A 54856-nucleotide genomic window follows, 5' to 3' on the forward strand; every position below is an offset into this window, starting at 1 on the left:
CCCCCCCCCCTCCCCCCCCCCTCCCTCTCCCCCCCCCACCACACGGACGCACTGGCTGCGGAGGTCAGAGTGCCTTCGCCGGTACCCGGGGCAGCGCGGCCCGTGCGCCGCTGCGGTACGTGGAGATGCCGACGGCCAGCAGCCAGTAGCTGAACAGCGCCCCCATCAGCGCGGTGGTGCCCCAGCCGTTGGCCGCGTAGAAATGCGCGGGGGTGTTGCCGAAGAACAGGGACGGCACGAAGGCCAGATTGATGCCCGCCAGGGCGTACGCCGACCGGCCCGTCCATCGCGGGAGCAGTTGCGTGCGTGAGACGACGAAGCCGACCGCGGTCAGGAACAGTGCCAGCATCAGGCGGGAGATCGACCCGTAGAGGATGTAGGTGCCGCTGACCGCGATGGTCGGATCGATCGGGTGGTCGACGGCGATGACCGCGCCCGCTTCCAGACCGCTGGAGACCAGCGTGATCGTCGCGTAGACCAGTCCCGCGGCGAAGAGGATGGAGCCGGCCCACTCGTGCTCCGGGCTCACCCGCTTGACCAGGTCCCGCAGGGCGGTCATGAACACGAGCAGGCAGGCGAGTGCGACGATCCCGATCAGCAGCCTGCTCAGCACGTTCGCGTCCGGCGGCGGGCCCGAGTAGATGAAGTACAGGGGCACTTCGATGATGAAGGCGGCCGCGGCAGCGATGCCCGCGGCGCCGGTCAGGCGCCGCGCGATGGTTTCCGTCATGGGTGTCCCCCGGTGAGTGTGGTGGGTGCTTGCCGGCCCCGTTCGCCGACATCAAGCAGCCTGCCGTGTACGACGCCGGCCGTCGCTGGGCCTGGACACCGAAGCCGGGGTGGTCCCAGCACCACCCCTTGCTGACGGCTACGTGCACCGCAGGGGTGCGGGCCGGGTCAGCTCTGCCAGAAGTGGACCGGGTCCTCGACCGTTCCGTCCGGAGTGTCCTGCTGCCGCCGGCGCGTGCGCCGGTCCCGCAGCGCGTCGAAGGCGGCGAGTGCCAGGGAGGACAGCATCGCGGCGAGCGCGGCGATCAGGGCCACGAAGAGGGCGCTGCGGTAGTCGTCGCTCCGGCCCAGGACCAGGTAGAACAGGCCCGGCAGGGCCGCCGTTCCCACCGCCGCGCCGAGCCGCTGCCCCGTCTGCAGCGCGCCTCCCGCGGCGCCCGCCATGCGCACGGGCACATCGCGCAAGGTCATGGTGATGTTGGGCGAGACGACGAAGCCTCCGCCGACGCCGCCGACGAAGAGCGCCGGGGCCGCGATCCAGGGAGCACTGTCCACGGGCGCGTAGCGGAGCAGCAGTGCCGTGGTGCCCAGGCCGACGAGCACCGCCGTGAGGCCCCACACGGTGAGGCGGCGCCCGAACCTGTCCACCAGGCGTCCGGCGAGCACCGCCGCGCTTGCCGAGCCGACGGCGAACGGGGTGACGGCGAGGCCCGATCGCAGCGGGGAGAAGCCGAGGCCGTGCTGGTAGTAGAGCGCGAAGACCAGCCAGACGCCGCTGAAGCCGATGAAGTACAGCGTGCCCACACCGGCGCCGATCGCGTAGCCGCGCACGGTGGTGAACAGGCGCGGGTCGAGCAGCGGCTGGCCGTCCCGGGCGAGCAGACGGCGCTGCCACCACACGAAAGCGGCGAGAATCGCGGCGCCGACGGGGAACAGCCACCACAGCCGCCCGATTCCGCCGGAGTCGGCCTGGACCAGCGGATACATGACGGCGAGGACGCCCGCACCGAGGAGCAGGACACCGGGCACGTCCACGGAGCCCTTGCCGGTCCGTCGGACCCGGGGCAGCAGGTGGCGCCCGAGCAGGACGGCGACGACACCGATGGGGACGTTGACGTAGAAGATCCACCGCCAGCCCTGCGGGCCCGAGGCCAGGGCGAGGATGGCGCCACCGGTGATGGGGCCGACCGCGGAGGAGATGCCCACGATCGCGCCGAACAGGCCGAACGCGCGGCCGCGCTCGGCGCCGCGGAACATCTGCTGGATGAGCGCCGAGTTCTGCGGAGCCATGCAGCCGGCGGCGAGTCCCTGGGCGAGTCGGGCCACCACCAGCAGCGTGACGTCGGGCGCCGCACCGCACGCCGCGCTGCACAGCACGAACGCGCCCAGCGCCAGCAGAAAGATCCGCCGTCTGTCCAGCGCGTCCCCGAGGCGTCCCGCGGTGACCAGAGCGAGGGCGAAGGTGAGGGCGTATCCGGACACCACCCACTGCACCTGCGCAGCCGAGGCGTGCAGGTCGCGCTGGACGGTGGGCAGGGCCACGGCGACGATCGTGACGTCGAGCAGGCTCATGAAGCCCGCCACGAGCGTGACCCACAGCGCCTTCCAGCGCCGCGGGTCCGGTACGTAGGCGTCGGGCCCGGCGCCGGGGCCAGAACCCGCCGTGGACATGGCCATCACCCTACGCTCCGTGACGGAGCGGAAAGGGGGGTGGCACGGCGCGGTTCACGCGACGGCGCCTGTCGGCAGGCGCTCGATTCCACACTCCGCGCAGGCATCATGCTCCACAGTCGAACAAAGATCGCACAGCCGCGCACCCGCAGTCGCCGCCCCCGCAGTCCCCCCTCGGCGGAACACGGCTGGACCCGGTGGAGTGGTCTACACCGTGGCGTGCAGCCGTCGGCGGTAGTGCAGGGGTGACTCGCCGACCTCGCGTTTGAACGCCGTACTGAAGGCACTCTCCGAGCCGTAGCCGAGCTCGGCGGCGAGGGAGCCGACGCGGACGTCGGGGTCGCGCAGGGCACGCTGCGCGAGCAGCATGCGCCAGCGCGACAGATAGGCCAGCGGTGGTGTTCCGGCGGTCGCGCGGAACCGCTCGGCGAAGCTGGTGCGTGACATGCCGGCGGCGCGGGCCAGGTCCAGGAGTCCCCAGGGGCGACCGGGCTGATCGTGGATCAGTCGCAGCGCCGGGCGGAGCGGTTCGTCGGCGAGCAGGCGGAGCCAGCCGACGGGTGCCTCTTCCTGCTCCAGGTAGGCGCGCAGCATTTCGAGCAGGAGCAACTGTCCGTTCTGGCGGATGGCGAACCCCGAGCCCAGGCGCCCGCTCGTGGCCTCGTCGAAGAGCCGCTCGACGATGCCGCCCAGGCGGGAGGCCGCCGAGGTCGCCGCGCGCACGTGGACCAGACCGGGCAGCGCCGTGCTCAGCAGGGCGAGGCCCGCCGGGCCCACCTGGATCCAGCCGCCGACGAGTACGTCATCGGTGGTCCGGTCGGCGGCGGCCAGCGCCATGGCGTCGAAGTCGGCCTCGGGCATCAGCTCCACCGGCGCTCCGTCGCCGCGTCCGCCGCGCACGTCGAGGCGGGTGCGGTGGTTGAGGAGGACGACATCGCCGGGAGCGAGCTCGACGGGACCGTCCGGGCCGCCCGGTCCGTCCACGCCGACCCGGGCCGATCCGGCGACGAGCGCGATCAGCTTGAGCGGCCGGGAGACCGCGCCCGAGGACGCCCACGGTCCGCGCACCGCGAACCCGCCCGTCACCAGTCCCTGCACTTCGACCAGGTCGAGGACGTCGGACAGCACATCGGGGGCGGCCAGATCAGACATCCTCGTACTCTCGCGCAAAAAATATGGACGCGCAATCATTCAGCGTCCGCCGTGTGCGGCCGAGACTGGAGACATGACAGCACAGCAGATTCCCCTGGGCACACCGTTCACCGCCTCCTCGACAGCCGACGAAGTCCTCTCCGGTCTCGACCTGAGCGGGCGGGAGGTGATCGTCACCGGCGGGCACGGCCGGCTCGGCCGCGAAGTCACCCGCGCGCTCTGCGCCGCCGGTGCCACCGTGACCGTGGCGGCGCGTGACCCCGAGCGGGCGGCCGCGGCGGTGGACGGGATCAAGGGAGTGCGTGTCGAGCGCCTGGACCTCACCGACCCCGGCTCGATCGAGTCCTTCGCGCAGCGGTGGCTCGCCTCCGGCCGGCCCCTGCACGTCCTGGTCAACAATGCCGCCGTGCTGTTCTCGCCCGAGATCGTGCGCGACGCACGGGGTCATGAACTGCAGTTCTCGACCTCGCACCTCGGCCACTTCCAGCTCACCCGGGCGCTCCTGCCGGCGTTGCGGGCCGCGCACGGCGCGCGCGTGGTCACGGTGACGTCGGGCGCGGCGCGTTTCGGTGAGATGCGGTGGGACGACCTGGACTTCGCGACCGGGTACGACCCCGCCTCGGCGTACGGGCAGTCCAAGCGGGCCAACGTCCTGTTCACCGTCGAGCTGGACCGGCGGTACGCCGACGACGGCGTCCGGGCCTTCGCGACCCACCCCGGGGTGGTCATCGGGCCGGGCCCGTTCACCGCGGAGCAGATCGCGTCGTTCCGCGCACAGGGTCTGGTCGACGACGACGGGGCCACCGTCATCGACCCCGGGAACGGCAAGAAGACGATCGAGCAGGGAGCCGCGACCCTCGTCTTCGGTGCCGCCTCCCCGCTGCTCGACGGCGTCGGCGGGGTCTACCTCAAGGACAGTGACGTCGCCGAACTCGACGAAGAACAGCGCCCGTTGACCGCGGACAGCATCCCTTCGGACGCCAACTCGGCGATGCTCGACCCCGACGACGCACGCAGGCTGTGGGAGCTGAGCGAGCAGCTGCTCGCCTGACGGCCTGCCTCGTCTCCCCACCACCTCCCTACATGCACACCATGCATCTCAATGCATGCAGATCATTCATTTGCCTGATGAGGTGGCAGCGCCTTCACTGAAAGGCATGTCCACCCAACCCGCTTCCGACATCGACCTGTTCGCCGACGAGGTCGTCATCGACCCGTACCCCGCCTACGCCGAACTGCGGGAACTCGGGCCCGTCGTCCATCTCCCGAAGAACGACGTGTACGCGCTGACGCGGTACGACGTGATCCGCGCCGCGCTCGCCGACTGGGAGTCCTTCTCCTCGACCTCGATCGCTTTCAACGCGCGGGCCAACGAGGCTCTCATCGGCACCTCGCTCGCGTCGGACCCGCCGGTCCATACGCAGTTGCGTGCCACGCTCACCGAGAATCTTTCGCCCCGGGCGCTGCGTGGGCTCAAGGGCCGTATCGAGGACAAGGCGGACGCCTTGGTCGCCGGTCTCGTCGACCGTGGGTCCTTCGAGGCCGTCGACGCCCTCGCCCGGGTGTTTCCGCTGGAGGTGGTCGCGGACCTGATCGGATTCACGGGCCGTGTGCGCGACAACATGTTGCGCTGGGGGCAGGCCGCCATGCAGGTCATCGGGCCGATGAACCAGCGGACGGCCGACAGTTTTCCCATCGCGGGCGAGCTGTACGCGTGGTGCTCCCAGGTCCGTGCCGAGGACCTGGCCGAGGGGTCCGTGGGCCGCGGGATCTTCGCCGCCGAGGAGCGGGGAGCGGTGCCGGCGGGCACGGCCGGCCACATCATCCACCAGTACCTCGGTGCCGGTCTCGACACCACCGTGGCGGCCATCGGGAACATCGTCGCCCTCTTCGCCGCGCACCCCGACCAGCTCGCTCTCGTCCGTGACCAACCGGCTCTGGTGCCGGGGGCGTTCAACGAAGTGCTGCGGTTCTGGTCCCCCGTGAACGCGTGGGGGCGGCGCGCGGCCAAGGATGTGGAGATCGACGGGGTCACCATCCCGGCGGGTGCGCAGATCGCCGTCCTGCTCGGCGCAGGGAACCGCGATCCGCGGCATTACGACGACGCGGACGCCTTCCGCGTCGAGCGGAGTCCCGTCGACCATCTGTCGTTCGGTTACGGCCCGCACGGCTGCGCGGGACAGGGGCTCGCCCGTCTGGAGGCGCACGCCGTGATCGGCGCGCTCGCCCGGCGCGTCGAGCGCCTCGTCGTCGGCGCTCCGGTCCGCGTCCCCGCCAACATCACCCGGAGCATCGAGAAGCTCCCCGTCCTGGAGGTGACCCCCGTATGAAGATCGTCCTCGACCGCCCACGCTGCGAGGGCCACGGCCTGTGCGAGGAGGCCGCCCCGCAGCTGATGCATGTGGACGACGCGGGCGATCTCGTCCTCGACCGCCCGCACATCGATGACACCGACGAAGCCGACGCGGCTCTGGCGAACGCCGCCGTCCGCGTGTGCCCGGTCGCCGCGCTGAGGATCGCATGAGCGGGGACGTGCTGCGGCGCGTTGTCATCGTCGGCAACGGGATCGCCGGGCTCACCGCCGCCGACACACTCCGCGAGGCGGGCTTCGACGGGGAGCTGACCCTCGTCGGCGACGAACCGTACCCGGCGTACAGCCGGCCGGCCCTGTCCAAGGCGCTGCTGCTCGACGGTGACGACATGTCGTCACACATGCTGCGGCCCGCCGGCCACGGCGGACGTGAGCTGCTGGGCGTACGCGCCACAGGGCTCGACCTCGACCGGCGACGCGTCCTCCTCGGCGACGGCACGGATCTGCCGTACGACCGTGTCGTCCTGGCCACGGGCTCCCGTGCGCGCCGCCTGTCCGACTCCCCGGCGGAGTACACCGTGCGCGGACTCGACGACGCGCTGTCGCTGCGCCGACGCCTGACGTCCCGGCCGTCGGTCGTCGTGGTCGGCGGCGGCCCGCTCGGGATGGAGATCGCCTCCGGCTGTCTGGCCGCCGGGTGCCGGGTCATCCTCGTGTCCCAAGGGACGCCGCTCCTCGCACAGTTGGGCCCGCACCTGGCCCGGGTCCTCCTCGCAGCGGCACAGGAGCGGGGGCTCACCGTCGTGGAGACCACGGCGGCCCGGCTGTCGCCGGACGCCTCGCGGGTCGTCCTGGACGAAGGCGGCACACTCGGCGCGGAAGTGGTCGTCACCGCCGTCGGCGAGGTGCCGAACACCGAATGGCTCGCGGAGACGGGGCTCACCGCGGGTGGCGCCGTCCCGGTCGACAGCCGCGGGCTCGCCAGGCCCGAGGTCGCCGCCGTCGGGGATCTCGCGGCCTTTCCGACGCCGTCCGGCCGACGGCGCGTCCCTCTGTGGAGCAGCGCTGTCGAGCAGGCGAAGGTGGCGGCCAGGGCGCTCGTCCTGGGCGACGAGGCGCCGCCGCTGCGTTTCGAGCCGTACTTCTGGACCGAGCAGTTCGGGGTGACGCTCAAGGCGGTCGGGCAGCTCCCGGCGGACGGCGACCCCGTGTTCGTCGAGGGCGGCCCCGGGGGCGGTCCCGCACTGCTGCGCTGGTCGCACCCTGCCGGCTCGGGGGCGACCGTGGCGCTGAACCGCCGGATCCCGGTCCCCCGGCTGCGCCGGATGAATCGGGCCGCCGCATAGGGTGCGCGGCATGGACGACAAGGAGAGCGGCGCCACCGGTTCGGGACTCTCGGGACCGGACCGGCTGGCCTCGGTCAATCTCAATCTGCTGGTGCCTCTCCTGGCGCTCCTCGAGGAACGTTCGGTGACCAAGGCGGCGGAGCGGGTCGGGCTGTCCCAGCCGGCCATGAGCCACGCGCTGGCCCGGATGCGCCGGCTGTTCGGTGACGACCTCATCGTCCGCGGCCGCTCCGGCAGCACGCTCACGCCGCGCGCGCAGGAGTTGATCACCCCGCTGCGCGGCGTGCTCCACCAGACGGCTCGGCTTGTCGGCTCTCCCCGGTTCGACCCCGCCCAGGACCGCCGGACCATCACCGTCGCCATGACGACGAGCACGGCGTTCGTCGTCGGGCCTCCCTTGATGCGGCTCGTCGCGGAGCGCGCTCCCGGGGCCACCCTGCGGCTGCGTACCTTCACGGTGCCGACGGAGGAGACGTTCACCGACCACAGCGTCGATGTCGTGCTGATCTCCGAGGGACACTTCTCGCCGTTTCCGCGCGAGCGGCTGTACAACGACCGCTGCGTCGTCGTGGCGTCCCCCGACTCTCCCCCGGACGCCGACGCCCTCGGCCTGCTGACGGCGCAGCCGCACATCGTCGTCGACACCGACCGGCGGGTCTTCCCCTACGCGCTGCTGGACGAGCGGGAAATCCCGTACCGGATCGGTCAGTTGGTCTCCGACTACCTGCTGGTGCCGTTCCTCGTCGCCCGCGCGGGCGGCGTCGCTCTGCTGCGGCATCGGGTCGCCGTCACCATGGGCGCCCTCTCGGAGCTGCGGATCGAGGAGTTCCCCTTCCCGCTGCCGGGACTCGGCATCGACATGGTCTGGAATCCCCGGCTGACCGACGAGCACTTCACCGCATGGCTGCGGACGCTGCTCGTCGACGTCGCCGCGGGCCTGTGACGCGGGTCAGGCCTGGGCCGTGGGCCGGACGACGATCTCGTTGACGTCGACGTCGGCGGGCTGCTCGATCGCGAAGCGGATCGCTCGCGCGACCGCCTCCGGCGGGATGGCCATGGCGTCCATCGACTCGGTCAGACGCGCCCGCAGTTCCGCGTCGGGGACGGACGCGAGGAAGTCGGTGGCGACGAATCCGGGCGACACCATGGAGACGCGGACCGAGGGACCCGCCTCCTGCCGCAGGCCCTCCGTGAGGGTGCGTGCCGCGGCCTTGGACGCCGAGTAGACCGCCTGGCCGGGCACGGTCCTGTACGCGGCGGTGGACAGGGTGTGCACGAACTGGCCGTGACCCTGGGCCCGGAACAGCGGCAGGGCCGCGGCGATGCCGTGGAGGAGCCCCTTGACGTTGACGTCGATCATCGCGTCCCAGTCGTCGACCCGGAGATCGTCCAGCAGCGACACCGGACCGGTGCCGGCATTGCCGACGAGCACGTCCACCCGTCCGAAGGTCTCCTGGGCGAGGGCGACCAGCGCGGCGACGTCGTCACGTCGGCTCACGTCGACCGCCCGGACCGCCACCTCGGCGCCGCCGCCGCGCAGCTCCTCGGCGAGTTCCCGCAGACGCTCCTCCCTGCGCGCCCCGAGCACGAGGCGGGCTCCGCTCCCCGCCAGCATGCGGGCGGTGGCCGCGCCGATCCCGCTGCTGGCGCCCGTGATCACGATGACTTTGCTCTCGATGCCGTCCACGCCGATCCCTCGTTCTACAATCGCTTACGCGGACATGTGTCCGCCTAATCGACAACGTTAACGGACACCTGTCCGGATAAGCAAGGAAGCGGCTCGGCCCCTGGGTCCACGCCCCCGCCTTGGAGAGGTTCAGACATGGCAACACCGCGTCGTCGCGCGCCGCGTTCGGACGGGGAGGAGAACCGCGCCCGCATCATCGAGGCCGCCCGTCACGCCTTCACCGCCGATCCGGGGGCGTCTCTCCAGTCGATCTCCAAGGCGGTCGGCATCGGCCAGGGCACCATGTACCGGCACTTCGCCAACCGCGAAGAACTGCTCGTGACCGTCTACCGTGAGGACGTCGAGGCCCTCATCGACGCGGCTCCGCGCCTGCTCGACGAGCACGAGCCCGTCGAGGCACTGCGCCGGTGGCTCGGACAGCTGGCCACGTACGGCCGCATCAAGCACGGGGCGTCCCGGGCCGTCGAGGCCGCCACCCGCGCCGACCTGGGCAGCCACTACTACCCGCCGTTCATCGACGCGCTGGGCCGGCTCCTCACCGCCGGGCAGGAGACGGGCGGGCTGCGCCGGGACGCCGACGCCGACGAGGTCCTGCTGCTCGTGTCGTTCCTCTGGAAGGCCGACGGCGGCGCCGACTGGCAGAGCCGCGCCGAGCACGCCCTCGGCATCGTCCTCGACGGACTGCGCGCCCCTGCCCCACTCTGAGCCGGCCCGCCCGCGCAGATCGCCCTCGTCGCCGTCAGACGTCGAACGCCGCGACATGCGGGGGCTGTTCGTGGAAATGCCGCCGCAGATGCCGTTCGATGAAGCGATCCCCGCGGCGCTGGAGGTGTGCGCGCCCCGCCTCGGTGCGGCCGAGTATCCGATAGCGCAGGACGTTCGCGGCGATGAGCGGCGGTACGGCCCAGGGCAGGGCGGGCGGCAGCCCGAGGTCGCGCATGCCGCGACGGCCGAGGAAGTAGCGCAGCATGCTCAGCAATCGGGCCCGCGCGTAGGCGCGGCGCAGGCGGGCGAAGTGCCGGAAGTACAGGTGCCGTTGAGCCTCCACCAGCGCACCGGCCAGGGTCGGACCGGCCGTGCCGCCGTAGCTCTGGGTGAGCAGCAGGTGGTAGTTCAGGCGGTGTTGCTCGGACTCGCGGTCGCAGAGCCAGTCCTCGTCCACGCCCAGCAGATGGCCCACGTACCTCCACAGGTGCATGACCGCCAAAGATTCCGCGCGACTGACGGGTACGCCGAGCAGGCGGACCCCGAGCAGCTGGACGGCGTTGAACAGGCCCAGGGTGGCGGCGAGATCGGACTGGTTGACGGGCAGCCCCCACCGTTCGGCGTCCCATCGGCCGCTGTGCTCGAACCGCTGGTTGACGAGGGCGTGCATGAGGCGGACGTGCACCGTCAGCCGGAACCCCTCCCCCTCGCGGCGCAGGGCGCCCGGGGCGGTGACGGCGGTCGCCCAGGCCTGCGTCTCGGCGATCCTGCGCAGCGCGGAACCGCCGACGAGCCCGCCCGTCTCGACGAGCAACCTCGGTGGTCCGTCGAACCGGTAGGAGCCGATCAGCGCGAGCTGAAGCATCACGTCGGCGGTGTTGCGACCGAATCTGCGCGCCACCCGGCCGCCCTCCTCTACCAGGTCGAAATCCACCCAGTCCGGCACCGGGTCGACCGCGCCGAAGAAGTCCCGCAGGGCGCGGGGCGGGTCGGGCACCGAGTCGATGCCGTCGTGCAGCGCGCGCCGGAACTGCTTCATCGTCGCCTTGCCGGACTGCCCGGCGCCGGTGTCGCGCAGGGCGTTCGCCAGGGCGGCGCCGATCTCGTCGCGTGCGTTCAGCCGCTCGCCGATGGTGGCAAGGAGTCGCTCGTCGACGCGGCCACGGGCCACGCGCAGCAGGCGCAGGGGTCGGCCCAGGCGACGGTTGAGACGTTCCGTCTCACGGAAGCGCCGGGGATACGGGGACAGAGGGGACAGAGGGGACCGAGGTGTTCTCGTCCGATGTGGCTCGACCGAGGCATCTCGCGTTGAAGGCTCGTGTGCGACCATGAGTCGATGCTGACGGTCTCTCATATTCGCGTTCAACTCGTCTTCTGATGCCCAGGTCATCGCCCGGTCACGAGGACCGGCACGCACCGGGTACTCGCGTCGGCGCGCGCCGGATTCCGCGTCAGGAGCGGTCCCGGGCGACGGTGGAGCGCATCCTGGAGGCGGGCGCGCAGGTTCTGTCCGAGCACGGCTACGAGGGCGCGTCGACGAGCCGCATAGCGACGGAGGCCGGCCTCAGCCCCGGCTCGCTGTACCAGTACTTCCCGCACAAGGACGCGATCGTGCTGGCGGTGCTGGAGCGCTACAGCGACCAGCTGGTGGCGGGGATCACCGCCCGGATGACGGGCCAGTTCGAACAGCCCGCTCCGGTGATCGTCCGCGCCACACTCGCCGCCCTACTCGACGGCCTGGACGTGGAGCAGCCGTTCCTGCGGGCGGCCGTCGTCCACGGCCCTCAGCTGGACGACGGCCGGGCCCTGCGGATCTTCGAGGACCGCATCGGCGAACTGGTCCTCGCCTATCTCACCACCCGCCGCGAAGAACTGCGCCCGGACCTCTCCCTGCCCGCGGCGGCCTGGATGCTGGTCCGCACCGTGGAGCACCTGACGGTCCGCTATCTCCTCGACCGCCCACCCATCCACCGGGACCGCTTCCTCCTGGAACTGACCCAGCTGACGCTCAACTATCTGCGGCCGACGGCGGTTTGATCCCGCTGGGCCACCGAACCCGGTGCCGCTGTGACGCGTGGGTCGTGAGCGTCCGGCAGGATGTCCTGATACATCCGTACGCGAGGGGACGTCAGCAGTGAGCAACAACCATCCGGGCCCGTACGCCGGACCGCCCCCGCAGCAGGGGCCCTACGGCGTGCAGCAGCCGGGTCCGTACGGGCCGCCCGGGGTACCGGCTCCGTACGGGCCGCCCGGACAGCCAGGTCCGCACCCTCCGCACCCTCCGCAGCAAGGAGGCTGGGGATGGCCGCCGCAGCCGGGTGGCTACCCGCCGCACCGTGGCGGTGCGGGGAAGAGGCTGGGGATCGTCGCCGGGGTGGCGGTGGCGCTGGCGGCGATCGGCGGCACTCTGTTCTGGTTCTACGGCTCGAAGGGCGTCAAGGACGACGGCCCGCACAGGCTGACCGCGCCGTCGACGACGTCGTTCGCCAAGTACTTCCGCTACGGCGACGAGTCCGATGCCGATGTCCCCCTCGGGAGCGAGGACAGGGCGAAGCTGGTGGAGTTCGGCATCGAGGATCCCCAGCCGGTCGCCGCGAGCTACTCCGAGGAGTACCTCAACAACCTCGACACCTCCGACCCGGACGAGGTCCAGGACAAGCTGCGGAGCGTGAAGAACCACCCGCGGTTCACGGTCTCGGGGGCGTACGGCTCGATCGCCGACCCCGAGTCGACGTTGATCAGTTACTTCGCCCGTACGTCGGACGATCTCGCCGTCGCATCGCAGAAGGGCACGACCCACGTCGTCACGCAGTTGGGCGTGGCCGAGAAGACGGAGTCGGACTCGCTCGACGGCGCGGTGATGATGTGCGCGGACTTCGAGGTGAACAACTTCGAGACGAGCGAGGACATGAAGACGACGGTGTGCGGTTGGGCCGACTACTCGACGATCGCGCTGGTCACTCCGTACAACGGGATTTTCGGTCTGTCGACCGAGGAGGCGGCCGACCTCACGGGGAAGGTCCGTGGCGAGATGCGCGTCGCGAACTGAGGCCGTCCCTCCAGGCCCCGCCGTCCCCGGCGGGCCTCGCCCCGAAGGGACGGCCGGCGTTCGGCTACGCGCCGGTGGAGCCGTTCCTGCGACGGCGGTTCATCCACAGCAGCCCGCCGCCGACGGCGAGCACGGCCGCTCCCGCTCCCGCGAGCGGGAGGCTGCCGCCCCCGGTCTGAGCCAGCTTCTGGTCGGGCCCGGGGGTCGAGGCGGCTTGAGCCTTGACGTCGGGATGCGCGGTGTCGGTATGCGCGGTGTCGGTCGCGTTCGGCGTCGGTGCGGCCGAGGCCGCGGACGGCTTTCCGGTCGCCTTGGCCGCTGCGCCGGCGCTCACCGCGCCGCGTGTGATGTGGGTGCCCGTTCCCACGGTCTCGGCGGCGTAGTTGGCCTCGCCGACGCAGTCGCTGTACTCGTAGTTGGCCTTGGACGTACCCTTCAGGCCGCCTGCGTCGGTACTGGTGGGGCCGCCGAAGACCACGTCGGTCCTGGGCATCGTCGCGCAGCTGGGGACCGCGAGGTAGTACTCGACGAACCCGCCCTGGCTGCCCTGCAGATTGCCGCTGCCGGCCGGGAGCGTCCAGGTGCCGAGATGTGTCGAGGTTCCGGTGACCGTGTCCCTGGCGGTGCCGGTCCACGTGTCCGTTCCCGACCGGGCGACCTTGATGTCGTAGCGGTGGCCGTAGACGGCGTCGAAGTCGACGGCGCACGTGACTCCGGGCCCGCCGTCGGCGCCCTCGTGACAGTTCGGGTCGGTGGTGGTGGAGCCTCCGGTGAAGGTGGAGAAGCGTGCCGACAGCCGCTCGTGGCCGCCGGCGTTCTCGCGCGGCTGCAGACCGGTGTAGCCCATCGCGTCGCCGAAGTTGAACTGCTGGGCGAAGTAGAGGCCGCTCTGGTGGGCCGTGGCCTTCTCGACGGTGAGGGGGAAGGTGATGTTGCTCAGGCCTGAGGACGGGGTGTCCGGGATGGACCATCCGACCGAGACATTTCCGCCGCCGACGGACGCGGAGGCCGACTGGGGTACTGCCATCAGCAAACCGGCCGCTGCCGCGACTGCTGCCGCACTGTGCAGGACGGTCCTGGTTCTCGACACGAATTGCTCCAAGATCTGTTGTGGGGGACGGGGTATTCGGTCGCGGGCGACAAGACTCCGACGGCTCGTGACCGTCGGGCCGGGCCGGGGCGCTCCCGGCGCCGAGGTGGTCACCACGGGCTGGGGTGGGGTCCCAGCGCCTGCGGAGACATCGGCGCCGACGCGTCCGTGACCTGCGTTTCCGCACGGTCGGGCTCGCGCCGCCAGGGGCAACTGGCCGTGGTGGGCGCACCGTTCACCGGTCGGCGTGGGCCGGTCATGAGTGACTCCCTTGCGGGTGAGGGGACGCTGTACCGTGGCGGACTGCCGGCGGTTTCCGAGCGACCTGTTGCCCTTGTAGAGCGCCGGAGCGAGCCACCCCCTCGCCGCGTTATCCGTTCGTTACGTACATTGCGTGCGTGAACGGATCGTGCGCCGCGGCCCCCACCCCACCGCTCCATGCCGATCGAAACGGAGTCCGCCGTGTCCGCCCGCCACAGCGACCTCACCAGCCTGTGCGACGAAGAGCTGTCCGCCGCAATCCGGTCCTCCTGTCGGGACGGCGGGAGTGAAGGCGACCCGGCGGGTGATCCGCCTGCCGCGGAGATCGACGCCGCGGAGCTCGGTGCGCAAGCACTGGCCGAGCTCTATCGACGGCATCGGGCCGCCGTTCTGGCGCGGGCGCGTCAGTTCGCCGGCGACCACAGTCCCGAGGACCTCGCCTCCGAGGCGTTCTTGCGAACCGTGCGTGCTGTGCGGCGCGGCAGCGGGCCGGCCGGCGACTGGCGTCCGTACCTGCTCACGGTGGTGCGCAACACCGCGGCCGAGTACGCGAAGGCGGCACGCGTCGAGGTGCCGCTCGCGGACTTCCAGTTGTGGAGCGAGTCGCTTCCCGACGCCATGCAGCCGGAGGGCGTCGTGCTGCACAGCGAGGAGACCCGCCTGCTCATACGCGGCTTCCGCTCGCTCCCGCAACGCTGGCAGTCGGTGCTGTGGCAGCGGCTGGTCAACGACCGTTCCACCGCTGACGTCGCCCACTCGCTGGGCCTGACGCCCAATGGAGTCACCTCGCTTCTGGGCCGCGCGCAGGAGGGGCTGCGCAGCGCCTATCTGCAGGCGCACGTTCGGCTTCGCGGTGATACCGAATGCCGTTACTACGCGGGCTTGTTGGGCGAGGCGGTACGCAGCAGGGGCAGAGCGAACCCCGGGCTGAAGCGTCATCTCGCCCAGTGCGCGCCGTGCTCGACGGCGTTCGCCGACCTTGAGAACCTCAACAGTCGCCTCAAGGCGCTGGCACCCTTCGCCCTCCTGCTCCCCGCGGTCAGGGACACCGTGCACCTCGCCGTACAGAGCGCGGCGGGCAAGAGTCTGGCGAGCAAGAGTCTGGCGGGCAAGGCGGCGGCCGGGGGTCTGCTGGCCGTGACGACCGCGGTGGTGGTGGGCCTCGCCGTGTGGTCCGGACCGGCGAAATCCTCGGCGCCGGAAGGGGGTTCAGCCGTTCCGGCACCCACGGCCACGCCGTCTTCGGCATCCGGAGCGAAGCCCGCGGCACCCTCCCCCGCCGCGTCGAAGGCCGCACCGTCGGACACCCCCTCGCGAGAGACCCCGGCGGCACAGGCCGAGGAGAAGCCGGAGAAGGTCAACGGCGCCCGGATCAAGGGCATCGCCTGGGGTACGTGCGTCGGCGTCGAGGGAAACCGGGCCGTCTCTCTTCCCTGCGACGATCCGAGGACGGCCTGGCGGCGGGACGGTGACGACCATTTCCGGCTCACCAACGTCACCACCGGCCGGTGCCTGGACACGGCGGAACACTACGACCGCACGTCGTTCAACGGCGGGGGCATCTGGGCGGTGCGGACGGCTCCCTGCGCACAGGCCGGCACGTGGTCCGTGCCCGGCTTCTCGGATCACATCGAGCGCCTGGTCAACGACGCGACGCGGGGGTCGCTGTCCACGGGGAAGGCCTTCGGCGCCGAGGCCCCGACCACGTTCATCGCGTACGGCGCGTACACCGGTTCCGCGGATCAGAGCTTCCCTCTCGAGTGAGCGGGGGCGGTCCGGCAGGGGCGGTCACCACGCTTCAGGGATCGTAATCGTCAACAAAAATGTCCTCACGATCGCTGTGCAGATTGTTGACAGTCTCGTAGCGTGTGCGACGCCTTGGTCCTGAGGCACCGGTGAAGTACTCGGCACGCGATGAGGAGACTCCATGCAGCAGCTCAAGGCGCCTTCCGGACGCACCACCTCCCGCTCCATGAGACGTCCGGCCCCCGGGCGTCTGCTGCGCGGTGCGGCGATCGCCGGCTCGCTCGCGCTGACGGCGCTCGCGACGCCCGCGTCCTTCGCGGTCGCGTCCCCCTCGGCCGAGCGGGGCCGCTCCGCCGATCCGCAGGACGCGGCGCTGGCGTTCGACAGGAGCGCGTACACGACGATCACCGTCAGGGTCGACGGCCGGCCCGTGAACGTACGCTGGTACAAGGAACTCTGCTACGTGGCCGACCCGGTCGCCGCCGCGCCGCAGCAGTCCGGGATCGGCGGCAGCACCACCATCGACAACACCCGCTGCGGCTACGAGAGCATGAACGTGTTCGTGCCCGAGAGTGCCTTCGGCGATCAGCGGGCGCCGATCTACTTCGCGGTGAACAACGCGGGCTGGATGGCCAGTTACGTCAAGGCGAGCGTCACCGCCGGGGCCGCCTATGACAGTTCGACGAGCAATGTGGGCGCGGCGCTGAAGGCCGGTTACGTCTTCGTGGACGTCGCGAACCGCAGCCGTGGTCTGGTCGGCGCGGACGGTTCGTCGCCGGGCAAGGCGCCGGCGGCGGCGGTCGACGCGAAGGCGGCGGTGCGCTATCTGCGGCTCAACGACGCCGTGATGCCGGGCAGCGCCGAGCGGATCGTCGTCAACGGCACCAGCGGTGGCGGCGCACTCTCCTCCATCCTGGGCGCGTCCGGCAACGACAGCGCGTACGACCCCTACCTCGCGGCGATCGGTGCGGCCGGTGTCGACTCCAAGGGGCGCAGCACCCTGCGCGACGACGTGTTCGCGGTGAACGCGTACTGCCCGATCACCGATCTCGGCAACGCGGACGTCGCCTACGAGTGGCTGTACAACATCCTCGGCACCCGGGACGCGACCGGTTCGAACGCGCAGGCGGCGGACGCGGCGACGATCGCGGCCAAGTTCCCCGCGTACGAGAAGAGCCTCGGCCTGCGCGACACCGACGGCTCGAAGCTCACAGCAGCCACCATGGTGGCCACCATCAAGAAAGAAGTCGTCCGCGCGGCCGAGACATATCTGAGGGCCGACCCGGCGAACACGATCCCGGCGCTGGGCGAGAACTTCGTCATCGTCTCCGGCGGCCCCGGCGGGTCCACCACGAAGTCGTACGTCAACGACTGGCTGGACGTCGACAACGCGACGAACACGGTGCGTTCGCTCGACATGACGAAGTACCTGAAGTTCGTCGCCACCCAGGCCACGCTGAAGACGACTCCGGCGTTCGACGGCGTGGGCGTGTACGGCAACACCACGAGCGGCACCGAGACCAATCTGTTCGGCCCGTACACCCAGAAGTACCTGAACTACACGGAGTTCAGCTGGGACCACAACGACGTCGCGGGCGACGGCAGCGGCCTGGACGACACCGGGCTGACCTGGAAGCAGTACACCGCCAAGAAGAGCACCACCGTCGACGACCAGCTCCACCTCATCGACCCGATGGACTTCATCGGTACGAAGAACGCCGACACGGCGCCGAACTGGTACGTCCGCAACGGCACCCGGGACCGCGACACCTCGTTCATCATCGGCATCAACCTGGACCGTGCCCTGGAGGCCGATCCGCAGGTCGCGGACGTGAACTTCCAACTGGCCTGGAACCAGCCGCACGCGGGCAACTACGACGTGCCGGAGGCCATGGCCTGGATCGCCGAGGTCGTCAAGAAGGCCGGCGACCCGCTCGCCCCACGTCGCCGGTGATCACGGGACCGCATCTCGTCCCACTGTCCAGTGCCGGAGCTTCTCCGGGTTGCGGACGACCCAGATGTGCTGGATCCGGTCGCCCGAGACGTCGAAGGCGAACACCGTCACAACGGCACCGTCCTGCTGAGCCACCACACCGGGCTGTCCGTTGACGGTGCGCTCCAGGAACGTCATGGAGTCCGGCTTTCTGCGGGCGATCTCGATCCAGGCGGCCGCGATCCGCTCACCGCCCTCGATGGGGCGCGGGAAGGTGATGGCGCGGCCGCCACCGTCGGCGACGGCGGTGGCGGCCGGGTCGAGGAGGCCGACCAGGGCGTCGATGTCCTTCGCCTCCCAGGCCTGCTTGAACTCCCGGACGACCCCGGCCCGCTGCGCCGCCGACGCCGGAGACCGGGCCGCGGTGCCGGGGGACCGTGAGGCCCGCACGCGGCGGCGGGCCGAGGAGGCCAGTTGGCGGCAGGCCGCCGGGGTTCGGCCGACGATCTCGGCCACTTCGGCGAAGGTGTGGCAGAAGACGTCGTGCAGGATGAACGCAACGCGTTCTGCCGGGGTCATCGATTCCAGTACGACCATGAAGGCCAGGTGGACCGACTCGTCCAGGGTGACCCGGTCCGCCGGGTCGACCACCGCGGCGCCGGGCCGCCCGCTGACCCACCGCGTCTGCCCGGGCAGCGGCTCGGGGATCCATTCGCCCACATAGGTCTCCCGGCGGGCCCGCGCCGATCCGAGCAGGTTGAGGCAGACGCGGCCGGTGACCGTCGTCAGCCAGGCGTCGTGGTTGTCGATGGCGTCCCGCTGTTGCGGGGACAGGGCGTACCAGCGGCTGTACGTCTCCTGGACGGCGTCCTCGGCCTCGGCCACGGAGCCGAGCAACCGGTAGGCCAGGCCGACCAGTTGGCGCCGCTGGCTCAATGTCTCGTCGTCCGACGGTTCCGGCCGGCCGGGCTCGGGTGGGGTGGGCATGGTGACGGCGGCTCCTCCGGTCGCGTCTGTCTCTGCCAGTACGACAGCACAGCACGCCGGAATGTGAGGCGGCGTACCCGGACCTCACATTCCGGCGGGCTGTGTTGTCGAAGGTGTCGCACTGCTCGTCGAAAGCGTCATCCAGCGAACAGGAAAGCCCACCATGACCACCACCTCATCACCGGCTACGCCGTTCACCGAAGCGGCGTCCGCACAGCGCCTGGAGCGGACGGCCTCCGCGCTGACCCTGCACGGCTTCACCGTGGAGATCCTCGACGACGTCGCCGCCGCGCGCGCCCACATCAAGAACCTCGTCCCCGAGGGCGCCAGTGTGTTCACCGGCGCCAGCGAGACCCTCCGGCTGTCCGGCATCGCCGAGGACATCAACGACAGCGGCCGCTACGACGCCATCAGGCCACGCCTCCTGGCCATGGACCGTGCCACCCAGGCGGACGAGATCCGCCGGCTGGCCGCGAGCCCCGACATCATCGTGAACAGCGTTCACGCCGTCACCGAGACCGGCTCCCTGGTCATCGCCTCGGGCAGCGGCAGTCAGCTGCCCGGCAACGCGGGCGGCGCCGCCCGTGCGATCTGGGTCGTCGGCGCACAGAAGATCGTGCCCGACCTCGACACCGCACTGCGCCGCGTCGAGGACCACTGCCTGCCCCTGGAATCCACCCGAACCCAGGAAGCCCACGGGTATCCCAGCGTCATCAACCGCCTCCTCATCCTCAACGGCGAGTACCTCCCCGACCGCGGCACCGTCCTACTGCTCCGGGAGGCCATCGGATTCTGAACGAACCCCCGTGCACGGAACGGGAGCCCCCTTGCGCCGCATACTTCTCGGATGGATTCACCAAGAGCCGCAAGGGCCACCTGGCGCAACACGACGCACGACTGGGCGAGCACCGTCGATGTCGGGCATCTCGCGCACGTCCGCCGGGACCCCGTCGCCTTCGCCCCCGGCGGCACCCTGCATCTGATCCTTGAGGTCGTCGCCTACGCGGCGGACGAGGCGGAGAGCGGCGGCGGTGGGCACTGCTCCGTCACCGTCCACCCGGACGGGTCCGTCGCCGTCGTGGACGACGGACGAGGCACCGACACACGTCTCGACGAACAGGGCGAGATCGTGAAGAAGCCGGTCATGGCGACGAAGGACCTCCGTTTCTTCGACCACCCGGACACCCCGCCGCTGCCCGACGGAAACCCTCGGCGGGGCATGTCCACCGTGGCGGCGCTCAGCACCTGGCTCGTCCACACCAACCGCCGCCACAACGGATCCTGGACCCAGCGGTACGAACACGGCAGCCCCACCACCGGCCTGCGACCGGTCCCCGACGACGGGACGACCGGTACCAGTGTCCACTTCCTTCCCGCGGAGCCCCTCCTCCCGGCAAGCGGTGTGACGGTCCGTGACCTGACGCGGTTCGCCGATTCATGGCCGCATCTGCACGTCCTCGTGAAGGAGGCGGGCGCGCTGGTGCGGCGGGCCCCGGAGCCAGCCACTGGGGGGCCTCGAAACCGGCCGTAGGCGATCTACGCGCGCAAGACAAGGAGAACAAGGTCACATGTGTGTCGTCTGCTGCTCTTCTGCACGCTGCCTTAGCATCCGAACATGACGGTCCTGCCTGACGACGGGCTCTCCTTGGCAGCCGAATTCCCTGACGCGACGCATGATCAGTGGCAGCAACTTGTCGCCGGTGTCCTGCGCAAGTCGGGCAGGGAAGTCTCGGCCGGCGAGGCGGAGGACGCCCTGTCCACCACGCTCGATGACGGGTTGCGCGCTCGTCCCCTCTACACGTCCGACGATGCCGCTCCCCCGGTCGGCCTGCCCGGCTTCCCGCCGTTCGTGCGCGGTGGCCGCGCCGAGGGGAACACGGCCGGCGGCTGGGACGTGCGCCAGCGCCATGTGCTCCCCGAGTCCGCCGCGGTCCTCGCCGATCTGGAGAACGGCGTCACGTCGCTGTGGCTGACGGTGGGCGACGGCGGCGGCTTCCCCGTGTCGGCGCTGCCCGCCGCGCTCGACGGTGTCCACCTGGACCTGGCCCCCGTGGTGCTCGACGCGGGCGCCGAGTACGAGAGCGCCGCCCGCGAACTGCTGCGCCTGTACGAGGACAGAGGCGTCGCCGCCGACGCGGCGCGGGGCAACCTGGGCGCCGACCCGCTGGGCCTCGAAGCCCGCACGGGACAGTCGTACGACATCGAGCCCGCGGCCGAACTCGCCCTGCTGTGCGCACAGCGGTATCCGGGGCTGCGCGCCCTGACCGTGGACGCCCTCCCGTTTCACGAGGCCGGTGGCTCGGCCGCGCAGGAGCTGGGCGCGTCGCTGGCCACGGGCGTCGCCTACCTGCGGCAGCTCACCGAGGCGGGCCTGGACGTCCAGCAGGCCCTCGCCCAGGTCGAGTTCCGCTACGCCGCGACGGCCGACCAGTTCCTCACCATCGCCAAGTTCCGTGCCGCGCGCAGGCTCTGGGCCCGGGTGGCCGAGGCGTGCGGGGCGCCGAAGAGCGGGGCGCAGGTTCAGCACGCGGTGACGTCCCCGGTGATGATGACGCGCCGCGACCCTTGGGTGAACATGCTGCGCTCGACGGTCGCGACGCTGGCGGCGGGAGTGGGCGGCGCCGACGCCGTGACCGTGCTGCCGTTCGACGACGCGCTCGGCGTGCCGGACGCGTTCGCCCGCCGTATCGCCCGCAACACCTCCACCATTCTGATCGAGGAGTCGCACCTGGCCCGGGTCATCGACCCGGCGGGCGGCTCCTGGTACGTGGAGCGCCTGACCGACGAACTCGCGCACGCCGCCTGGGAGTTCTTCCAGACCATCGAGCGGGAGGGCGGCCAGGCGGCGGCCCTGCGCTCCGGGCTGGTGGGCGAGCGGCTCGCCGAGACCTGGTCGGTGCGCGCCCGTCGGCTGGCCGAGCGGCGCGAACCCATCACCGGCGTCAGTGAGTTCCCGCATCTCGCCGAGAAGCCCGTGGTCCGTGCGCCGTCGGCGCCGCGGCCGTCCGGCGGGCTGCCGCGCGTACGCCGTGACGAGGCGTTCGAGGCGCTGCGGGCCCGCTCCGACGCGCACCTCGCGGCCACCGGACAGCGCCCCCGGGTGTATCTGGCGGCGCTGGGTCCCGCCGCCGCGCACACCGCCCGCACGACCTTCGCGGCCAATCTGTTCCAGGCGGGCGGCATCGAGCCGGTGACCGACGGCTCCTTCGAGGAGAGCGGCGCGCGGGAAGCGTGCCTGTGCTCCAGTGACGCGGTCTACGCGGAGCAGGCCGAGTCCGCCGCGCGGTCCCTGCGGGAGGCGGGCGCCCGGCACGTGTTCCTCGCGGGCCGACCGGGTACCACCGCCGCCCCCGACAGCTTCGTCTTCGCCGGCTGCGACGCCGTCGACGTACTCAGCGCCACGCTCGACCGCATGGGAGTGTCCCGATGACCGCCCCTGACGCCTCCGGAGTCCCCGACTTCTCGACGATCGGCCTCGGCAGCCCCGCGCCGGGCACCGCGACGCAGGAGTGGCGCAGCGCCCTCAAGCGCGCGGGCGACGGCGCCGACCCGCTGTGGGAGACGCCCGAGGGCATCTCCGTCAAGCCGCTGTACACCGGTGAGGACCTGGAGGGCCTGGACTTCCTCGGCACGTACCCGGGTGTCGCCCCGTACCTGCGCGGCCCCTACCCGACGATGTACGTCAATCAGCCCTGGACGATCCGTCAGTACGCGGGTTTCTCCACGGCCGAGGAGTCCAACGCGTTCTACCGGCGCAATCTCGCCGCCGGTCAGAAGGGCCTGTCCGTCGCCTTCGACCTGCCGACGCACCGCGGCTACGACAGCGACCACCCGCGGGTGACGGGCGACGTCGGCATGGCGGGCGTGGCCATCGACTCGATCTACGACATGCGGCAGCTCTTCGACGGCATCCCGCTGGACAAGATGACCGTGTCGATGACGATGAACGGCGCGGTGCTGCCCGTGCTCGCGCTGTACATCGTGGCGGCCGAGGAACAGGGCGTGCCGCCGGAGAAGCTGGCCGGGACCATTCAGAACGACATCCTCAAGGAGTTCATGGTCCGCAACACCTACATCTATCCGCCGAAGCCGTCGATGCGGATCATCTCCGACATCTTCGCCTACACGTCGCAGCGGATGCCGCGCTACAACTCGATCTCCATCTCCGGCTATCACATCCAGGAGGCGGGTGCGACGGCCGATCTGGAGCTGGCGTACACCCTCGCGGACGGCGTGGAGTACATCCGGGCGGGCCGGGAGGCGGGGCTCGACGTCGACGCGTTCGCGCCGCGTCTGAGCTTCTTCTGGGCGATCGGGATGAACTTCTTCATGGAGGTCGCCAAGCTGCGCGCGGCGCGCCTGCTGTGGGCGAAGCTCGTGAAGCAGTTCGACCCGAAGAACTCCAAGTCCCTTTCGCTGCGCACCCATTCGCAGACATCGGGCTGGTCGCTGACGGCGCAGGACGTGTTCAACAACGTCACGCGTACCTGCGTGGAGGCGATGGCAGCGACGCAGGGCCACACCCAGTCGCTGCACACGAACGCGCTCGACGAGGCGCTCGCGCTGCCCACCGACTTCTCGGCGCGCATCGCCCGCAACACCCAGCTGCTCATCCAGCAGGAGTCGGGCACCACACGGGTCATCGACCCGTGGGGCGGCAGCGCGTACGTGGAGAAGCTGACCTACGACCTCGCGCGCCGTGCCTGGCAGCACATCCAGGAGGTCGAGGAGGCGGGCGGCATGGCCAAGGCCATCGACGCGGGCATCCCGAAGCTGCGCATCGAGGAGGCGGCCGCGCGCACGCAGGCGCGGATCGACTCCGGACGGCAGCCCGTCATCGGCGTCAACAAGTACCGCGTCGACTCGGACGAGGAGATCGACGTCCTCAAGGTCGACAACTCCTCGGTGCGCTCCCAGCAGATCGCCAAACTGCGCCGGCTGCGCGAGGAGCGGGACGAGACGGCCTGCCAGGAGGCGCTCGACGCGCTGACGAGGGCGGCGGACGGTGACGGCAATCTCCTGGAGCTCGCGGTGCGTGCGGCGCGCGCGATGGCGACGGTCGGCGAGATCTCGGACGCGCTGGAGAAGGTCTACGGCCGGCACGCGGGGCAGATCCGTACGATCTCCGGTGTGTACCGCAACGAAGCAGGGGAGTCCGGATCCGTGGACCGGACCCGCGGCCGCGTCGACGAGTTCGCCGAGGCCGAGGGGCGCCGGCCGCGCATCCTCGTCGCCAAGATGGGCCAGGACGGGCACGACCGCGGCCAGAAGGTGATCGCGACGGCCTTCGCCGACCTGGGCTTCGACGTCGACGTCGGCCCGCTGTTCCAGACCCCGGGCGAGGTGGCGCGGCAGGCCGTCGAGGCGGACGTGCACATCGTCGGGGTGTCGTCGCTCGCCGCCGGGCACCTCACCCTCGTACCGGCGCTGCGCGAGGCGCTCGCCGAGGAGGGACGCGAGGACATCATGATCGTGGTGGGCGGGGTGATTCCGCCGCAGGACGTGCCCACGCTCCTGGAGATGGGCGCGGCGGCCGTGTTCCCGCCCGGCACCGTGATCCCGGACGCCGCCCACGACCTGGTGTCGCGCCTGGCGGCGAACCTCGGGCACGGCGACGAGTGAGCCGGTGACGGTGTGCCCATCGATCTCGATACGTACGTCAAGGGTGTCCTCGCCGGGAAGCGGGCGGTCGTCGCGCGGGCGATCACGCTCGTCGAGTCCACCCGCCCCCAGCACCGGCGGCTCGCACAGGAGTTGCTGACCGAGCTGCTCCCGTACAGCGGCCGGGCCCGCCGGATCGGCGTCAGCGGGGTGCCGGGGGTGGGGAAGTCGACGTTCATCGACGCGTTCGGCACCCTGCTGACCGGGCTCGGCCACCGGGTGGCCGTGCTCGCGGTCGATCCGTCGTCCAGCCGGACGGGCGGTTCCATCCTGGGCGACAAGACGCGGATGGAGCGGCTGGCGGTCGATCCGGCCGCCTTCGTACGCCCCTCCCCCACGGCCGGGACGCTCGGGGGTGTCGCGAAGGCGACCCGGGAGTCGATCGTCGTCATGGAGGCCGCCGGGTACGACGTCGTCCTGGTGGAGACGGTCGGCGTGGGCCAGTCGGAGACGGCTGTCGCGAACATGGTCGACACGTTTCTGCTGCTGTCGCTGGCGCGGACCGGCGACCAGTTGCAGGGCATCAAGAAGGGTGTCCTGGAGCTGGCCGACGTCATCGCGGTGAACAAGGCCGACGGGCCGCACGAGCGTGACGCGCGGTCGGCGGCGCGGGAACTGTCGGGCGCGCTGCGGCTGATGCACGGCAAGGACGCGTTCTGGACGCCTCCTGTGCTGTGGTGCAGCGCCCGTGAGGAGAGCGGGCTCGACCAGGTCTGGGAGCGGATCGAGCAGCACCGTTCGCTCCTCGACTCGACGGGGCGGCTCGCCGAGCGGCGCCGTACGCAGCAGGTGGACTGGACCTGGACGATGGTGCGCGACGAGCTTCTCGGCCGGCTGCACGCCGATCCCGCGGTGCGGGCCGTGACGCCCGGTCTGGAGCAGCGGGTCAGGGACGGCGAGCTCACCGCGACACTGGCCGCCGAGCGGATCCTGGACGCGTTCCAGGAGCGGGACACGCGGGTCGGGGACTGATCCGCCCTGCTGCCCGGCCCGCGGTCGGTCACGGGGTCAGGCAGCAGTCCCCGCACTTCCCGCCGCCCGGGGCCCGGTAGTAGAGGCAGCAGCTGTTGCGGCGGAAGGTCGGACCGGGCCCGGTGATCCGGCCGGTGCCGCGCAGCCGGCCCGTGTCCAGCAGTTCCCGCGTCAGGCGGGTGAGCGGGCCGCGCAGGGCGGGCCGGGTTCTCAGCAGTTGCGCCGCCGAACCGACCAGCGCGGACGCGGAGTTGCCGGCCAGCAGGCCCGGTGCCACCTTCACCGTGAGGCCGCGCTCGACCTCCCTCAGCACGCCGTCGGCCTCCGCGAGGACGGCTTCCAGGGGCGACGGCAGGCGGGCGGCGAGCCGTCCCCGCGGGCCGACAAGGCGCAGGTCCGTCCCGTCACCGGACCACTCCACGCCGCTCATCGTCGGCACGATCCCGTGCACGAGAGCGCAGGCGAGGACCGGCGACCAGAGCCGGGCCGCGAGTCCCAGGTGCGCGACGGAGACGCCGACGCGTGTCTCGGCCGTCCCGAAGCGGTCGTTGACGGCTCGGGCCCGGTCTGCGAACCCGTCGCGAAGAGCGCCGCCCCGTTCGTGGAACGGCGCGGGCGCGACGGTGTCGAGGGCGAAGAATCCACCGAGCCGCGCCACGTCGCGCAGCGCCTCGGCGACCTGCTCCGGCGGGACCTCGGCGGTCATGGCGTGAGAGGAGCGCGGCGCGGGGGCTGGATGAGATAGAGGTCGAGGATGTCGGGCCGGGCCGCGACACCGGGTCCTCCCGCCCGTACCCAGTCCGCTATGTCTTCCGTCGCGTCCCGGTCGTTGACGAGCCCGAGCCACACCGGCCGGGCACCAGCCGCCCGGCCGGCTGTCGACGGCTGTACGACGACGACGTTGGCCTGCTCGCACACGTCGAGGCATTCGGAGATCCGGACCGGGGCGATCTGGCGCAGCCGCGCGGTCTGGGCCGCGTGATCGGCGTCGACCTTGACGGTGCCGCAGCAGCAGTCGCGGCACACCACCACCCGGCACGGGACCGTCCGGTCCTCCGTCGACCCGGTCTCGTCGGTCTCGTCGGCGAGCCGCTCAGGCATGCCGCGTCCTTCCTCTCGCCGGGGAGTTCCGCCCCGGGGTGCTTCGAGGAGGCGACAGCGTGAGTCTCCTGGCTCTCGGGTCCGCGCTCGTCCCGGCCTTCCCACCCGCGCGGGGCAGTGGCTCGTCGGGATCCGCTCGCCGATCACAGTGGCGGTACCGCACCGGATTCACACCGGTTTCCTCGGGCGGCTGTCGCCCTTGTCCTCGGTCATCATGCCATCCGCGCCGACGGCCCGAGCCTGCCCATGGTCCGCAGGAGCGGCACCAGGTGGTGTTCGACCGCCGGGGCGAGCCGCAGGTCCGGGTCGTGCCCGTCGGTCCAGCGCAGGGCGGCCAGTTCGGCTGCCGGGACCGGCTCCCCGACGAGGTGCGTGGAGAAGACGGTCAGGTGCATCGGTACGCCCTCCAGCGCCGCCCGCTCCTCGACCACCGCGAGATGTTCGAGCGGCCCGGTCGAGACACCCAACTCCTCCGCGAGTTCTCGCTTCAGGGTCTCCTCCGGCCGCTCCCCCGGCTCGGGCTTGCCACCCGGCACGTAGAACACGTCCGGCGCGGCCTGCTTGCTGACGACGAGCAGCTTCCCGTCCTCGATCACGGCCGCGGCGACGACCTTCATGACCGCCGCGTCGTCCGCGCGGTCCGAGTCGTCCGCGCGCGCCGCGTGATCCGTCTGATCCCTCTGATCCATTCCTGCATTGTGCAGTGCGGCTGCCCGCCCTTTCGGCGGCGGCCCGGATCGGTGGCGGTCACACGGTCCGCCGGACGGGCCCTACGCGGCGTCGGTGCGCCACAGTTTGCCCGGGTCGTCGCCCGCTTCGTCCAGGATGATCCGGGCGTCCCGTTGGCCGAGCTTGATGGCCTCGCCGATGAACTCCGGTTCGAAGAACAGGTAGCTGAGCAGTTCGCCCCGGCTCTGTCCCGGGCCCAGGAGCGCGGCGAGGAACATCAGGTCGGGGTTGGTCAGGCGGCGCACTCCACGGAAACTGGTGTCCAGTACGTACTCCGCCTTCTCGCCGAGCTGGTCCGCCTGGCCGGGCAGTGGGCCACCGAAGAGGTACTCGATGACGGTGTACGGGCGTCCGCGCGGGCTGATCCGTTTCGCCCCGGACTCGAGCAGCTCGTCGACCTTGCCGAGCGTCCGCGTGTCCTCCACCATGCGATCGCCCATCAGGCCGGTGAGGATCTGGGCGACGACGTCCTGGACGGACGGCACGGGTTCGTCCTGGCAGTCCGTGGAGTGCGGCAGATCGCGCAACGGTGTCGTGGCGACGATCACGACGCGGCGCGCGCCGAGCGAGATCGTCGGCTTGATGGGGGCGTTGAGGCGTACACCGCCGTCCATGTACCAGCAGCCGGCCGGTCCGATCCTGACGGGCGGGAACGCCACGGGAATCGCGGCGGACGCCATCACATGGTCCTCGTTCAGGACGGTACGGGTGTAGTCCACCGCCCGGTCGGCGTCGGAGGCCGGCAGCCTCGCTGCTGCCGGTCCCTCGGCGAAGACCTCGGTACGGCCGCTGCCGAAGGCCGTCGTGGCCACGGCGACCGCCTGTACCGCGCCGTCGGCCAGGTTGGCGTGGAGCTGGTTCCAGTCCACCTTCGTCCGCAGCGTGGTCCGCAGGGGGCTCGTGTCGAGCAGGCCGGCCAGGGGCGCGCTGGACGGGTTCACCACCCTGGTCAGGCACTGCCGCAGGATCGAGGGCAGGGCCGTCAGCAGGAACGGCCTGAAGACCTGATCCTTCGTCAGTCCTTGCCAGGCCGCGACCACTTCGTCGGCGGCCTGGTGGGCGGGCAGGTGGGCGAACGAGGCGAAGAGCACCGCGTTGAGCGCTCCCGCACTGGTACCGGTGAACAACGTCGGCCGCTGCCCGAACCGGTCGAGCTCCGGCAGCAGCGTCGCCAGCATGCCGGCCTCGTACGCGCCCCGCGCCCCGCCCCCGGCGACCACGACGCCGATCTCGCCGCTCGCCGAGAATGACGCGGAAGCCTCGTTCTCCGGCATCGCCCCTCCCTGATCGGCGTCGCCCTGTCGCGGCCGAAGCGGTTCTGCGGTGTGACATCGGCCGCCGGGTCGATGCCACTACAGCGGGCGGGACGACGCAACGGGGGAACCGGCCATGCCCCATGGCCGCGCCGAGCCTAGAGACGGCTCATCGACGCCATCGCGTACAGCAGCTCGACGACGGCCGTGGGGTCGCCCTGTTGGCCCGTGGCCGCCTCTCGTGGGGCGAGATGGCCCGCCGCGACCCGGCAGAACGCCACTTCGGGCAGGACGATGTGGCTGACGCAGTTGTCCGGGCCCGCCGGGCCGTCGGCGGCGTCCAACGGCAGGTACCAGTCGCCTCCGCTCTCGCCCTCGATCTCAAGGCGCACACTGCGCGGCGACGCGTCCGGCTGTGTGAGAGGCAGCGGCGGCGACGCCAGTCCCGCCTGCCTGCGCGCCGCCAGGATCGCGGGGAGCATCTGCACGGCGACCCCGATGAGTGTCCGCAGGTGCTCGGGCACGGGAGGCGGGTACGGATGGTCCACGGCGTCCGCGATGTCGGTGGCGTGGATCCAGGTCTCGAAGGCCCGGTCGAGCAGGGCCAGGCGCAGGGGCAGGACGACGTCGTCCCCGTAGGGCACGGCGATGTCGGCCACTCCGTTGCCGCTGAACGAGCAGGTGCGGATCAGCTCGTAGGCGTGGTCCCGCCAGGCACGCCGGACAGGGTCGGGGCTCTCGTCACCGGACGCGCCGGTCGCCTCGCGGTCCTGCTCCGTCTGCTGCCACAGCGCCTTGGTCCGTGTCTCCGGATCGGACGACAGGTCCTGCGCCCGCTGCACGGGGTCCGGCAGACCCAGTGAACGGGACACCGAGCCGTCCACCGCGAGGAGATGGCCGAGTACTCCGGACACGGACGTCCGGTGGGTGGCGGAATCGTCGCCCTCGAACCACTCCAGCTGGACCGGGGACCGCCACTCCTCGTCGCTCATGTCGGCCAGCAACGAACCGAGTCGGGCGGTCTCCACGTCGTACGGCTGGGCGTAGTCGGGCACGGCGATCTGCGGCGGGCGGGCGCTCAGGCACGAGCCGAGGACCTCGGCCCGCAGCGTGGGGGCCAGGTCGAGATCCATGTGGGGATGCAGCAGTTCGAGGGAGGCGCGCAGCCGTGCCGCCTCCTCGGTGCAGGGCGCACACGCGGCGAGGTGCGCGTCGACCTCCGCCGTCTCCTGCGCGGAACAGGCGCCCAGGGCCCATGCGCCGAGCAGGTGCTCGAGGCGGGAGTGCCCGTCGAAGTCACCGCTCATCGTCCGTCCTCCCCGGCAGTGGCATCGGTACTTGCGAGCATGTTCAACCCGTCCCGGAGTCTGCGCAGTATCTCGCCCTCCGCGACGCCGAGTTCGGTCGCGGCCCGGCGGTAGTCCATCTTCTCCGTGTGCACGAGGTGGATCGCCCCTCGCATGCCCCGGTTCATCGAGCCGATGACCGCGTCCGCCCACTCGATCCGGGCCGCGGAGAGGCGGGCGTCGGGGCCCGGCGCCGCCACGCTCCCGGCGGTGCGCTCGTGTCGGTCCAGCGTCGCCATGACCAGCCAGGTGCCCAGGCGGTACCGCCCCGGGTCGAAGGCCTGGGGGTGCTGCCACAGGTGCGTGAAGACACCCACCACGAGATCGCGGGCGGCCTGCTCCTCGCCCGTCAGCCGCGCCGCCACTGAGTGAAGCATGCGGGCGTAGCGGTCGTAGACCTCGCCGAGCACCGCGGCCTCGCCCCGGACCAGCCGAATCTGGACCTGCCGTTCCCACCGTGCCGCGTCGTCGACCGGGTCGACCATGCCCCTCCTCGGGTCTTTCACGTGCTGCCGCACACACCAACGTACCCAGTGAATGTTGTCATGCGACAACTCGCCCGCGCATGAACTGTATTGATCGATGAGGGAGTTCAGTCGGATCGTTCCTGATCCCTCTGTGCGGCGGCGAGGCGGGGGACGGCGTCGCGCAGGGCGCGGGTGGCGGGGTGTTGAGGGTTCCGGAGTACGTCGGTGAGGTCGCCCTCCTCCACGACGCGGCCGTGGTGCAGGACGAGTACGCGCGGGCAGAGCTGCTCCACCACCGCGAGGTCGTGGGAGATCAGCAGGCAGGAGAGCCGGTGCTCGGTGCGCAGGCGGCGGAGCAGGTCGAGGATGCGGGCCTGGACGGTGGTGTCCAGGGCGCTGGTCGGTTCGTCCAGGATCAGGAAGCGCGGCCGCACGGCAAGGGCGCGGGCGATCGCCGCACGCTGGCGCTGCCCGCCGGAGAGCTGGTGCGGGTAGCGCGCGGCGTGCTCGGCTGTCAGGCCCACGTCGGCGAGGAGTTCGGAGACGCGGTCCTGCTCGGTGCCGCGCGGCACCATCCGGTGGGCCCGCAGCACCTCGCCGATCGCCCTGCCCACCCGCATCCGCGGATCGAGCGCGCCCTCGGTGTCCTGGACGACGATCTGTACGGCACGGCGGTACGAGCGCGGCCACCGCGTGCCGTCGAGGTCGACGCCGCGGAAACGCACCGCGCCGCTCGTCGGTGCCACCAGGCCCAGCAGGCAACGGGCCACCGTCGTCTTGCCCGAGCCGCTCTCGCCGATCAGTCCCAGGCCGAACGGGCCCTCGGGCAGGGTCAGGTTCACCCGGTCCACCACGGTCGTGCCGCCGTACGCGACGGTCAACTCGCGTGCCTCAAGCACCATCGTCGGGCCCTTCGTCGGGTGCGTCTGTCGGACCGGGCACCGGCCGCCCGCCCAGTCGCGGTGCCGCCGCCAGCAACTGCCTGGTGCGCTCGGCGTGCGGTGCGGTGACCAGGTCGGCGGCGGGTCGGTCCTCGATCACGCGTCCTCGGTGCAGCACGGCGATGCGGTCGCACAGCCTGGCCAGCAGTGCGAGGTCGTGGCTGATGAAGAGCACAGCCGTGCCGTGTTCCGCGCGCAGGTCCGTCAGCAGGGTGCAGATCTGCGCCTGGGCCCGCACGTCCAGCGCGCTGGTCGGTTCGTCGGCGATGAGCAGTCGCGTACCGAGTGCCGACGCCAGGGCGATCGCCACGCGCTGAAGCTGTCCGCCGGAGAGCTGGTGCGGGTAGCGGGTGAGGTGGGTGGCGGGCAGCCCCACGCGCTCCAGTGCGGCCGCGGCGCGGCGCCGGGCCCCGGCGCGGCTGCGTCCGTGCAGGCGCAGCGCGCGCAGCACTGTCACACCCACCGGCAGTACCGGGTTGAAGGCGGCGGCCGGGTTCTGCGGGACGAGTGTCATCGTGGAGCCGCGCAGCTGCCGCAATCGTCGTTCCGGCAGCGACAGCAGCTCCTCGCCGGCCAGCCGGATGCTGCCGGACACGTGAGCACCCGCGCGTCGCGTGAGTCCCAGCACCGTCAGCCCGACCGTCGTCTTCCCCGCTCCGCTCTCCCCCGCCAGGCCCAGGAACTCACCCTCTTCCAGAGACAGTTCATCGACACGGACCACGGGTTCGACGTCCGCGGCGCCGAATCTGACGTGTACGTCGCGCAGTTGCAGCCATGCGGTGTCCTGGACGGTGACCACTGCTCAAGCCCGCTGGGTGGGCCGCGGGACGTGACGGGGGTCGAGGCGGTCGCGCAGGACGTCGCCGATCAGGAAGCACACGCCCGCGACCAGCATGATGGCGAGGCCGGGAAAGGTGCCGATCCACCACTGGGTGGTGAAGTAGTTCTGCGACTGCTCCACCATCAGGCCCCAGTCGGGGGTCGGCGGCTGCGGGCCGAGGCCGAGGAAGGACAGTCCGGAGGCGACGAGCAGCACTCCGCCGACGTCGGTCGACGCCTGGACCAGGAGCGGGGTCGAGGCGTTGGGCAGGACGTGGCGGACGAGGGTGCGTCGGTGTCCGAGGCCGAGGGTCCGGCACGCCTCGATGTACGGGCGGCCGACGACCGACGCGGTCTCCCCGCGCACCAGCCGGGCGTACCAGGGCCACCACGTCACGGTCAGCGCGACGGTCAGTCCCACCGGACCGGGTGCCAGCACCGTGGCCAGGGCCAGGGCGAGCAGCAGGGCGGGCACGGCCAGGAAGACATCGGTGAGGCGCATGAGCAGTTCGTCGAACCAGCCGCCGAAGTAGCCGGCCACCACACCGATCGCGGTGCCCGCGACCAGCGAGGTCGTGACCACGGCCACCGCGACGAGCGGCCCGATGCGTGCGCCGTACAGCACGCGGGAGAAGACGTCGCGGCCCAGTTCGTCAGTGCCGAACCAGTGCGTCGCGGAGGGTGGGCGCAGGATCTGCGCGGTCTCGGCGGCGCCGGTCGCGTCCGCCGGGTACGGGGCCAGGACCGGTGCGAACAGGGCCACGAGCGCAATGAGCGCCACTCCCCCGAGGGCCACGACCAGTGCCGTCCGGCCGCTGTCGGTGCGACGCGCCTTCACCGTCACCCCACCCCGCCTCACCGCAGTGCGACGCGCGGGTCGAGGGCGGCCTGTGCCAGGTCGACGGCCAGGTTCGCGGCGAGGTAGAGCAGGGCGACCAGCAGGGTCACCCCCACGACGGCCGGTACGTCGAGCGACTGGACCGCGTCGGCCGCGTACCGGCCGAGCCCCGGATAGTCGAACACCGCTTCCACGAGGAAGGTGTTGACCAGCGAGTACCCGAAGATGAGCGCGAGGGTCTGCAGGACCGGGTTCCATGCGAGCCGCAGGGCGAAGCGGCCGAGGACGGCACGTTCGGGGAAGCCGAGAGCGCGCACCATCTGGATGTGCGGCTCGCCGACCGCGTCAAGGATGCTCGCCCGCACCATCCGGGCGAGGACGGCGGCGGGGTACGAGGCCACCACGAGCGCCGGCAGCAGCAGATGATCGAAGAGGTCGGCCGCCGCCGCACCGTTCCCGGTGAGTACGGCGTCGAGCAGGGGCAGGCCGGTGACGGTGGTCACCGGATGCGCGGCGCGCACCGCGCGGTCGTAACTGCCCGCGATCGGCAGCAGGGAGAGCCGGCTCGCGAAGAACATCTGCAGGAGCAGCGCCAGCCAGAACGTCGGAATCGACGCGCTCAGCAGCGCGCCGGACCGCACCAGCCGGTCCGGTGCCCTTCCGTGCCACCGTACGGCGGCCAGTCCGGCGGGGATGCCCACGGCCACCCCGATGAGCAGTCCGGCGAGCACCAGTTGCAGGGTGTTGGGCAGCCGGGCGAGCAGATCGGTGAGGACGGGACGGTGGGTGAGCACCGACACGCCCCAGTCGCCGCGCAGCACCCCGGCCACGTACGACACGATCTGCGCGGCGACGGGGCGGTCGAGGCCCAACTCGGCTCTGATCCTGGCCCGTTCCGCGGCCGAGGCCCGCGGTCCCGCCCAGACCCCGGCCGGGTCGCCGGGCACCACCCGTGCGATCAGGTACGTCAGCACCACCACCCCGACGGCGACCACGGCCGCGAGCACCGAACGGCGGGCCGCGTAGCGGATCGCGGGCAGACCGCGGCCGCCGTCCGTGGCGCGCTCCATGTCCACCTCCGGGGTTCAGCGGTGGGTGAGGTCGTGGACGAACACGACGTTGGCGTACGCCGGGTTGTCGACGAAGCCCTTGACGTCGCTGTTCAGCACCCGCTGATAGGTGTTGGTGCCGAGGAAGAGCTGCGGCGCGTCCCTGATGATGATCTCTTGCATCGTGCGGTAGGTCCGCTCGGCTTCGGCCGGGTCCGTCGCCGTGAGCGCGCCGACGCGGTCGATGAGGCGGTCGAGCCGGGGGTTGGAGTAGTAGGCGAGGTTGTAGGAGATCTCCTTCTCGGTGCGGAACACGTTGCGGAAGTACGACAGCGGCTCGGGGTCGTCGGGCCACCACCACATGACGAAGATGTCCTGGCGCTCGTTCACGTTCTTCTTCTTTGCGCGCGGCCACTGCGCCGACGCCCAGGCCAGGCCCTCGACCTTCAAGTCGATTCCGAAGGGGCGCAGTTGTGCCTTCATCAGGTCCCCGAGCGTGCGGACGGTGTCCTCGCCCGCGGGGTAGGTCATCTCCAGCTCGATGGTCCGGCCGCTGCCCGGGCCGTATCCGGCCTCCTTCAGCAGCTTGCGGGCGCGATCCTGGTCACCCGGCAGACGCAGCGTGGTGGTGTGTCCGAACATGCCCTCGGGGATGACTCCGTCGGAGGCCACCAGGGCTCCCCTGCTCGCTTTGACGAGTTCCCCGTAGTCGAGCGCGTCCGCCACCGCCCGGCGCACCCGGATGTCGTCCAGCGGTTTCTTCTGGGTGTTCATCAGGCCGATCAGCGTCTGCCACGAGGGGCGTTCGTACACGGTGACGTTCGCCCGGTGGCGCAGCGTGTCCAGGAGCTGCGGCGGCAGCCCGCCGGCGTAGGTTCCCTCACCCGAGTTCATGAGCTGCGCTTCCGTGGACGACTGGGGCACCGCCTGGAAGACCACCTTCGTGTAGCGGTTGCCGCTCCATCCGCCCCAGTAGTCCTTGTACGCGGTCAGCTCCACCTCGTTCTCGCCGGCCGGGTTCCACGAGGCGATCGTGTAGGGCCCGGTGCCGCGCGCGGTGGCCCGGTAGTCCTTGGCGTCGTCAGAGACCTCGTAGATCCAGGCGGCGTACGTGGCGGAGGCGATGATGTCCAGCGGTGCCGGGCGGGACAGTTCGAAGCGGACCTGCCGCTTCCCGATCGCGGTGATCTTCTCCACCGGGTCCCACACGTAGGAGGCGCTGGCCTTCAGCCTCATGGTGCGCTCGACGGACGACTTCACCGACTCGGCGGTCAGCGGGTGCCCGGAGTGGAACCGCACGTTGTCCCGCAGGGTGAACGTCCACGTCCGGCGGTCCTTGGACGCGGTCCACCGGGTGGCGAGCACCCCCTGGGTCCTGCCGGTCACGGCGTTGTACCGGGTGAGGGTCTCGTACACGTTCGACAGGACCACGACTTCGTCGGAGTAGGAGCGCGCCGGGTCCCACTCGGTCACCAGTCCCCGGCTGGCGAGGTAGACGAAGGTGTCGTCGCCGCTGTCTTCTTTGCCGCCCCCACCGGAACAGCCGGCCGCCGGCAGTGCCAGCGCCAGGGCGGCGGCCACCGCTACGGCACGGGACCGCCACCGGTGGCGCGCGAGCCGTGAACCCAGGTGGAGCTGCATCGACATGGCCGTGCCCCCGAGACACCCTGGAACAGGTAACCGTGCCGTCCACCGCGCGTGTGTCGCGCGGCGGTTGCCAGCATGGCACTCGGCCGTCCGGACGGGCAGGAGCGTTTGCGCCGTCCCTGCCGATGACCACTCCTGGATGTCCGGGCACAGGTCAGGTCAGGTCAGGTCAGGTCAGTCGATGCAGAACTCGTTGCCCTCGATGTCCTGCATCGGAATGCACGACTCGTTCTCCTCATCGGCGTACAGGGTGCACACGTGTGTCGCGCCGAGCGCGACCAGTCGTGCGCACTCGGCCTCAAGGGCGGCGAGGCGCTCGGCGCCCACGAGTCCGGTGCCGACCCGGACATCGAGGTGCACCCGGTTCTTGACGGCCTTGCCCTCGGGAACGCGCTGGAAGTACAGCCGCGGGCCCTCCCCCGAGGGGTCGGAGCAGGCGGACCATGCGTCCCGCCGCTCGGGCGGCTGCGCGCTGTTGAAGTCGTCCCAGGTGTCGAATCCCTCGGGCGGCGGGGGCATGACGTACCCCAGCACCTCGCACCAGAACCGGGCGACGCGTCCGGGTTCCGCGCAGTCGAAGGTGACTTGGAACTTCTTGATCGCTGACATCGGCGCACCATACCAACGGGGATCCCCCGCCCACATCCGAAATAAAGAGCCCTGTCCGGGGGACGGCGTCACAGGCCGGCGAGTGTTCCGGTCAGCTGAGCGGGCGTCAGGGCCGGGGCCGGGAGGGTGAGCGCCGGTGACGGGGGGCGCAGGCCGGCCAGGAACAGGGCGAGGGGGCGGCGCCAGGCGTCGAAAGTGGCCGCGGCGGTGAGCGCGGGCACGGCGCGGCCCAGCGCGGCGAGCGCGAACAGGACGTCCTCCACGACGACATCGGACCGGACGGACCCTTGCGTCTGTCCACGGCGCAGGAGTTCGTCCACGGTGCGGTGGTTGTGCGCGTGGACGGCCTCCAGGGCGGCGACGCCCTCCAGGCTCGTCGTCATGAGGTCGTTCGTGCCGCGGTCCGTGGCGAGCACGGTGAAGACGACCTCCAGGTATCCGGTCAGCCCCGCCCACGCGTCGGTGGCCGTGCGGGCCTCTTCTCCGGCGGTCATCGTGTCGCTCAGCTGGTCGCGGAAGGCGGCGTCGACGAGGTCGGCGCGGCGCGGGAAGTGCCGGTACAGCGTCGCGTTGCCCACACCCGCGCGACGGGCGACGACGTCGAGCGCGGCCGCGAGTCCCTGCTCGCGGAACACCTCGCGCGCGGCCTCGACGAGCAGTTCGCGGTTGCGTCGCGCGTCACGCCGCCGGTGCGCTGTCGTGCCGGGTGCACCGCCGGTCATGTCGTCCTCCCCTTGTTCTCCGCGTCACTCCGCATGGTCTTCGCCATGCTGCTTCCCGCGGACCATCCGGGGAGTGGTCCCCGCTGACGATGCTAGCGCCTCGCGGAACCCGGGCGACCTCCTGAAGAGAGGCAGGCGGGGCGGTGCTGGGTCGTGCGCGGAGCGGTGTTCACCGCAGGGACAGCGCGGCGGTGATCGTCTTTCCCTCGGGGCCGATCTCGACGTCCAGGCGGGAGCAGAGCCGCTGGATCACCACCATGCCGTATCCGCCGGGGCTTCCCTTGAGCGTCCGCACCCGCACGGGTGCGTTCCGGCTCGCGTCGCTCACCCGCAGCTGGAACTCGTCGCCCTCCACGCGGACGTCGAGGCGTGTGACCCCGCCCGCGTGCACCAGCGCGTTGGTCACCAGCTCGCTGACCACGAGCAGGGCGTCCTCGCCCAGTTGTTTCGCCCGGGCCTCCGGCAGTGTGCGGCCGGTCCCGGTCAGCGCCGCGCGGACCGCCATCCGGGCGTCCGCACAGCTGATCTCCTCAGTTTCCAGTGCCTGGGCCGCGCTCATATCGCCGTAGGTCCTTTCCCGTACATGTCGCACCTCGTACCGCCACAGTTCTCGCCTTCCCCGCACCTGTCCGTCCGACACTCCCCTGATCCCGCCGCTCCGGAGGAGAAAGCCGGAAACGAAAGGGGGGATCTGCCGATCACACGTAAAGGAACCTGTGGGAAGGTCTGCGGATGGTTTCCGACAGACAGAGAATCGACGTCACCCGCCAGGACCGGGTGACCGTGGTCTTCTTCCGTGACGACCTCGACCTCACGGACGAGGCCGAGGCCTACCTCGCCCTGTCCGGCGCACGCAGGGACACCGGCACCACCGGCACCCTGCTCGACCTCGCCGGCCTCACCTTCGCCGACAGCACGACACTGAACGTGATCCTGCGCTCCTACAACGAGCACCGGGCCGAGCCGAGGCCCTTCGTCCTCTCCGGCCCCTACCACCCGGCCATCGCCAGGCTCTTCGAGATCACCGGCGCCGGCGAAGCCCTGGAGATGACCGGCAGCCGTCACGAGGGCCTGCTCCGCGTGCACGAGCTCCACGGCCTCCTCGGAAGGGACCAGACCTCCGCGTCCGACCCGCAGTGACCCCGGGAGCCGGGCCGGGCCGCGGTTCTATCCTGCGCGGATGACGCATGAACCCGAGCTGACGTCCCCCGTCGATCTGTGCCGGCCCGACGGACGGCTCAACCCGGACGCGGTCGGCTGGACCCGGCGCCCCCTGCACACCGCCAATCTGCGGGGCTGGGGCCGGGCCAAGCGCTGGGAGTACTGGGGCATCGTCACACCGGATCACATCGTCGGCGTGGTGGTGTCGTCGCTGGACTACGCGGGTGTGCACGGCCTCTACGTCCTCGACCGGGCGACCGGGCGGGAGACCGCCACGGACGCGGTGGTTCCGCTGGCCCGTGGCGCGGCACTGCCCGCTTGCAGCGGTGAGGGCGAGGTCCGTGCCCGGGGCGGCGGCCTGGAGATCAGGATCTCGCAGAGCGCCGACGGCTCCACGATCCGGGCGACGGCCCCCGGTGTGCGCCTCGACGTGGACGTGCCGCTGCCGCCGGGGCACGAGGCTCTGGGCGTGGTCGTGCCGTGGAGCGGGCGACGGTTCCAGTACACCCTCAAGGACATCGGCCGGCCGGTGCACGGCACGCTGACCCTGCACGGACAGACCTTCGAGGTGGGCGGTCCGGACGCGTTCGCCGTACTGGATCACGGCCGCGGCAAGTGGCCGTACTCGATCACCTGGAACTGGGCGGCCGGCGCCGCGCCGGGCCGCGCGATCCAGCTGGGCGGGCGGTGGACCGACGGAACCGGCAGCACCGAGAACGCCCTGTTCGTCGACGGCCGTCTGCACAAGATCGGCGACGAACTGCGCTGGAGCTACGACCGCTCGGACTGGCTGGCGCCGTGGCACATCGCCGGGGAGCGGGTGGACATCCGCTTCCGCCCCTTCCACGAGCGGGCCGCCCGGACGAATCTGGCCCTCGTCGCGAACGAGACCCACCAGTGCTTCGGACGCTTCAGCGGCTGGGCCCTCACCGACGACGGGACCAGGACGGATCTCGACGGGCTGGTCGGCTGGGCCGAGGAAGCCCGCAATCGCTGGTAGCGGACTGGGCCTTACGGGTGTATTTCCTGACACCTCATCACATGATGCACTGTCACGTTGTCATACGGTCATGACGATCGAACTCATCACCCGGCATCCCATGCCCTCCCACCCGCGCCGCAGCGACGGACTGGCTCCCCTGCCCGCTCCCGAGGAACGAGCGGGGCTGCGCCGCGCCTGGCGGCTCACCGAAGCGCAGGTGGCCGAGGCGTTCGGCGTGACGGCGGCGACGGTCCGCTCCTGGGAGGCCGGGCGATCCGCCCCGCGAGGGCCGCGCCGGGCGGCGTACGCGGCGTTCCTCAGCGGCCTGGCGCACGGACTGGTGCCGGGGCCCGCCGGCGAGAGCACTCCCCCGCGCGCGGAGCCACCTGCTCCCCGTACGCCACGCAGGCGCTCGCGCGACTCAGCCGTCGCGGACGCCGCCGCGTCGGTCGTTCTGCGAGGGGCGGCCCCCTCCACGCCCGGCCGCCCCGTGGGGCCGGCGCCCGATCCGGTGCCACCCGCGCGTCTGCGCAGGTTCCGCTGGACGACCGCGGCCGTGGGGATGTGGATCGTGTTCGGCCATCTGATGGCCACCACGCCTCTCCCCCATCCGTAGCCCCGGAAACGACCTCGCGCCGGATCCAGGGCCGGAGAGGAGGCGAGGGGATCAGAGGATGAAGACGCTCCGGGCCGTCTCACTGCCGTACGTCTCGCCCGGGTAGACGAGCCATTCCACCTGCCCCGTGCAGTCGGGGCCGGAGTGGACCTCGGCGATGGCGTCGGTGTTGTTGACGACGGCGGAGGGGAAGCGGTCGACGGCGTAGCAGCCGCTCGGGTCGACATGGTCGGCGCCGTTGACGACGAGGACGCCCTCCGCCGCGTAGGCGGAACCCGGTACCGCGGTGACCAGGGTCGCCGCGGCCGCCAGTGCCCCCAGCGCCAGAGCCGTGCGTCGCATCATGGTGAGTTCCTCTCCGTGGCGCGGGTCGCGTGTCCCGCGACCCGCTGTCATCACGGAACGTACTGGATCACGCACGCCATGTGACCGGCGCGTAGAAGTGATCACCCGCGGCGGAGTGCGCCGGGAGCGGCATCCGCGCCCGTCACCCCAGCGAGGCCACCGCCGCCCGCAGCTCCCCCAGGCACTCCAGAACACACTTGGCCAGCTCATCGCAGGCGCCGCGCTCACCCTCGGACCACTGCGCGAACCCCCGCTTGAACGCGAGGACCCCCAACTCTCCGGCGACCGCAGCGACGTCGCCCGGGACGCCGCGCTCCTCCAGCGCCGCGATCATGGCGGCCGCGATGCTGACGATCTTGAGTGCGTCGCGCTCCTGGAGTTCGGTACTGGCGGCGACGGCGGCCTTCACGCGCGGCGCGAGCTCACGGTTCTGCGGGCCCATCGCGCCCGAAGCGCGCTCAAGGCCGGCGGCCACCGCTTCCAGCGGGCCCGCACCGTCGGGCGCCTCGGCGATGCCCTCGACCAGCAGCCGGCTCAGGGTCTCCTGCCCGGCCACCAGCAGATCGCGCTTGTCCGGGAAGTAGCGGAAGAAAGTGCTCTTCGTGACGCCCGCGCGCTCGGAGATCTGCGCGACGGTCGTGGCGTCGTAGCCCTGCTCGGTGAACAGGTCCACAGCAGCGACGACGAGCCGTTCGCGTGAACCTGATTCCCATCGAGCCATGTCGCCATCCTACGTGATGGGACTCTTGTCCCATCACCCTGTACGGTGATGGGACAAGAGTCCCATCACTCGCGGGAGAGATCTCATGCGCGTCTTCGTCACCGGTGGCACCGGACTGATCGGCTCCACCGTCGTCGCCGAGCTCCTCGGCAACGGCCACTCCGTCCTCGCACTCGCCCGCTCCGACGCCTCCGCCGCAGCGGCCGAGGCGGCCGGCGCGCAGCCCCTGAGGGGAGGACTCGCCGATCTGGATGTCCTGCGCTCCGGCGTCGCCGAGTCCGACGGAGTGGTCCACCTGGCGTTCAGCAACGACTTCAGCAGCCCCGAGGCCCTCGCCCAGGGGGTGGCCGAGGAGAGCGCCGCGCTCGCGGCCCTCGGCGACGCGCTCGTCGGCAGCGACCGGCCCCTCGTCACCGTCTCGGGCACACCGTTCACGGCGGGTCGTCCCTCCACCGAGGCGGACCCGCTGCCGACCGACGGGCCGGTGGGCGGTCGGAGTGTCGCGGTGATGCGGGCACTCGGCCTGGCCTCGCAGGGCGTTCGCAGCTCGGCCGTGCGCCTGCCGCGCACCGTCCACAACGAGGGCACGGGCGGATTCGCCGGCCTGCTCACGAACATCGCGCGCCAGAGCGGTGTGTCCGGCTACCCGGGCGACGGCGCCCAGCGCTGGCCCGCCGTGCACGCGCTCGACGCCGCCGTCCTCTTCCGGCTCGCGCTGGAGCAGGCACCGGCCGGCACCGCCTGGCACGCCGTGGCCGACGAGGGGGACGCGGTGCGCGACATCGCCGCGGTCATCGGACGGCGGCTCGGCGTGCCGGTCGAGTCGGTCCCGGCGGAGACCTACGGCCCCCTCGGGTCGATCTTCGAGACCGACCAGCCTTCCTCCAGCGCGCACACGCGCGAGGCGCTCGGCTGGGAACCGAAGCACCCCGCCCTGCTGGCGGACCTGGAGAAGATCCAGCCGTGACCGGCTCCCGGCGGGCCGGGCCGCGCACCCGCCCGCCGGGACCGTGTCCGGCTACGCGTCCACGGTGGAGGGCTCGCGGGTACGGGTGTCGGCGGCCGGGGCCAGCAGGATGGCGCCGGCCACGAACACCAGGACGGCGACCATCGCCGAGCGCAGACCGTAGTGGTCGCCCAGGAAGCCCAGGGCCGGCGGGCCGACCAGGAACGCCACGTACCCGATGATGGCGACCAGCGAGACACGGGCCGTCTGGTCGGGGCCCGAGTCACCGGCCGCGGACAGTGCCACGGGGAAGCCGAGCGAGGCTCCGAGGCCCCAGAACAGCACGGCCGCCGCCGCGACGACGGCGCTGTCCGAGAAGATCACCAGGACGAGTCCGACGGCCCCCGAGACGGCGCTCGCCCGGACGACCGCCACCCGCCCGAAGCGGTCGAGGAAGAACGTGCCGCAGAAACGGCCCGTGGTCATCGCGGCGGCGAATCCGACGTAGACGAGGGATCCCGTCGCCGCGTTCAGGCCGTGGCCGTCGACCATGAGCAGCGGCAGCCAGTCGTTCGCCGCGCCTTCGGCCAGGGCCATGGCCAGCACGATGGCGCCGATCAGCAGCAGCCGCCGGTCCTTCCAGACCTGCGGCCGGGAGCGCTGCCCCTCCTGCGGCGTTCCGTGCTCGGCACCGAGGCCGACACCGGCCGGCACGGAGCGCAGCGCGTACAGCAGGAGCGCCGTGGCCACCACGGCGACGACGGCGAGATGCCAGGGGACGGGGAGACCGGCCGCCGTGGCCGCCATTCCGGCGAGTCCGCCGACCACCGTGCCCAGGCTGAAGCAGCCGTGCAGGGTGGGCAGGACGGCCCGGGCGGTGATGCGCTCGACGTCGGCCCCGTCGACGTTGACGGCGACCTCACCCGCTCCCGTGCCCGCGCCGAACAGGAACAGTCCGGCGGTGACCAGGGGCGCGGAGGCGACGGCGCTGCCCGCGCCGATGACGACGACGGCCGCGACGATCAGCCAGGTGCCCAGGGCGATCACGGGCCGGGTGCCGAAGCGCGACACGAAGCGGCCGGAGCACAGGATGCCGATCATGGCGCCGACGGACAGACCGAAGAGGACCAGGCCCATCTGGGCGGTCGACACGCCCAGTCGGTCGCGCACGTCCGGAGTGCGGGTGACCCAGGAGGACATGGCGATGCCGTTGAGGAAGAAGAAGAGGTACAGGGCCTGACGGCGCCGGCGCACGGCAGGGTCTATCAACAGGAGCTCCGCAGGAGTTCGAAAGAATGGACCGGCAGGCGACGCGTCCCGCCCCCACCGGGTATGCACAAATGTACATACCAGGTGGGGGCGGAGAGAAGAGAAGGCGGACCACGACGATGACCGGAAGCAACCGCGGCCCCAACGACCCCCAGCGGCGCGAGCGGATTCTCGACGCGGCCCTCGACGTCATCGCCGAGCACGGCGCCATCAAGGTCACCTTCCGCCGGATCGCCGCGGCGGCCGGGGTTCCGCTCGGCTCGCTCACCTACTACTTCGACGACATGCAGCATCTGCTCACCGAGGCCTTCACCCGCCTCGCCGAGAGCGTGTCCACGCGCTACGGGGCGCTGCTGGCCGCGGCGCGCACGCCGGAGGAGGCCCAGGACGCGGTCGTCGAGATCATCTGCGGCAAGGTCTGGGGCTCCGACCGCAATCTCCTGCTCAGCTACGAGCTGTACGCCTTCGCCACCCGGCACCCCGAACTGCGCGACGTCATGCGCTCCTGGATGGGTGCCAGCCGCGCGTCCCTCGCCGAGCACTTCGACCCGCTCACCGCGCGCGCTCTGGACGCTCTGGTGGAAGGCTTCTCCATCCACAACTCGGTGGACGCCCATCCCACCGACCGCGCGGGCATCGCGGCCGTCGTCAGCGCCGTCGTCGCCCGCCCCGCCGCCCGCTAATCCGGCTCCCCGCGTCCTCGGCGTCGTCTAGGGTCGACACCACGATGAACAGCAACAACGCGTCCCCCGCCCCACCCGCGAAGGCCGACAAGGCAAGCGTGCGGCGGCACAATCTGAGCCTGGTGCTGCGCACCGTCCACGACGAGGGCGAGGCGACCCGGGCCGGCATCGCCGCGCGCGTGGGGCTGACCCGGGCGGCGGTGTCGTCGCTCGTCGACCAGCTCCTGACGGAGGGGTTCCTCGGCGAGTGGGGCAAGACGTTCAGCGGGCAGGCGGGCCGTCCGGGCACCGTCCTGAAGGTGGCGCGCAGCGGGCCCGCGGGGCTCGGCGTGGAGATCAACATCGATTACGTGGCCGTGTGCGTCGTCGATCTCGCCGGCACCGACCGGGTCCGGCTGGTGGAGCGGATGGACAACCGCGGCTCGGCGCCGGCCGCGGTCCTCAATCAGGCCGCCCGGATCGCCGCGCGCGCCGTCGCCTCCGCCACGGAGCAGGAACTCCGGCCGGTGGCCGCCGAGTTGGCGCTGCCCGGTCTGGTCTCCGGCGGCGCGGTGCGGCAGGCGCCCAACCTGGGCTGGAACCGGGTGCCGGTCGAGGGCCTGTTCGCGCAGGCGCTCAGTACGCTGCGGCCCGAGCATCGCGCCCTCCCCGTGAGCGCGGACAACGAGGCGAATCTCGCGGCGATGGCCGAGCTGTGGTTCGCGACCACGGACGACGACCGCACCCCGGTGAACAGCTTCGTCTACCTCACCGGCGAGATCGGTGTCGGAGGCGCACTGGTCCTCAACGGTCAACTGCTGCGCGGCGCCCACGGGTTCGCGGGCGAGATCGGCCACATCGTCGTCGACCCCGACGGGCCGCCGTGCAGCTGCGGTGCGCGCGGCTGCCTGGAGCAGTACGCGGGCCAGGCGGCGCTGCTGCGCGCCGCGGGCCTGGACGAGAAGGCGGGCGCGGCGGGCGTCGCGGAGCTGGAGGCACGGGCACGCGCAGGACAGGTCCAGGCGCTGCACGCCTTGGAGAAGGCCGGACGGCAGCTCGGCCGGGTGCTGTCGGGCGCGGTGAACCTGCTCGACCCGGACGCGGTGATCCTGGGCGGCGCCTTCCGCGAACTGAAGCCCTGGCTGGCGCCCGCCGCGGACGCGGAACTGACGGCGCGTGTGGTGTCGGGCCTGTGGACGCCCGGCAGCGGCCGGCTGCGGGCATCGTCCTCCTCCGGCGACGCGGCACGCGGCGCCGCGGCCCGCGTGGTGCGCGACGTCCTCGCGGACCCGGCGGCGTACGCGGAACACGGGACGGACTGACGGCCGCGAGGGCCGCAACCCGGGGCCGCGGCCTTCGCGTCACGCCGAGAGCGGTCGGCTGCCCCGCCGGGCACGCCTCAGCCGATGCTCTCCTTCAGCCGTGCGACATTGGCCCGCACGTCGCCCTTGGCCAGATCGCTGCCGATGCTGACGGTGAAGGCACCCGCGGCGAGCCACTGGGCGGCGTTGTCCACGCTGACGCCGCCGGTGGCCATGATGCGGGCGCCGGGCAGGACTGACAGCAGCGACTTCAGGTAGCCGGTGCCGCCGATGTTCGCGGGGAAGAGTTTCGCGACCCCGCGGCCGGCCGCGATGCGCAGTTCGCTCGGGGTGAGGCCGCCCTCGACCAGCAGCCGGCCCGCGGCGTCGGCCACGGGCCGGACCTCCGGTACCTGGAAGGGGCTGACGAGGAAGTGCGCCCCGGCCGCGAGGGCCCGCTCGGCGATCTCCGGTGAGGTGACGGTGCCCAGGCCCAGGGTGATCCCGGGCGCCTCGCGCGACCACGTCTCCACCAGCTTCTCCCAGCCGGGCGTGGTGGCGGTGAACTCGAAGGCGGTGATGCCGGACTCGACCAGGGTGCGGGCCATCCGGTCGGCCGCGTCGGCGTCGGCCTCGCGGACGGTCGGGGTGACGCGGGCGAGCCGCAGCCGCTCGATGACATCGGGCACGGCGGGGGCGGCGGGGTTCAACGGTGTCTCCGTACGGTGTTCGGTCATGCCGGGGCCGCGATGAGCGCGAGCGCGTCCAGGGTGGACTCGGCGTCGGCGCCGCGGGCACGCAGCACGATGGCGTCGCCGCAGCGGATGTTGAGCGTCATCAGGGACAGGACGCTGCGGGCGGGCACCTCGGTGCCGTCCTCGCGGGCGACGGTCACCTCGGCGGCGGCGCGGGCGGCGGTCTGGGCGAACGCGGCGGCGGGGCGGGCGTGCAGGCCGGCCTCCTCGGTGACCACCAGGCGGCGCTCGACGACGGTCATCGGGTTCCTCCTGCGAGCAGTGCGGTCAGCCGGTCCACGAGCTGGTCCTCCTCGTCGGGGCGCAGTGGGCGCGGGTCGATCAGCAGTCGTCCCGTCACGGCGAGGTGGTCCCTCAAGTGGACTCCGGTAGCGGCGAGTTCGGCCGCTAGCTCGGTCGCGTCACGGCCTGCCTCGGCCGGGTCGACGGTCAGTTCGGTGCGGTGGATGGCGCGGCCCGCCTCGTCACCGACGACCCGGGTCGTGATGCCGGGGAGGTCGGCGAGGCGCGCGGCCAGCTTCTCCATGCGCGCGCGGTGCCCGCCGGGCGTCGCGGTGCCGTACTCGCGCAGCGCCTGAACGAGGCCGAACAGGGTCTCCTTGCCGACCTTCATGGGGCGGGCGATGCCGCCGTACTGGGCGCGGCAGGCGGCGATCCGCGCGGCGCTGCCGCAGATCATGCCGGAGGCGGGCCCGCCCACGGCCTTGCCACCGCTGTAGACGACCAGGTCGGCGCCGGTGGCGGGCCAGTGCTTCAGGTCCTCCTCGGCGGCCGCGTCGACGATGACGGGAATGTGGTGCCGACGGCCGACCTCGATCGTCTCCGCGAGGGTGACCATGCCCTTCTGCACGGCGTGATGGGACTGGACGTACAGCAGGGCGGCCGTGCGCGGGCCGATCGCCCCCGACAGATGGCCTGCGGTGACCTTGTTCGCGGAGCCGACCTCGACGGGACGGCCGCCGCCGAGCGCGATCATCTGGCGTATCGGGGCCCCGAAGTAGACGGAGTGGCCGCGCGGCAGGATCACCTCGGACGGCGCGTCGCCGGGGTCGGGCAGTGCCTCGACGCGGGTCACGTCGGTGCCCGCGATCACGGAGGCGACCGCGATGGCGACGCCGGAGGCGGCTCCGGTGGTGGGGCAGCCGGCCTCGGTGCCGGTGGCGCGGGCGATCTCGCGGCCGACGGCATCCAGCAGGTCGTCCATGACGACGTGGTGGCGGGCCGCCTCGCCCATGGCGGCGATGACTCCGTCGCCGAGGACGCTGCCGCCGAGGGCGGTCATCCTGCCGCTGGCGTTGATGGCGGGCGGGACGCCGAGGTCCTGGTGGAGGGTGGGCACGCGGTCTCCTTGCGCTGCGGGTACGTAAGCAGGGGCGAGTACGGGAGCAGGGGTGGGGGCGGGTACGGGAGCGGGGGCGGTCACTTGCCGGGGATGGGGAAGAAGAGCCCGGCGAGCATCGCGCCGATGATGGCGCCGCCGGTCAGCGGCTTCTTCCACTTGTAGAAGAGGGCGGCGCCGATGGTGGAGCCGAGGCCGACGGGCAGCGACGCGGTGGCGGCGGAGATGATGACGAGCGGGCCGAGATAGCGTCCGGCGGAGTTGCCCGCGCCCATCATCACGTCGGCGCCGAAGGTGGAGGTGCCGCCGGTGGAGTTCACGGTGGCGCGGCGGATGACGAGGATGGCGACGCCGATGAGCGCGCCGAGCACGGCGCCCACCGGGATCGCGAGCCAGAAGTGCTCCAGCGGGGCGGTGAACCCGGCGGCGAGCAGCATGGCGGGGATGCCGATGCCGACGCCGGTCTGGAGGGAGCCGCCGATGTCGAGGATGCCGACCATGGGGCCCTCGATGACGCGGGCGAACAGGAAGCCCGCGCCGAACGCGGCGGCGGCTCCGTAACTGCCGCCCTCCATACCGGCCTTGAGCATGGAGACGACGGCGACCTCGTTGAACACGCCGGTGTCGTAGACGTAGTAGAGGTGCGTGCCGGTGAAGATGCCCGCGGCGAGGCAGGCCACGAAGACGGGGAAGGCCCACTCGGAGAGCCAGAAGCTGCCCTCTCCGGGCACCTTGCTCAGGAAGCCGCCATTGGCCGGCGCGGCACCCGGGTTCTGCGCGGGTATGCCGCCCGCGGCGGCGGTGGAGGTGTCGGTCATGTCGCTGCCTGCCTCACTGGGGCTTGGTACCGGTCGCATCGTGGAGCTGCATGAGCCAGTGCGGCACGTCGACCTTCAGCTGCGCGAGCAGGGTGAGGTCGGCGCCGCGCAGGAAGGTGCTGGCCGCGAACAGGATGATCACCGCGCCGGCCAGGGACTTGGTGACCTTCGTCCAGCCCAGGTCGTCGACGCCCTTGCCGATGACGATGCCGAGGACGATGCCCGGGACGGCGTTGCCCATGACGAGGTGGCCGAGGCCGCCGAGGACGGTGCCCCAGGCTCCGGTGCGGCGGCCCGCGTCGACGGCCGCCATCCAGAAGATGATCGGCATGACGGGGTTGATCAGCCATTCCGACGCGGGGCCGAGGACCTTGGCCGCGACTTCCTGGAGGGAGTGCGGGATGGAGGCGGCCGTGGTGTTGAGCAGGGTGATCAGGACCATGCCGACGACGGTGCCGGTCAGGGCCATCCGCCGGGGGTTGTGGAGCGTCTCGGCGAGGCTCCGGTTCTTGATCATCGCGGCGGACGCGGTCCAGTGCGGGACGATGCGGTGGTCCACGTCTCCGGTGAGCGCGCCGGTGCCGACCGCGCTCGACCAGGCGTTGAAGAGGAAGCCGAGGCCGAAGGAGAAGTGGGCGACGGGGTCGTTCTGGCAGGCGTTCAGTTCGCCCAGGGTGCGGAAGGCGCCCATGCCCTGGACCTTCGGCGCGTGGAACATACGGGCAACGCCCGCACTCGCGCCGAAGCCGATGAGGCCGCCGATGACGAGCGACTCCAGGAGGACGGTGAGGGTGTCGTTCATCGGGTCACCTCATGTGGAGGGCGTGCTGGAGCGAGGAGAGCCGCTCCTCGCGCACCGTGAAGTCGACGGCGTCCAGGTCCAGCGAGGCCACCTGGACCTCGATGCTCAGCGTGATCTCGAAGCGTTGCCGGGTGCGGGGGAAGAGCAGGCCGAGGAACCGCTCGGTCCAGCGGTGCTCCACCGCGGAGACCACGTCGAGTTCCAGGGGCTCCACACGGAAGTTCACGCCGTCCGTGAGCTTCGCGACCTCGGACTGCACCTGACCGATGGCGGTGGCGAACGCCTTCTCGCGGGTGGGTCCCGAACCGCTGAGCCGCAGGGTGTGCCGGGACTGCTTCACGAGGCCTCCTTGGCGAGCTTCTTCAGCAGCGCCTCGGTGACCTTGAAACCGAGCTCCTCGCTGTCGAGGAATCCGAAGCCGAGCACGGTGCGGCCCTGTTCCACGGCGGTCACCCCGGCCTGCGCCGAGCGCATCCCGAACTCGATGTCGTGGCCGTACTTGGCCTTGGCGGTGACGGCTCCCGCGCCGCCGCTGCCGCAGAAGGAGATGCCGAGCTGAGCACCCTCGGCGTCCATCACGTCGCCCACCTTCATGTCGGCGCCGGGGCCCGGGATGAGGACGGGCTCGCCGCCCGCGGCGCGGATGCCGTCGGCGACCGCCTGGCCCTTGCCGAGCCGGTGTCCGATCACGATCTTGACTGTCATGGCGGTGCTCCCTGGTGTGTCGGTCATGGCTGAGCTGTCATGCCTGCTGGCTGGTCTGATGCTGGAGCTGTGCCGCCGCCTCGAAGTGCAGGGCGAGCAGCAGGACTTCGGTGTCGTGCGCGGGGAAGTCGCGGGGCGCGCAGTAGGTGTCGACGAGGGTGCGGACCGCGGCCATGCGCCCGGGGGCGATCTCGGCGCCGAGTTCCTCGTCGAGCGCGTCCAGGTGCTCGTCCGCGCGGACCCGCCGCACGAAGGCGAGGGCGTGCACGGCGAGCGCGAGCGAGCGGACGTCGTCGAAGCCGATGCCGCAGGTCTGCGCGTAGACCTGGGCGAGCGGCAGGAACGCGGCCAGGTCGGCGCGGTCGGCGTCGGTGACGGGGGTGGCCGTGTCCCGTACGGTCGCCGCGAGTCGCTCGATGAGGGGGGTGGTCATGCACGGGCCTCTCGGTGGTTCGGTCGGTGGTTCGTGTCGTACGGCGGGCGGCCCGGACGTGTGTCCCCGCGGGAACGTCGCTCAGGGCGTGCTGTCGACGGGGTGGGGTCGTCCGGCGCGTACCGCGGCCACGGCGCTCAGGCGGGTGGTGCCGGTGCGGGTGGCGCCCTCGGCGTCGGTCAGCGTGACGGGTCCCTCGGTCAGCCGCAGCAGCGACAGGTCCGCTACGGAACCCGGTCGCAGGGTGCCCAACTCGTCTTCCATGCGGACCACTTGTGCGGCGTGCAGGGTCGAGCAGCGGATCGCCTCGTGGGGGGTCAGGCCGAGGGCGACGAGTTTGGTGAGGGTGGCGACGAGGGAGTGCACGGGTCCTTCGACGTTGCGGAGGTGCAGATCGGTACTGATCGTGTGCGGGGTGAAGCCCGCCGCGAGGGCGCGTTCGGCGGTGGCGAAGCTGAGGCTGGCGCTGCCGTGTCCGACGTCGAGGCGGACCCCGCGGGCCACGGCGGCGCGCGCCTGGGGTTCGCTGCCGAAGAGGCCGCCGGGCTTGCCGTGGAAGGCGTGGGTGACGACGTCCCCCTCGCCGAGCAGGTCCAGTACGTCGCCGAGGTGCGGCGGTTCGTTGCCGACGTGGACCATCACGGGCCGGCCGACCCGGCCGGCGACGCGCTTGGCGGCGCGCAGCGGGGCGAGTCCCGAATCGCCGAGGACCGACGCGCTCATCCGGATCTTGATGCCGCGCACCCGGTCGGGGTGGGCGCGCAGCAGCTTCTCCGTGGCCGCCTCGTCGATGTCGTCGGGGCCGTGGCTGAGCTCCTGCCGCCCGTGCACCAGGCCGTGCCGGGAGATGTTGAGCCAGCTCAGGACGCGGGTGGCGGCCGGGTGGACAACGTTATCGGCGAAGTCGTCCCAGTGGTCGCTGCCGCAACTGCCCGCGTCCACCACGGTGGTGACGCCCTGGCGCACCCCGACCTCGTCGGCGGTCACGCCGAGGTAGGTGCCGGGAGCGTAGACGTGCGTGTGCAGGTCGATCAGGCCGGGGGCGACGAGCAGCCCGGAGGCGTCGAGCGTCTCCTCGCCGACGAGGGTGCCGGGGGCGCCGACGGCGGCGATCCGTCCGTCGCGCACGGCCAGGTCCCCCGGCACGGGCCCGTCGCGCAGCGGATCGGCCAACAGGCCGCCTGCCACGACGAGATCGAATCGTTGCGGGTGCACGGAGGAAGGTCCGTGTCCAGCCATGGACGGCCGCCTTTCACGAGCGTGAGAGTGGGGACGTGGGGGTTGTGTCGCACCCCAAGGACGCCATCCCGTTCCGTGGAGTAGAATGGCGTTCCGCTGTGCGGATCGATTGGCAACATAGTCCGCTTCTCCACGGAGGGTCAATGGAAGCGAGCAAGCCCGCGAATTCCGTCGCCAAGGCGCTGCATGTGCTGCATGCGGTGGCCCGCGCCGACGGGCCGCACCGGCTGGGCGACATCGCGGAGCGCTCCGGCGTCCCGAAGGCGACCGCGCACCGGGTCCTGGCGACGCTCGTCGAGGAGGGATACGTGGCGGCCGACGGCGAGGGGCGCTACGGCTGCGGGGTCCAACTGCGCTCCCTGGCAGCCCAGGTCCTCTCGGACGACGCCGTGGGCATCGACGCCGTACTGCGCGCCCTGCAGCAGCGGCTCGGACAGGCCGTCCATCTGGCCGTCCTCAGCGGTGACCACGCGACGTACACGCACAAGGTCGATCCGGGGCACGCCTACCGGATCGCGACCGACGTCGGGACGCCGCTCCCGCTGCACGCCACGGCCGCGGGCAAGGCCCTCCTCGCCCATCTGCCGGGGAGGGAGGCGGCGGACATCCTGGACCGCACCGGCCTGCCCGCCCGTACCCCGCGCACCCACACCGACCGCGCGGCGCTGGTCGAAGAGCTCGCGGCGATCCGCGCCGCCGGGTACGCCGTCGACTACGAGGAGGCGGACGACTCCATCTGCTCGCTCGCCGCCCCGGTGCTCGACGCCGACGGCACCGCGGTCGGCGCCGTGTCCGTCTCGTCCCTCACCTTCCTCGTCACCGAGGTCCAACTGGCCGAGTTCGCACCGGCCGTCCGGCAGGCCGCGCAGGACGTGTCACGGCGCCTGTGACCGCGACCGTCCTCGTCCGGACATGCCGATGCCCGGCTGAATCCTCCGCCGGGCATCGTTCGTCGAGGCTTCCCGTCAGCCCTTGTGGGCCTCGATCAGCTTCCGGTACCAGTGGTAGCTGTCCTTCGGGGTGCGCTCCTGGGTGTCGTAGTCGACGCGCACGATGCCGAACCGCTTGGCATAGCCGAGCGCCCACTCGAAGTTGTCGAGCAGCGACCAGACGTAGTAGCCGCGCACGTCGACACCCGCGTCCATGGCGGTGCGCAGCGCGGTGAGGTGCTCCTGGAGATACGTCACCCGGTCCGCGTCGTGCACGGCGCCGTCGGCGGACACCTCGTCGTACTCCGCGGTGCCGTTCTCCGTGATGTGGATCGGCGGCAGGGCGTCGCCGTAGCGCTCCTTGAGGCCGGTGAGCAGCTGGGTGAACGTCTCGGGGACGACCGGCCAGTTCATGGAGTTGCGCCGCACGTCGGGCCAGGAACGCTCGACGTACCGGTTGTCGCTGGCCGTGCGCAGGGACGCGTCGGGCTCCCGGTGCGGGGCGTCGGCGACGAGGGTGGGCCGGTAGTAGTTGACGCCGAGGAAGTCCAGCGGCTGGGCGATCAGATCGAGGTCGCCGTCGAGCCGGAAGTCCTGGCGGGTGATCAGCTCGCCCCAGGTGTCCTCGTCGGACGCGGGGTAGCGGCCAGCGAGGATCGGGTCGGTCCACACCAGGTTGTGCTGGGTGTCGGCGCGCAGCGCGGCGCCGCGGTCGGCGTCCGAGTCGGTGGCCGGGACGTTGAAGTCCGGATTGAGGGTGATGCCGACCTCGCGCACGCCGGCCGCGCGCAGCTCCTTGACGGCGAGGCCGTGGCCGACGAGCAGGTGGTGGGCCGCGGCGAGGGCGGGGGTGCCCTCCTGGGCGCCGGGTGCGTGGCGGCCGACCGAGTAGCCGAGGAAGGCGCTGCACCAGGGCTCGTTGAGGGTGATCCAGCGCGGCACGCGGTCGGCGAGGTGCCCGGCGACGATCGCCGTGTACTCGGCGAACCGCTCGGCGGTCTCGCGCACCCGCCAGCCGCCCTTGTCCTCCAGGGCCTGCGGCAGGTCCCAGTGGTAGAGGGTGGCCGCGGGCTCGATGCCCGCTTCGAGGAGTTCGTCGACGAGCCGCGAGTAGAAGTCGAGGCCCTTCTGGTTGGCCGGCCCCTGCCCCGTGGGCTGGATGCGGGGCCAGGCTATGGAGAAGCGGTACGACTCGACGCCGAGGTCGCGCAGCAGCGCCACGTCCTCGGGGTAGCGGTGGTAGTGGTCGCAGGCCACGTCGCCGGTGTCGCCGCCGTCCGTGCGGCCGGGCGTGTGGCTGTAGACGTCCCAGATGGACGGGCCGCGGCCGTCCTCGTTCGCCGCTCCCTCGATCTGGTAGGAGGCAGTGGCCGCGCCGAACACGAAGCCTTCAGGGAAAACGGGCAAGTCACTCATGAAAAGCCTTACTTGACGGATCCGCCGGTGATACCGGCAGCAATGTACTTCTGGGCGAGGACGAGCAGCACGGCGGCCGGGATCGCCGACAGGACGGAGGCGGCCATGACGGAGCCCCAGTCGCCGACGTGGGCGCCGATGTACTGGTAGATGCCGAGGGTGACGGGCTTGACGTCGTCGGTGGTGTTGAGCGTGAGGGCGAACATGAAGTCGCTCCACGCGTACAGGAAGGAGAACAGGCCCGCCGTGATGAGGGAGTTGCGGCTCATCGGCAGCACCACCTGGACGAACGTGCGCACCTTGCTCGCGCCGTCGACCTCGGCCGCCTCGATGACCTCCTTGGGGATGGCCACCATGAACGAGCGCATCAGGACGATGGCGAAGGGGATGCCGAGCGAGGCGTCGGCGAGCATCAGGCCGAAGTAGGAGTTGACCAGGCCCATGTCGACGTACGCGCTGTAGAGGGCGTTGGCGATGACGATGCCCGGGACCATCTGCGTGATGAGCGTGCCGAAGACGATGGACTTGGTGCCGGGCAGCCGGAACTGGGCGAGCCCGTACGCGGCGGGCGCGGCGATCGCCAGACAGATGACGACGGCGCCGAGCGCGACGGCGAGCGAGGTCAGCAGGTGGCCGCCCTGCTCGCTGATGGCGGAGGAGAAGCCGGACAGGTCGAGCGAGTGCGGCACGGGCGAGACCTCGAGGAGGCCCGACTCGGGCTGCAGCGCCGTGTTGATCATCCAGTACAGCGGGAACAGCATCACGAGCAGGATGACGACGCCGGCGACGGTGGCGCCCCAGCGGCGCTTCGGCCCGGTGGTTGCGGAGGCGGAGGCGGTTGCCATGCCGGTCACTTCCCCTCGGAGCGGTTGGCCCGCAGGTAGAACACCGCGAAGACGGCGGAGATCAGGATCAGGACGTTGCCGACGACGGCGCCCGCGCCGAAGTCGAGCTGAACGAAGGAGTTCTGGTACGTGAGCGTGCCGAGCGTCTGCGTGGAGTCGGCGGGACCGCCGTCGGTCAGGGCCAGGATCAGGTCGAGGATCTTCACCGTCGACATGAAGCCGAGCACGAGGACGACCGTGATGACGGGCTTGAGCAGCGGCAGCGTGATGGAGCGGAAGGTGCGCCAGGCGGAGGCGCCGTCCAGGGACGCGGCCTCGTACAGCTCCTTGGGGATCTCCTGGAGTCCGCCGTAGAGGATCACCATGTTGAACGGGATGCCGATCCAGATGTTCACCATGATCACGGAGAACAGGGCCATGCCGGGGCTGGTCAGCCACGGGGTGTGGCCGCCGAGACCGAGGGTGTCGAGGAAGGAGTTCAGGACGCCCGTGTCCTGGTCGAGGATGCGGCGCCAGACGATGCCGGAGACGACCATGGGGACGAGCCAGGGCAGCAGGATCAGCGAGCGCAGGAACCCGTTGAGGGGGAACCTCTTCGTGAAGAAGACGGCGAGCGCGAGGCCGATGCCGAACTGGCCGATCAGCGAGCCGATCGTGAAGACGATGGTGTGCCACAGCGCCTTGCCGAAGAGGTCGTCGTGGAAGACCTTGCTCCAGTTGTCGGTGCCGTTGAAGGGGGACTTGCCGTCGA

General features: G+C 71.5%; 58 protein-coding genes and 1 riboswitch (1 of these 59 running past the window's edge). Of the genes, 22 read left to right on the top strand and 36 right to left on the bottom strand.

The features are described from left to right. Positions 1-64: 64 nt before the first annotated feature. The 3 genes from ACFVDP_RS08785 to ACFVDP_RS08795 form a co-directional block, all read right to left on the bottom strand. Positions 65-730 carry a hypothetical protein gene (locus ACFVDP_RS08785; protein WP_383485490.1) on the bottom strand — a complete coding sequence of 222 codons (666 nt, stop codon included), beginning with the start codon at positions 728-730 and terminating at the stop codon, positions 65-67. A gap of 167 nt (positions 731-897) precedes the next feature. Beyond that, complete coding sequence (locus ACFVDP_RS08790) at positions 898-2406, bottom strand: MFS transporter (RefSeq protein WP_383485493.1); 1509 nt, start codon at positions 2404-2406, stop codon at positions 898-900. A 201-nt stretch (positions 2407-2607) separates the two neighbouring features. Then, entirely contained in the window at positions 2608-3552 is a 945-nt protein-coding gene (locus ACFVDP_RS08795; protein WP_383485495.1) for an AraC family transcriptional regulator, read from the bottom strand. A gap of 73 nt (positions 3553-3625) precedes the next feature. Between ACFVDP_RS08795 and ACFVDP_RS08800 the strand changes: the two genes are divergently transcribed. From ACFVDP_RS08800 to ACFVDP_RS08820, 5 genes are all read left to right on the top strand, one after another. Further along, on the top strand, positions 3626-4603 hold the full coding sequence (locus tag ACFVDP_RS08800; protein WP_383485498.1) for an SDR family NAD(P)-dependent oxidoreductase: 978 nt from the start codon (positions 3626-3628) through the stop codon (positions 4601-4603). Positions 4604-4709: 106 nt separating this feature from the next. Beyond that, on the top strand, positions 4710-5882 hold the full coding sequence (locus ACFVDP_RS08805; protein ID WP_383485501.1) for a cytochrome P450: 1173 nt from the start codon (positions 4710-4712) through the stop codon (positions 5880-5882). Then, positions 5879-6076, top strand: a complete 198-nt coding sequence (locus tag ACFVDP_RS08810; RefSeq protein ID WP_383485503.1) for a ferredoxin — start codon at positions 5879-5881, stop codon at positions 6074-6076. Before ACFVDP_RS08805 ends, ACFVDP_RS08810 begins: the two co-directional genes overlap by 4 nt. Continuing rightward, positions 6073-7209 (top strand): NAD(P)/FAD-dependent oxidoreductase, encoded by a 1137-nt coding sequence (locus ACFVDP_RS08815; protein WP_383485506.1) that lies wholly within the window; start codon positions 6073-6075, stop codon positions 7207-7209. Before ACFVDP_RS08810 ends, ACFVDP_RS08815 begins: the two co-directional genes overlap by 4 nt. Positions 7210-7219: 10 nt before the next feature. Then, the gene (locus ACFVDP_RS08820; protein ID WP_383485509.1) at positions 7220-8152 is read left to right on the top strand and encodes a LysR family transcriptional regulator; all 933 of its coding nucleotides are present in this window, start codon (positions 7220-7222) and stop codon (positions 8150-8152) included. Between the two features lie 6 nt (positions 8153-8158). On the opposite strand, the gene ACFVDP_RS08825 is transcribed toward ACFVDP_RS08820, so the two are convergent. Next, positions 8159-8896, bottom strand: a complete 738-nt coding sequence (locus ACFVDP_RS08825; protein WP_383485512.1) for an SDR family oxidoreductase — start codon at positions 8894-8896, stop codon at positions 8159-8161. A gap of 135 nt (positions 8897-9031) precedes the next feature. Between ACFVDP_RS08825 and ACFVDP_RS08830 the strand changes: the two genes are divergently transcribed. Beyond that, a complete protein-coding gene (locus ACFVDP_RS08830) occupies positions 9032-9601 on the top strand; it encodes a TetR/AcrR family transcriptional regulator (RefSeq protein WP_383485515.1) in 570 nt (189 codons plus the stop codon). Positions 9602-9635: 34 nt separating this feature from the next. Here the strand turns inward: ACFVDP_RS08830 and ACFVDP_RS08835 are convergent, their stop codons facing one another. Beyond that, positions 9636-10772, bottom strand: coding sequence for an oxygenase MpaB family protein (locus tag ACFVDP_RS08835; RefSeq protein ID WP_383485518.1), 1137 nt, complete (start codon positions 10770-10772; stop codon positions 9636-9638). Positions 10773-10978: 206 nt separating this feature from the next. On the opposite strand from ACFVDP_RS08835, the gene ACFVDP_RS08840 reads away from it, so the two are divergent. Then, the gene (locus ACFVDP_RS08840; RefSeq protein WP_383485520.1) at positions 10979-11638 is read left to right on the top strand and encodes a TetR/AcrR family transcriptional regulator; all 660 of its coding nucleotides are present in this window, start codon (positions 10979-10981) and stop codon (positions 11636-11638) included. 97 nt (positions 11639-11735) lie between these two features. Continuing rightward, entirely contained in the window at positions 11736-12650 is a 915-nt protein-coding gene (locus tag ACFVDP_RS08845; RefSeq protein ID WP_383485523.1) for a hypothetical protein, read from the top strand. Between the two features lie 64 nt (positions 12651-12714). Here the strand turns inward: ACFVDP_RS08845 and ACFVDP_RS08850 are convergent, their stop codons facing one another. Beyond that, positions 12715-13677, bottom strand: coding sequence for an LPXTG cell wall anchor domain-containing protein (locus tag ACFVDP_RS08850; RefSeq protein ID WP_383485526.1), 963 nt, complete (start codon positions 13675-13677; stop codon positions 12715-12717). A gap of 501 nt (positions 13678-14178) precedes the next feature. Here ACFVDP_RS08850 and ACFVDP_RS08855 point away from each other — a divergent pair. Then, entirely contained in the window at positions 14179-15765 is a 1587-nt protein-coding gene (locus ACFVDP_RS08855) for a sigma-70 family RNA polymerase sigma factor (protein WP_383485529.1), read from the top strand. Between the two features lie 163 nt (positions 15766-15928). After that, positions 15929-17701, top strand: coding sequence for a subtype B tannase (locus ACFVDP_RS08860; RefSeq protein WP_383485532.1), 1773 nt, complete (start codon positions 15929-15931; stop codon positions 17699-17701). Here the strand turns inward: ACFVDP_RS08860 and sigJ are convergent, their stop codons facing one another. Then, positions 17702-18667: an RNA polymerase sigma factor SigJ gene (gene sigJ, locus ACFVDP_RS08865; protein WP_383485535.1), complete on the bottom strand. Its 966-nt coding sequence runs from the start codon at positions 18665-18667 to the stop codon at positions 17702-17704. A gap of 163 nt (positions 18668-18830) precedes the next feature. Here sigJ and ACFVDP_RS08870 point away from each other — a divergent pair, with 163 nt between their 5' ends. From ACFVDP_RS08870 to meaB, 5 genes are all read left to right on the top strand, one after another. Next, positions 18831-19463 (top strand): LUD domain-containing protein, encoded by a 633-nt coding sequence (locus ACFVDP_RS08870; RefSeq protein ID WP_383485537.1) that lies wholly within the window; start codon positions 18831-18833, stop codon positions 19461-19463. Positions 19464-19514: 51 nt separating this feature from the next. Next, positions 19515-20198, top strand: a complete 684-nt coding sequence (locus tag ACFVDP_RS08875) for an ATP-binding protein (protein ID WP_383485540.1) — start codon at positions 19515-19517, stop codon at positions 20196-20198. Between the two features lie 84 nt (positions 20199-20282). Beyond that, on the top strand, positions 20283-22097 hold the full coding sequence (locus tag ACFVDP_RS08880) for a methylmalonyl-CoA mutase family protein (RefSeq protein ID WP_383485543.1): 1815 nt from the start codon (positions 20283-20285) through the stop codon (positions 22095-22097). Then, positions 22094-24289, top strand: a complete 2196-nt coding sequence (gene scpA, locus ACFVDP_RS08885) for a methylmalonyl-CoA mutase (protein WP_383485546.1) — start codon at positions 22094-22096, stop codon at positions 24287-24289. Before ACFVDP_RS08880 ends, scpA begins: the two co-directional genes overlap by 4 nt. 12 nt (positions 24290-24301) lie before the next feature. After that, complete coding sequence (gene meaB, locus ACFVDP_RS08890) at positions 24302-25300, top strand: methylmalonyl Co-A mutase-associated GTPase MeaB (protein WP_383485549.1); 999 nt, start codon at positions 24302-24304, stop codon at positions 25298-25300. A gap of 28 nt (positions 25301-25328) precedes the next feature. On the opposite strand, the gene ACFVDP_RS08895 is transcribed toward meaB, so the two are convergent. From ACFVDP_RS08895 to ACFVDP_RS08960, 14 genes are all read right to left on the bottom strand, one after another. Next, complete coding sequence (locus ACFVDP_RS08895; RefSeq protein ID WP_383485552.1) at positions 25329-26006, bottom strand: (2Fe-2S)-binding protein; 678 nt, start codon at positions 26004-26006, stop codon at positions 25329-25331. Continuing rightward, positions 26003-26401: a (2Fe-2S) ferredoxin domain-containing protein gene (locus ACFVDP_RS08900; protein ID WP_383485555.1), complete on the bottom strand. Its 399-nt coding sequence runs from the start codon at positions 26399-26401 to the stop codon at positions 26003-26005. The genes ACFVDP_RS08895 and ACFVDP_RS08900 overlap by 4 nt, the downstream gene beginning before the upstream one ends. A 61-nt stretch (positions 26402-26462) precedes the next feature. Next, a riboswitch (cobalamin riboswitch) is annotated at positions 26463-26585 on the bottom strand. Between the two features lie 28 nt (positions 26586-26613). Then, positions 26614-27090: an NUDIX domain-containing protein gene (locus ACFVDP_RS08905; protein ID WP_383485557.1), complete on the bottom strand. Its 477-nt coding sequence runs from the start codon at positions 27088-27090 to the stop codon at positions 26614-26616. An 81-nt stretch (positions 27091-27171) separates the two neighbouring features. Next, on the bottom strand, positions 27172-28404 hold the full coding sequence (locus tag ACFVDP_RS08910) for a patatin-like phospholipase family protein (RefSeq protein WP_383485560.1): 1233 nt from the start codon (positions 28402-28404) through the stop codon (positions 27172-27174). A 137-nt stretch (positions 28405-28541) separates the two neighbouring features. Next, complete coding sequence (locus tag ACFVDP_RS08915) at positions 28542-29690, bottom strand: anti-sigma factor family protein (RefSeq protein ID WP_383485562.1); 1149 nt, start codon at positions 29688-29690, stop codon at positions 28542-28544. Then, complete coding sequence (locus tag ACFVDP_RS08920) at positions 29687-30214, bottom strand: RNA polymerase sigma factor (protein ID WP_383485565.1); 528 nt, start codon at positions 30212-30214, stop codon at positions 29687-29689. Before ACFVDP_RS08920 ends, ACFVDP_RS08915 begins: the two co-directional genes overlap by 4 nt. 107 nt (positions 30215-30321) lie before the next feature. Beyond that, positions 30322-31098 (bottom strand): ABC transporter ATP-binding protein, encoded by a 777-nt coding sequence (locus ACFVDP_RS08925; RefSeq protein WP_383485568.1) that lies wholly within the window; start codon positions 31096-31098, stop codon positions 30322-30324. Further along, a complete protein-coding gene (locus ACFVDP_RS08930) occupies positions 31088-31936 on the bottom strand; it encodes an ABC transporter ATP-binding protein (protein WP_383485570.1) in 849 nt (282 codons plus the stop codon). The genes ACFVDP_RS08925 and ACFVDP_RS08930 overlap by 11 nt, the downstream gene beginning before the upstream one ends. Positions 31937-31939: 3 nt before the next feature. Continuing rightward, on the bottom strand, positions 31940-32794 hold the full coding sequence (locus tag ACFVDP_RS08935) for an ABC transporter permease (RefSeq protein WP_383485572.1): 855 nt from the start codon (positions 32792-32794) through the stop codon (positions 31940-31942). Between the two features lie 17 nt (positions 32795-32811). Beyond that, entirely contained in the window at positions 32812-33864 is a 1053-nt protein-coding gene (locus ACFVDP_RS08940; protein WP_383485575.1) for an ABC transporter permease, read from the bottom strand. A 15-nt stretch (positions 33865-33879) separates the two neighbouring features. Beyond that, entirely contained in the window at positions 33880-35490 is a 1611-nt protein-coding gene (locus ACFVDP_RS08945) for an ABC transporter substrate-binding protein (RefSeq protein WP_383485577.1), read from the bottom strand. Between the two features lie 174 nt (positions 35491-35664). Then, positions 35665-36099, bottom strand: a complete 435-nt coding sequence (locus ACFVDP_RS08950) for a VOC family protein (RefSeq protein WP_383485580.1) — start codon at positions 36097-36099, stop codon at positions 35665-35667. A gap of 68 nt (positions 36100-36167) precedes the next feature. Beyond that, positions 36168-36821, bottom strand: a complete 654-nt coding sequence (locus tag ACFVDP_RS08955) for a TetR/AcrR family transcriptional regulator (RefSeq protein ID WP_383485583.1) — start codon at positions 36819-36821, stop codon at positions 36168-36170. A 169-nt stretch (positions 36822-36990) separates the two neighbouring features. Further along, positions 36991-37380: an ATP-binding protein gene (locus ACFVDP_RS08960; protein WP_383485586.1), complete on the bottom strand. Its 390-nt coding sequence runs from the start codon at positions 37378-37380 to the stop codon at positions 36991-36993. 173 nt (positions 37381-37553) lie between these two features. Between ACFVDP_RS08960 and ACFVDP_RS08965 the strand changes: the two genes are divergently transcribed. The 3 genes from ACFVDP_RS08965 to ACFVDP_RS08975 all read left to right on the top strand — a co-directional run bounded on the left by ACFVDP_RS08965 (position 37554) and on the right by ACFVDP_RS08975 (position 39580). Then, complete coding sequence (locus ACFVDP_RS08965; protein ID WP_383485588.1) at positions 37554-37961, top strand: STAS domain-containing protein; 408 nt, start codon at positions 37554-37556, stop codon at positions 37959-37961. Positions 37962-38001: 40 nt separating this feature from the next. Continuing rightward, complete coding sequence (locus tag ACFVDP_RS08970; protein WP_383485590.1) at positions 38002-38982, top strand: DUF2804 domain-containing protein; 981 nt, start codon at positions 38002-38004, stop codon at positions 38980-38982. A gap of 70 nt (positions 38983-39052) precedes the next feature. Then, positions 39053-39580: a helix-turn-helix domain-containing protein gene (locus ACFVDP_RS08975; RefSeq protein ID WP_383485593.1), complete on the top strand. Its 528-nt coding sequence runs from the start codon at positions 39053-39055 to the stop codon at positions 39578-39580. 51 nt (positions 39581-39631) lie between these two features. Here the strand turns inward: ACFVDP_RS08975 and ACFVDP_RS08980 are convergent, their stop codons facing one another. Next, on the bottom strand, positions 39632-39925 hold the full coding sequence (locus tag ACFVDP_RS08980; protein ID WP_383485595.1) for a hypothetical protein: 294 nt from the start codon (positions 39923-39925) through the stop codon (positions 39632-39634). Between the two features lie 142 nt (positions 39926-40067). Continuing rightward, the gene (locus tag ACFVDP_RS08985; RefSeq protein ID WP_383485598.1) at positions 40068-40646 is read right to left on the bottom strand and encodes a TetR/AcrR family transcriptional regulator; all 579 of its coding nucleotides are present in this window, start codon (positions 40644-40646) and stop codon (positions 40068-40070) included. Positions 40647-40731: 85 nt separating this feature from the next. Here ACFVDP_RS08985 and ACFVDP_RS08990 point away from each other — a divergent pair, with 85 nt between their 5' ends. Then, positions 40732-41613, top strand: coding sequence for an SDR family oxidoreductase (locus ACFVDP_RS08990; protein ID WP_383485601.1), 882 nt, complete (start codon positions 40732-40734; stop codon positions 41611-41613). A 51-nt stretch (positions 41614-41664) separates the two neighbouring features. Here the strand turns inward: ACFVDP_RS08990 and ACFVDP_RS08995 are convergent, their stop codons facing one another. Next, complete coding sequence (locus ACFVDP_RS08995; protein ID WP_383485604.1) at positions 41665-42861, bottom strand: MFS transporter; 1197 nt, start codon at positions 42859-42861, stop codon at positions 41665-41667. Positions 42862-42980: 119 nt separating this feature from the next. Here ACFVDP_RS08995 and ACFVDP_RS09000 point away from each other — a divergent pair, with 119 nt between their 5' ends. Then, entirely contained in the window at positions 42981-43544 is a 564-nt protein-coding gene (locus ACFVDP_RS09000; RefSeq protein WP_383485607.1) for a TetR/AcrR family transcriptional regulator, read from the top strand. 44 nt (positions 43545-43588) lie between these two features. Then, positions 43589-44845, top strand: coding sequence for an ROK family protein (locus ACFVDP_RS09005; RefSeq protein ID WP_383485609.1), 1257 nt, complete (start codon positions 43589-43591; stop codon positions 44843-44845). A gap of 77 nt (positions 44846-44922) precedes the next feature. Here ACFVDP_RS09005 and ACFVDP_RS09010 read toward each other — a convergent pair whose 3' ends face one another. The 9 genes from ACFVDP_RS09010 to ACFVDP_RS09050 all read right to left on the bottom strand — a co-directional run bounded on the left by ACFVDP_RS09010 (position 44923) and on the right by ACFVDP_RS09050 (position 50891). Further along, positions 44923-45534 (bottom strand): bifunctional 4-hydroxy-2-oxoglutarate aldolase/2-dehydro-3-deoxy-phosphogluconate aldolase, encoded by a 612-nt coding sequence (locus ACFVDP_RS09010; protein WP_383485612.1) that lies wholly within the window; start codon positions 45532-45534, stop codon positions 44923-44925. Between the two features lie 23 nt (positions 45535-45557). Beyond that, a complete protein-coding gene (locus ACFVDP_RS09015) occupies positions 45558-45821 on the bottom strand; it encodes an HPr family phosphocarrier protein (RefSeq protein ID WP_383485615.1) in 264 nt (87 codons plus the stop codon). Further along, on the bottom strand, positions 45818-46918 hold the full coding sequence (locus tag ACFVDP_RS09020) for a DgaE family pyridoxal phosphate-dependent ammonia lyase (RefSeq protein ID WP_383485618.1): 1101 nt from the start codon (positions 46916-46918) through the stop codon (positions 45818-45820). Before ACFVDP_RS09020 ends, ACFVDP_RS09015 begins: the two co-directional genes overlap by 4 nt. An 80-nt stretch (positions 46919-46998) precedes the next feature. Beyond that, positions 46999-47736 (bottom strand): DUF4310 family protein, encoded by a 738-nt coding sequence (locus ACFVDP_RS09025; RefSeq protein WP_383485621.1) that lies wholly within the window; start codon positions 47734-47736, stop codon positions 46999-47001. A gap of 13 nt (positions 47737-47749) precedes the next feature. Continuing rightward, entirely contained in the window at positions 47750-48538 is a 789-nt protein-coding gene (locus ACFVDP_RS09030; RefSeq protein ID WP_383485623.1) for a DUF4311 domain-containing protein, read from the bottom strand. A gap of 4 nt (positions 48539-48542) precedes the next feature. After that, on the bottom strand, positions 48543-48878 hold the full coding sequence (locus ACFVDP_RS09035) for a DUF4312 family protein (RefSeq protein ID WP_383485626.1): 336 nt from the start codon (positions 48876-48878) through the stop codon (positions 48543-48545). After that, positions 48875-49243 carry an SFCGS family glycine-rich protein gene (locus tag ACFVDP_RS09040; protein ID WP_383485630.1) on the bottom strand — a complete coding sequence of 123 codons (369 nt, stop codon included), beginning with the start codon at positions 49241-49243 and terminating at the stop codon, positions 48875-48877. The genes ACFVDP_RS09035 and ACFVDP_RS09040 overlap by 4 nt, the downstream gene beginning before the upstream one ends. 37 nt (positions 49244-49280) lie before the next feature. Next, positions 49281-49676, bottom strand: coding sequence for a hypothetical protein (locus ACFVDP_RS09045; RefSeq protein ID WP_383485633.1), 396 nt, complete (start codon positions 49674-49676; stop codon positions 49281-49283). Between the two features lie 81 nt (positions 49677-49757). Then, positions 49758-50891: an amidohydrolase/deacetylase family metallohydrolase gene (locus ACFVDP_RS09050; protein ID WP_383485636.1), complete on the bottom strand. Its 1134-nt coding sequence runs from the start codon at positions 50889-50891 to the stop codon at positions 49758-49760. Between the two features lie 167 nt (positions 50892-51058). Between ACFVDP_RS09050 and ACFVDP_RS09055 the strand changes: the two genes are divergently transcribed. Then, on the top strand, positions 51059-51805 hold the full coding sequence (locus ACFVDP_RS09055) for an IclR family transcriptional regulator (protein WP_383485638.1): 747 nt from the start codon (positions 51059-51061) through the stop codon (positions 51803-51805). 75 nt (positions 51806-51880) lie between these two features. Here ACFVDP_RS09055 and ACFVDP_RS09060 read toward each other — a convergent pair whose 3' ends face one another. The 3 genes in view from ACFVDP_RS09060 to ACFVDP_RS09070 are tightly spaced (at most 8 nt apart) and all read right to left on the bottom strand, a layout consistent with a single transcriptional unit that may run on beyond the window. Next, positions 51881-53260 carry a GH1 family beta-glucosidase gene (locus ACFVDP_RS09060; RefSeq protein ID WP_383485641.1) on the bottom strand — a complete coding sequence of 460 codons (1380 nt, stop codon included), beginning with the start codon at positions 53258-53260 and terminating at the stop codon, positions 51881-51883. A gap of 8 nt (positions 53261-53268) precedes the next feature. After that, the gene (locus ACFVDP_RS09065) at positions 53269-54105 is read right to left on the bottom strand and encodes a carbohydrate ABC transporter permease (RefSeq protein ID WP_383485643.1); all 837 of its coding nucleotides are present in this window, start codon (positions 54103-54105) and stop codon (positions 53269-53271) included. 5 nt (positions 54106-54110) lie between these two features. After that, positions 54111-54856 carry the 3' portion of a carbohydrate ABC transporter permease gene (locus ACFVDP_RS09070; RefSeq protein ID WP_111665094.1) on the bottom strand. It continues 205 nt past the right edge of the window, so only the last 746 of its 951 coding nucleotides appear in the window; the start codon falls outside the window, past its right edge; it ends in the stop codon at positions 54111-54113.

It is taken from the genome of Streptomyces sp. NPDC057694 (genome assembly GCF_042799415.1).
In the GTDB taxonomy this organism is placed as follows: Bacteria; Actinomycetota; Actinomycetes; order Streptomycetales; family Streptomycetaceae; genus Streptomyces.

Coding starts and splice junctions, on each gene's coding strand:
- ACFVDP_RS08870 (WP_383485537.1), top strand. CDS start 18,831: ATGACCACCACCTCATCACCGGCTACGCCGTTCACCGAAGCGGCGTCC.
- ACFVDP_RS09045 (WP_383485633.1), bottom strand. CDS start 49,676: ATGACCACCCCCCTCATCGAGCGACTCGCGGCGACCGTACGGGACACG.
- ACFVDP_RS08990 (WP_383485601.1), top strand. CDS start 40,732: ATGCGCGTCTTCGTCACCGGTGGCACCGGACTGATCGGCTCCACCGTC.
- ACFVDP_RS08955 (WP_383485583.1), bottom strand. CDS start 36,821: ATGACCGGCGGTGCACCCGGCACGACAGCGCACCGGCGGCGTGACGCG.
- scpA (WP_383485546.1), top strand. CDS start 22,094: ATGACCGCCCCTGACGCCTCCGGAGTCCCCGACTTCTCGACGATCGGC.
- ACFVDP_RS08805 (WP_383485501.1), top strand. CDS start 4,710: ATGTCCACCCAACCCGCTTCCGACATCGACCTGTTCGCCGACGAGGTC.
- ACFVDP_RS08815 (WP_383485506.1), top strand. CDS start 6,073: ATGAGCGGGGACGTGCTGCGGCGCGTTGTCATCGTCGGCAACGGGATC.
- ACFVDP_RS08980 (WP_383485595.1), bottom strand. CDS start 39,925: ATGATGCGACGCACGGCTCTGGCGCTGGGGGCACTGGCGGCCGCGGCG.
- ACFVDP_RS09040 (WP_383485630.1), bottom strand. CDS start 49,243: ATGACAGTCAAGATCGTGATCGGACACCGGCTCGGCAAGGGCCAGGCG.
- ACFVDP_RS08905 (WP_383485557.1), bottom strand. CDS start 27,090: ATGGATCAGAGGGATCAGACGGATCACGCGGCGCGCGCGGACGACTCG.
- ACFVDP_RS08975 (WP_383485593.1), top strand. CDS start 39,053: ATGACGATCGAACTCATCACCCGGCATCCCATGCCCTCCCACCCGCGC.
- sigJ (WP_383485535.1), bottom strand. CDS start 18,667: ATGCCCACCCCACCCGAGCCCGGCCGGCCGGAACCGTCGGACGACGAG.
- ACFVDP_RS08850 (WP_383485526.1), bottom strand. CDS start 13,677: ATGGCAGTACCCCAGTCGGCCTCCGCGTCCGTCGGCGGCGGAAATGTC.
- ACFVDP_RS09065 (WP_383485643.1), bottom strand. CDS start 54,105: ATGGCAACCGCCTCCGCCTCCGCAACCACCGGGCCGAAGCGCCGCTGG.
- ACFVDP_RS08960 (WP_383485586.1), bottom strand. CDS start 37,380: ATGAGCGCGGCCCAGGCACTGGAAACTGAGGAGATCAGCTGTGCGGAC.
- ACFVDP_RS08970 (WP_383485590.1), top strand. CDS start 38,002: ATGACGCATGAACCCGAGCTGACGTCCCCCGTCGATCTGTGCCGGCCC.
- ACFVDP_RS08950 (WP_383485580.1), bottom strand. CDS start 36,099: ATGTCAGCGATCAAGAAGTTCCAAGTCACCTTCGACTGCGCGGAACCC.
- ACFVDP_RS08965 (WP_383485588.1), top strand. CDS start 37,554: ATGGTTTCCGACAGACAGAGAATCGACGTCACCCGCCAGGACCGGGTG.
- ACFVDP_RS08795 (WP_383485495.1), bottom strand. CDS start 3,552: ATGTCTGATCTGGCCGCCCCCGATGTGCTGTCCGACGTCCTCGACCTG.
- ACFVDP_RS08925 (WP_383485568.1), bottom strand. CDS start 31,098: ATGGTGCTTGAGGCACGCGAGTTGACCGTCGCGTACGGCGGCACGACC.
- ACFVDP_RS09025 (WP_383485621.1), bottom strand. CDS start 47,736: ATGACCGACACCTCCACCGCCGCCGCGGGCGGCATACCCGCGCAGAAC.
- ACFVDP_RS08895 (WP_383485552.1), bottom strand. CDS start 26,006: ATGACCGCCGAGGTCCCGCCGGAGCAGGTCGCCGAGGCGCTGCGCGAC.
- ACFVDP_RS08985 (WP_383485598.1), bottom strand. CDS start 40,646: ATGGCTCGATGGGAATCAGGTTCACGCGAACGGCTCGTCGTCGCTGCT.
- ACFVDP_RS09000 (WP_383485607.1), top strand. CDS start 42,981: ATGACCGGAAGCAACCGCGGCCCCAACGACCCCCAGCGGCGCGAGCGG.
- ACFVDP_RS08800 (WP_383485498.1), top strand. CDS start 3,626: ATGACAGCACAGCAGATTCCCCTGGGCACACCGTTCACCGCCTCCTCG.
- ACFVDP_RS08900 (WP_383485555.1), bottom strand. CDS start 26,401: ATGCCTGAGCGGCTCGCCGACGAGACCGACGAGACCGGGTCGACGGAG.
- ACFVDP_RS09015 (WP_383485615.1), bottom strand. CDS start 45,821: ATGACCGTCGTCGAGCGCCGCCTGGTGGTCACCGAGGAGGCCGGCCTG.
- ACFVDP_RS08940 (WP_383485575.1), bottom strand. CDS start 33,864: ATGGAGCGCGCCACGGACGGCGGCCGCGGTCTGCCCGCGATCCGCTAC.
- ACFVDP_RS09060 (WP_383485641.1), bottom strand. CDS start 53,260: ATGAGTGACTTGCCCGTTTTCCCTGAAGGCTTCGTGTTCGGCGCGGCC.
- ACFVDP_RS09030 (WP_383485623.1), bottom strand. CDS start 48,538: ATGAACGACACCCTCACCGTCCTCCTGGAGTCGCTCGTCATCGGCGGC.
- ACFVDP_RS08830 (WP_383485515.1), top strand. CDS start 9,032: ATGGCAACACCGCGTCGTCGCGCGCCGCGTTCGGACGGGGAGGAGAAC.
- ACFVDP_RS08920 (WP_383485565.1), bottom strand. CDS start 30,214: ATGGTCGACCCGGTCGACGACGCGGCACGGTGGGAACGGCAGGTCCAG.
- ACFVDP_RS08785 (WP_383485490.1), bottom strand. CDS start 730: ATGACGGAAACCATCGCGCGGCGCCTGACCGGCGCCGCGGGCATCGCT.
- ACFVDP_RS08790 (WP_383485493.1), bottom strand. CDS start 2,406: ATGGCCATGTCCACGGCGGGTTCTGGCCCCGGCGCCGGGCCCGACGCC.
- ACFVDP_RS08820 (WP_383485509.1), top strand. CDS start 7,220: ATGGACGACAAGGAGAGCGGCGCCACCGGTTCGGGACTCTCGGGACCG.
- ACFVDP_RS08855 (WP_383485529.1), top strand. CDS start 14,179: ATGCCGATCGAAACGGAGTCCGCCGTGTCCGCCCGCCACAGCGACCTC.
- ACFVDP_RS08860 (WP_383485532.1), top strand. CDS start 15,929: ATGCAGCAGCTCAAGGCGCCTTCCGGACGCACCACCTCCCGCTCCATG.
- ACFVDP_RS08910 (WP_383485560.1), bottom strand. CDS start 28,404: ATGCCGGAGAACGAGGCTTCCGCGTCATTCTCGGCGAGCGGCGAGATC.
- ACFVDP_RS08945 (WP_383485577.1), bottom strand. CDS start 35,490: ATGTCGATGCAGCTCCACCTGGGTTCACGGCTCGCGCGCCACCGGTGG.
- ACFVDP_RS09005 (WP_383485609.1), top strand. CDS start 43,589: ATGAACAGCAACAACGCGTCCCCCGCCCCACCCGCGAAGGCCGACAAG.
- ACFVDP_RS08915 (WP_383485562.1), bottom strand. CDS start 29,690: ATGAGCGGTGACTTCGACGGGCACTCCCGCCTCGAGCACCTGCTCGGC.
- ACFVDP_RS08810 (WP_383485503.1), top strand. CDS start 5,879: ATGAAGATCGTCCTCGACCGCCCACGCTGCGAGGGCCACGGCCTGTGC.
- ACFVDP_RS08840 (WP_383485520.1), top strand. CDS start 10,979: ATGCCCAGGTCATCGCCCGGTCACGAGGACCGGCACGCACCGGGTACT.
- ACFVDP_RS09055 (WP_383485638.1), top strand. CDS start 51,059: ATGGAAGCGAGCAAGCCCGCGAATTCCGTCGCCAAGGCGCTGCATGTG.
- ACFVDP_RS08875 (WP_383485540.1), top strand. CDS start 19,515: ATGGATTCACCAAGAGCCGCAAGGGCCACCTGGCGCAACACGACGCAC.
- ACFVDP_RS08880 (WP_383485543.1), top strand. CDS start 20,283: ATGACGGTCCTGCCTGACGACGGGCTCTCCTTGGCAGCCGAATTCCCT.